A 57,671-nucleotide genomic window follows, 5' to 3' on the forward strand; every position below is an offset into this window, starting at 1 on the left:
CTTGGTACCATAAAGCTGAATAAGCCACATATTTTCTTCTGCAGAGATTTAGATGCAAGTTTTTGATATATCATCAACGATTCATATTCAATAGCTAGACTAATTCAAGACAAAGCAGCCGTCCGTGCTGCTTTATTTTTATTGCTACACATCAGAACTGGGATGCTAATAGATACTATGTAAACGGTTATCACTGGCAAAATAAGGCGTTTTAGGCTAAAATCTAGGCGATTTGAATACTCTGACGTCAAGAACTGATGTTGATAGTGGTTGATAATCGCATTACAGTCACCACTTAGAGCATATACGACCTATCTCATTTATACTTCTCCATATTTTATTGACCATACATTACTGACCATAAGGATGTTTCTCGTGAGCAACGCTGATACCTTACGCCAATTACATCAAGACCACTTAAAAAATTACAACAATCAAGAGCAACAAGCCATTGAGCTTATGGGGCTATTGAATAAGCTTTACAATGCGCAAGATGTACAAGTGACTTTGTTTGGTGAAACGCTAGACTCTACCTCAGTCAGCCAGATATTAGCGTTACATCAAAAAGTAGCCCTACGTGACCACGGTGCCAAATCTATCGACATCTCTGATACTTTAGCAATGGTAAAAGTAATTGCAGAGAGCAAAGAGATTCAAGCGACCCGCATTGATGTTGGACAACTGCTCGCTAACGATACTGAAGTACAAGCAGCACTACAGTCTATCGACAATGCTGGCGCTACAAATGGCGCGACAGATGTTGTGCTGTACGGTTTTGGTCGTATTGGTCGTATTTTGACTCGACTATTATTGTCACAAGCCTCAAGTGCAAAAGGCTTACAACTAAAAGCCATTGTTGTGCGTCCAGCCGCTGCTGGCGATCTTGCTAAGCGTATTTCATTGCTTGAACGTGATTCAATCCATGGTAGATTCTTAGGCGGCATTAGTATTGATGACGACAATAATGGCATGATCGTGAATGGCCGTTTTGTACAAGTTATCTATGCCAAAGATCCGAGCGAGATTGACTATACTGCTTATGGTATTGATGATGCATTAGTCATCGATAACACAGGTATCTGGAAAGACGAAGCTGGTCTTGGTAAGCACTTGCAAGCGACAGGCGTGAAAAAGGTCTTATTAACAGCACCTGCTGGTGGCGATATCAAAAACGTCGTTTATGGTGTGAATAATAATACGGTTGGCGACGATAATATCGTTAGTGCTGCGAGCTGTACAACCAATGCGATTACGCCAACGCTAAACGTACTAAACGATGAGTACGGTATCGAAAATGGTCACGTAGAGACTATTCACTCATTTACCAACGATCAAAACTTGGTTGATAACTACCATAAAGCAGATCGCCGTGGTCGTAGTGCTGTCATGAATATGGTTATTACCAGCACAGGTGCAGCAAAAGCAGTTGGTAAAGCATTGCCAGAATTGAACGGCAAGCTAACTGGTAACGCGATCCGTGTACCAACGCCAAATGTCAGCTTAGCCATTTTGAACTTGAACTTAAAAAATGCACCAGCAAATGCTGAAGCTTTAAATGAGTTCTTACGTAAAATGGCTAACAGCAGCACGTGGCAGTCGCAAATCGCTTATACAGACTCTACAGAAGCAGTATCGACAGATTTTGTGGGTACGACCCATGTCGGTATTGTTGATGCGCAAGCGACTATCCTAACTGACAACCAAGCTATCGTATATGTTTGGTATGACAATGAAGTAGGTTACAGCACTCAGGTGCTACGTCTGGCGACACAAATGGCAGGAATCAGCTACGCTCAAATCCCAGCATAATGTACTGAACATCTTAGAGCAATGACATATTATTAATCATATCGAAGTCGTATTTACTTTAGATCAGCGTTATTTAATAATTATGCGTTTGTAGATACCACTTTGAATAGATTGATATGACTTTAACTGTCATACTTAAACACCCGATAGTCCGATTGATTATCGGGTGTTATTGTCATAATGGGCGTTGAGTAATAGATGCTTGTCTAGTTTTCATTATGACGTAATAGTCTAGCAAAACCCAAAATACAGCCGTTGGTTGTTACCAGTTTATACACTGGATTGTGAATTAAGGAACGTAGAATGCGATTTATTGATGAAGCCGTCGTAACGGTAAAAGCAGGTGACGGTGGTAACGGAATCGCCAGTTTTCGCCGAGAAAAATATGTCCCACGCGGTGGTCCTGATGGTGGTGATGGTGGCAAGGGTGGAGATGTGTATGTCATTGCAGAAGACAACACCAATACCCTAGTTGACTATCGTTATACTCGCCGTCATGACGCCATGAGAGCAGAAAATGGTCATAGTAGAAATTGTTCAGGCAAAGGGTCTGATGATTTGTATCTACCTGTACCAGTTGGCACGACGGTCGTTGATACTGAAACCGATGAAGTATTGGGTGATTTGATTGAAATTGGTCAGACGTTGCTGATTGCCAAAGGTGGTGACGGTGGTCTGGGTAATACGCATTTCAAGAGCTCTACCAACCAAGCGCCGCGTAAAGCCACTTCAGGTTTTGAAGGTGAGCTAAAGGTTCTTAAGTTTGAGCTAAAAGTAGTGGCTGATGTGGGTCTGATTGGTTTGCCTAATGCAGGTAAGTCTACCTTTATCCGTCAGGTTTCTGCTGCCAGACCAAAAGTTGCTGACTATCCTTTTACCACGCTAGTTCCTAACCTCGGTGTGGTTGATATCGGTCGTCATCGTTCGTTTGTGATGGCTGACATTCCTGGTCTAATTGAAGGCGCATCAGAAGGCGCAGGACTTGGCATTCGCTTTTTAAAGCATGTTGCGCGTACCCGTCGTCTATTGCATTTGGTTGATGTAAAGCCAGTCGATGGTAGTGACCCGGTCGAAAATGCCCGTGTTATCTTAAATGAGCTTGAGCGTTTTTCGCCCGAATTGGCTAATCTACCGCAGATTTTAGTATTGAACAAAATTGACCAAGTGGCTGAAGAAGAGCTAAATGAGCTATGTACGCATATCGTAGCAGAATTGGGCTGGACAGGCATCGTATTCCGCACAGCAACCTTAACGGGTGAAGGCGTCGATGCAGTCAAATATCACTTAATGAATGAGATCGAACGTGAGCGTGAGCGCGAGATAGAAGATCCTATCTTTGCTGACGCACAAAAAGAGCGTTTTGAGCGACTAGAAGCAGAAGTACGTCTGAATACTGAAGCACAGCGTGAAGCATACCGTGCAGCCAAAAAGGCGGCACGTGAAGGTTTAGATTTGTCTGATGAAGATGATGACGACGATGGTGTTGAAGTAATGTACGTTCCTTAAGCTAGTATGCTTGAGCTGATATACTTGAATGATTAAATTAATCCCTCTAATCAATTTATGTGAGAAAAAGGAGTTTATATGGCAGGTGACATCACAAATACGACCGAAGAAGCAAGGTTTATTAAACAAGATCGCAACTTTGATATTCAGCGCGTTATTGTCAAGATTGGTTCGTCATTACTGACTAACAATGGTCGGGGGCTGGATCGTACTGCCATATATGAGTGGGCAAAGCAAATTGCACGCCTGCACAAAAAAGGCGTAGAGGTGTTGCTGGTGTCATCAGGAGCCGTTGCCGAAGGTGTGGTACGCATGGATCTTGAAGAGCGTCCTAAAAAACTGGCCGCACTACAAGCCTGTGCTTCTATTGGTCAGATGGGTTTGATCGAAACGTGGTGGTCAGCTCTGATTCAGCATGGTATTCAAAGCTCGCAGCTTCTATTAACGCACGATGATTTGTCCAATCGCAGCCGATATCTCAACACCACGAGTGCGCTGACGCAACTGTTAGAATGGCGTGTGCTACCCGTTATCAATGAAAACGATACCATCACTATTGATGAAATCAAATTCGGTGATAATGATACGTTGGGTGCCATGGCAGCTGCGATGATCAATGCAGACTTGTATATTATCTTAACGGATCAAGATGGGGTATTTACTGATAACCCACGTGATAACCCTAATGCCAAAATGATCCGTCAAGAGCGTGCGATGGCTGATTATTTATTTGATATAGCAGGTGATGGTGGTAAGCTCGGTCGCGGTGGTATGTTGACCAAAATCCGTGCGGGTCGTCTGGCTGCAATGGGTGGTTGCCCAACCGTTATTGTGAGCGGTGCGATTGATGATGTGATCACTCGTGTGGTGTCAGGTGAGGCCGTAGGTACACTACTGACTACCAACGACGAAGACAAGATCATTGCACGTAAACAGTGGCTTGCAGCTCACTTGCGCATGTCGGGCAGTCTGATGGTTGATGCTGGCGCTGCTAAAGCACTGACAGAACACAATAGAAGTCTATTGCCTGTTGGCGTGGTAGATGTGCGCGGCGACTTCGATGAAGGCGACGTCGTAGAAATCACTCATCAAGATACTGGCGAGCGTATTGCAGTGGGGCAGGTGAATTTTTCATCGAATGATGCACGCCGCGTCGCTCGTGAGCGTACTGAACAGTTCGACAAGATTTTTGGTAACAATGAAGAACGTGTGGTTATGGTACATCGTGATAATCTTGCACTCACCGTGTAGCGCATAAGTTGTGTAGCCGCTTTTACTTTATCTAGCGTCTCTAAGTTTTAGGTACGCTGGATATCAGGTGCGTTAGATGAATTTATCAGCTACAAATAGGTGATAAACTTTGTCTTAACCTCAGTTGATGTAGTTCATACGCTATAACTGTTTATTATTTTATTCAATCTATTTTATCCGATACAGTATTCATTAATGATTATAGATATTGTGTTGTTTTGGAGATTTGTACATGAGTGCTTTAGACAACAGTGACTCGGCTCAGCAGCAGTTTGCCCCCTTAAAAAATGACAGACTGCTACGCGCATTGCGCTTTGAACCCATCGATACCACGCCAGTTTGGATGATGCGTCAAGCTGGTCGTTATTTACCAGAGTATAAAGCCACTCGTGCCGAAGCAGGCGACTTTATGAGTCTGTGCAAAGATACAGATCGAGCTACTGAAGTGACGCTTCAGCCATTACGCCGCTTTGATCTAGATGCTGCTATTTTATTTAGTGACATTTTGACCATTCCTGATGCGATGGGCTTGGGTCTTTATTTCGAAACAGGTGAAGGCCCTAAATTCAAACACCCGATTCGTGAACAGGCAGATCTCGATAGATTACCAGTACTCGAGCCTAACGATTCTCTTGACTACGTGATGCGCGCTGTCACCAGCATCCGTAAAGCATTGAATGGTCAAGTACCATTGTTTGGGTTTTCTGGTAGCCCGTGGACGTTGGCTACATACATGATTGAGGGCGGAAGCTCAAAAGATTATCGCTATACCAAAGGCTTTTTGTACAGCAATCCTGATTTTTTACATCAATTATTGAATAAGCTTGCGACTTCGGTTATTGATTACCTAGATGCGCAAATCGTTGCTGGTGCTCAGATCGTACAAATATTTGACAGTTGGGGCGGCGCCCTCGGCCATCGCCAATTTATTGAGTTTTCGCACATCTACAATAAGCGCATCGTCGCTGAACTGAAGCTGCGTCATCCGCAAGTACCAGTAGTATTGTTTACCAAGGGTGGCGGGTTATGGCTTGATACTCAGGCTGATAGTGAGGCTGATGTGCTAGGTCTAGACTGGACGATGCCGCTTGACCGTGCGCGTCAAGTATTAACTGAAAGCCAGCGCCAATTGACTAAAAAACATAAAAAATTGCAAAGCAGTAAAGCCATTCAAGGTAATTTGGATCCAGCAACACTGTATGGATCACCAGCGACGATACGTGCTGAGGTGAATGCGATGCTTGATCGTGCTTATGCAGATGGCGAAAAGACAGGCTATATAGCAAACTTAGGTCATGGCATCACTCAATGGGTCAACCCTGACAATGCCAAAGTCTTTGTCGATGCAGTACACGACTATAAAATCTAAAATTGGGCTTACTCTTGTATGGCTAGATGAGCCATGTAAGAGCCTATCGGTATTGTCTAGTAATTTTGAATAAAAGAGAGTGTTTTATGATTTCAGCAGCTATTGTCGGTGGTACAGGCTATACAGGTATCGAGCTTATTCGCTTATTGTCTGCTCACCCTGAGGTTTCTATTGATTTGCTTACCTCGCGTAGCGAAGCTGGCACTCGTGCTGATGAAATATTTCCAAGTTTGCGCGGCATCTCTGACATTGTGTTCAGTGATTTGGGTGATAACACGCTGAGTGCACTACAAGAGTGTGATGTTGTGTTTTTTGCAACGCCACATGGTGTAGCGATGAAGCAAGCTGAAGCGCTCACGCAAGCTGGCGTAAAAGTTATTGATTTGGCTGCTGACTTTCGTTTGCAGTCATTGACTGAGTTTGAGCACTGGTATAAACAGTCTCACGCCTGTCCTGAGCTGTTGAAGACAGCGGTTTATGGATTGCCTGAAATTAATCGGGATAAGCTTGCTAGTGCATTGTTAGTAGGTAATCCTGGCTGTTATCCGACCACTGCAATCTTGGGACTAAAACCAATCATTGAAGCACAAAATGAACAAACAAAAAGGTTGATTGAGTCTCGTATCGTAATTGATGCCAAATCTGGAGTATCTGGCGCTGGTCGCCAAGCATCGCTTGCACTCAACTATGCTGAGACAACCGATAACTTCAAAGCCTACAGCGTTGAAGGTCATCGCCATTTACCTGAGATAGAGCAGGGTGTTGCACAGTTATTGGGTAGTCAGTTTGACCACCGTATCCGTTTCTTACCGCATCTGGTACCGATGATACGTGGCATGCTGAGTTCAATTCATATGGAGTTGACTGATGAAGGTGTGGCTATTGATTGGCAGCAAACGTTTGAAGACAGCTACGCCTTAGAAAGTTTCGTTGATGTCATGCCAAAAGGTATTTATCCAGACACACGCAGTGTGCGTGCTAGTAATCGTTTGCGCATTGCGATACATCAAGACAATGAGCGCGCCGAATTGACGGTTATTGTCGTACAAGATAATTTGGTAAAAGGTGCAGCAGGACAGGCCGTTCAAAATATGAATGTGATGTTTGGATTTGATGAAACAATGGGACTAAATTTTGCGCCTATTGTTCCTTAATGCTGACTTTGTTGCGTTTAAGTCATTCATATTTATGATACTAGGTATTGATTATAAATTCCGCTATAATGACTTGCCCTTACTTTTAAGAGATACCATCTAGATGCGTACTAAGCTTGAACTACGCTTTTTCTCGAAGTCAGCACGCTTATCGTGTCAAGATCCTGTTCTATGTGATTTGGGATACAAAATGCATTCCAATCAAGATGATAATGGTCTTGAACAGCATGTCGGGAGCAATCAACGCGGCGCATCTACGCTAGTACTGGCATTGTTCGTGGTAGCCGTATTAGTAACAGCTGTGGTTGGATTAGTATTTGGTCATAAGCTTGGCTATCAGCGCGGCTTTCACTCGATGGAAACACAAGCCAAACAAGCAATTATCGATGGTACTGAAGCGACAGCAGCACTTGAGGATTTGCGTCTCAGTAACAAGATAGCGACGAATCAGGCGGCAGCTGCCAAGCAAGAATTGGCCATAAGCTTAGCGAACCTCAACGAGCTGCGTGAAAACCAGCAAGCGTTGACAGTAGAAAACAGACAAGTCACACAGCTCAATGAATTATATGCTGATGTCATTAGTGATAAAGGCGGTATGCCACTGCAAGTATTAGGCGCCAAGATTGAGCCACTACCCGAAAATGCTTTTGAGTATGGTTTTGACATCGGGATGCTTAGCAGCGATGGTCAGGCTAAGCGTCTTAGACCAACGTTGACACTGCTCAACAATGACGACCTTGTAGAAGTGCCTTTAGATCCTGCAAGCTACGCTATTGAAGGTATTGTCCGTATACGTGGTCGCTTTGTGATGCCATCAGGTTTCAAGCCTTTACAAGCAAAGCTTAGTTTGCAAGCAGGTGGGCAAGAGGTGGAACAGCTGTATGATTGGAGACTCGGCGATAGAGTTGATAACATGCTACCATCACTTTTAGATTTGCCAGAAGTCGATGAAAGTCCTATTTCGCAATAGGGACGTGTCCTAATAAACATCTAATAGCGATGATATAGCCAAAAGCAAAGTAGAACGATTATAGTCATAGAAAGTAGAGCGACTATAGTTAGTAATTATATTTTGCATCATGGCTCACCGCCTGCCTTTACAACTTCTTTTATTTTAAACTTACCTTATAATTATACTTTGATTATGATGAAAAAAATGATATCACAAGACATGCCAACAGCTGCTGATTGGCACTTTCCACATATACCTGCGTATCGTGCCCAAGACGGCGATACCGATGATGAAACATCACCGCAAGCAGATGTATTGGTCGCAGAACCAGAAGTCGCTAAACCACCAATGTATGCAGTGGTTATGTACAATGACAACTATACGCCAATGGAATTCGTTGTTTATATTTTACAGTCAGAGTTTCGCCATACCATGGATTCTGCGGTTGAGATTATGTTGACGATTCATAACAGTAGCAAAGGCATTGCTGGCATTTACCCCAAAGATATTGCTGAGACCAAAGCCAAAAAAGTAAATAGCTTAGCGCACCGTGAAGGTTATCCGTTACTGACGCAGATTGAACCTCATCAAGGTGAATAAGCGTTTGCGTCTCGTTTTGTCATCAGTATTTGCCTTACCATGCCGAATTTTTTAACATATATCAACGGCTCACTATAACAGTGAGCTTGATCACTTATCTTCTCAACGTCTGCTTTTCTTTCAATACTTATTTTTCTAATCACTTTGTTTCAAATCTTCATTGTATTAACCATATTAGTGAGCAGCCACGTCGCTATGATAGACTTGATTTTTTCATAATATATCCTTATATATTAAAGTGTATCTATAAATAGCTTTGAATTCGATACTATTATGATAGCTGCACTATGATGATAGCTGCTTTGTTGGCTACAGAGCTATTTAGCATAGTCATTTGGCATAGTACTCAAATAATCCTTTCGATATTAATACCCCTAATAGTCCATTCATCTTTTATCTGCTCAAAATTTTGAGTGTCAGTCGTTGCTGTTTAGCCTTTTAACACTTACTTTTTGTATGCTTTGATACACTTTAGTCTGCGTTAATAGATTGACTCCGTCCAAATATCGTGTTGATATAAAGACAAGCGACTATGAATTATCACAATCACTGCTAACTGGTAGATAGGTTAAGCATTCGTAAAACAGTCTTTACCACAAACAATATATCCACGGCTTGTAATAATACGAATATCACCCTTGAACAATCGATCTGCCGCCCTGATTTACTTACTAACTCATTCATAAAACTATCAATTATAAAGATAGATATAACCGTAGGAAGTTGTTATGTTAAGTCGTCATCTTGAAGTTTCTCTACGTTTAGCAATGACGCTTGCGCGCCAAAAATCGCATGAGTATCTTACTGTTGAACACCTGCTACTAGCGCTACTAGAAAACACCCACGCTGCCAATACGTTGACTGCTTGTAATGCCAATGTGTCGGCGCTGCGGTCTGAACTTGAAGCGTATATCAATAAGCATACGCCCACTATTGATGCAAACACGGAACAATCGCCGCAGCCAACGCAAAGCTTCGATCGTATTTTGCAGCGTGCTATTTTCCATGTGCAATCTATAGGCGGTGGTCGCCTAGTTGAAGGCTCTGATATTTTGGTATCTATGTTCTCAGAGCATGATACTTATGCCGTTTATTTGCTCAAAAAGCAGGGCATCAGTCGCCTTGAGCTGACCCAGTATTTGTCACATGGTCAAGACAAAGAAGAGCCGTCTGAACCACGTGCTTCTATGTCTGGCGAGCGCCGCAGTGCATCTGAAAAAACCAGCAAAGACCCATTGGTTGAGTTCGCGACCAATCTAAACCAACGTGCTGCAGAAGGTAAGACAGATCCTTTAATTGGACGTGCTTCTGAAATTGAGCGTGCAGCTCAGGTCTTATGCCGCCGCCGCAAAAACAACCCATTGTTAGTGGGTGAGCCTGGTGTTGGTAAAACCTCTATCGCCGAAGGTTTAGCATGGTTAATCATCAATGACAAAGCGCCAAAACCACTTAATGGTTGTGTGATCTATAGCCTTGATATTGGCTCACTGATCGCAGGCACCAAATATCGTGGTGATTTTGAAAAGCGTATGAAGTCACTGCTTGATGCCTTGAAGAAAAAACCAAATGCTATTCTTTTTATTGATGAGATTCATATGATCATTGGCGCAGGGTCGTCGATGAGTAGTAATATGGATGTATCAAACTTAATTAAGCCTGCACTTGCTAATGGTGAGCTACGCTGTATTGGTTCAACTACCTTTACTGAGTATCGTCAGGTGTTTGAAAAAGATCATGCACTATCGCGTCGCTTCCAGAAGATCGATGTAAAAGAGCCTAGCGTCAATGATACTATTGATATTTTACGCGGTCTCAAACCTCGTTATGAAGAGTTCCACAATGTCGAATATACCGACGAAGCTCTAGTCATGGCAGTACAATTATCAGCCAAGCACATTCACGAACGTTTCTTGCCTGATAAAGCTATTGACGTAATCGACGAAGCAGGTGCTTATAAGCGTTTGGGCGTGGTACCTGATGTAGAAGACATCGATGCTGAAGAGAGCTTTATTGCCGATTTAGAGCAAGATTTTGATGCGCAAATCGATGCCGAAGAGGTTGATATCGATGCAGACAATGGCAGTGATAATGAAATGTTAGACGAAGCCGAAGCTGCTAAGGCAGATGACCGCGCTAAGTCTACTGATGGTGTAAAAGTATCAAAAGCAGCGAAACCGCCAATGAAAATCGACGTGGCTGATATCGAAGCTATTATTGCTAAGCTTGCACGTATTCCGCCTAAGTCTGTATCAAGTGATGACAAGAGCATTCTTGAACACTTGGATCGCGACCTCAAGCATCTAGTGTTTGGTCAGGATGAGGCGATTGCAACACTTGCTGATGCCATCAAACTGTCTCGTGCAGGATTAAAAGCACCAGATAAGCCAATCGGCTCGTTTATGTTTGCAGGACCAACAGGCGTGGGTAAAACAGAAGTATCACGTCAGCTTGCTAACTTGTTAGGCGTAGAGCTGGTACGTTTTGATATGTCAGAGTATATGGAAGCCCATACTGCCTCGCGCCTGATTGGTGCGCCTCCGGGCTATGTCGGGTATGATCAAGGTGGATTGCTCACTGAAAAAATCAACCAACATCCGCATTGTGTATTGCTTCTTGATGAAATTGAAAAAGCACATCCAGATGTGTTCAACTTGTTACTGCAAGTCATGGATCATGGTACCTTGACGGACAATAACGGCCGTGTTGCTATCTTCAAGCAAGTCATCGTTATCATGACAACGAACGTTGGTGCTGATAGTATCAGTCGCTCTTCTATGGGCTTTACTCAGCAAGATCATAGCCGTGATAATACCGAGTCACTCAAGCGCGTCTTTACGCCAGAATTCCGTAACCGTTTAGATGCGATTATTCAATTCAATCCCCTAGATACTTCAGTTGTCGTATCGGTTGTTGATAAGTTCTTGGTTGAGCTGCAAGTACAGCTTGATGATAAGCAAGTCACTTTAGAGATTGATGATGACGTACGGGATTATCTAGCTGACAAAGGTTATGACCGTCTGATGGGTGCGCGTCCGATGCAGCGCCTGATTCAGGATGAAATCAAAAAGCCATTGGCAAGTATGATCTTATTCGGCGAATTGGTGAATGGTGGGGTAGTTCACTTGACCTTGGAACCCAAAGCAGACGACATACAAGATGGCGATACCGTGAAGCTAGATAAGTCTACGGATAAAGGCTCATCTGACAGTCGAATCGTTCTGACAGTCGTTGAAACTCACGAGCCGCGTTCGGACTCTGAGTCAGTAGCCAGCTAAGCAGCTTACTAAAGCGCTTACTACTAATGCGTTTAGTTCTAAGGTGCTGAGTTCGATTGAATGACAAACGGTTACCGTATGAATGCGGTAGCCGTTTTTTTATTGCTATAATTTATCAACAAAGCTCATATGGTTTTTTGTTACCATTAACCTTTAAAATAAACCAATTATTGAGCCCTATCTCATAATAAATATAAAAAGGATTTACTATGGAACTGTTTGACGAACAAACAACCAAAACGCCAGAGCAAAAACAAGCTATTCTAGATAATGTCCGCTTGCCAGAAGACTGGAAGACGGCATTGGCCGATGAGTTGACGTCTGAAAATATGGATAATTTACGCGCATTTTTGAAAGAAGCTTACCAGTCGAGTGATAGTATCTATCCGCCTGCACCATTGATGTTCAATGCACTTAATCTTACCCCTTTATCACGGGTCAAAGTTGTCATCTTGGGTCAGGATCCTTATCATCGCCCAGGACAGGCTATGGGTTTGTCATTTTCTGTTCCTAAAGCCATCCCCAAGCCGCCATCACTCAATAACCTCCTAAAAGAGATGGCAGATGATATTGGTATTCGTCCGTCAGCGCATGGGGATCTGACCTATTGGGCTGAGCAAGGTGTTTTACTGTTAAATAGTTCACTGACTGTACGAGAAGGCGAGCCGAATAGTCATCAAAATAAAGGCTGGGAGCAGTTCACTGATGCAGTCATCGATGCGGTGAACGAACAGACAGAGCATACTGTGTTTATACTATGGGGTAGTAAAGCACAGAAAAAGGGAAAGTATATTGATACCGACAAGCATCTGATTCTGACTGCAGTACATCCTTCACCCTTGGCTGCCAACCGTGGTGGGTTCTTTGGTACCAAACCTTTTTCCAAAACAAATGATTATTTGGTGCAATACGGTCAGACACCGATTGATTGGCAACTGCCACAATAGATGATGACCATATCGAGTATAAGTTTGAAACCTGATCAATCGTTGAGTCGTCAGCCAGATATCAAAGGTGTGCATACCAGTACATTTTGGTTAGCTGAAGATACTAAATGGATGCAAAAAGCGCTGAAGCTCGCTGAACAGGGAGCTGAGTGTGGGGAAGTACCAGTCGGGGCAGTGTTAGTTCATGAGCAGCAGATAATCGGTCAAGGGTTTAATCAACCAATTGGCGGTCACGATGCGACAGCTCATGCTGAGATAGTCGCGTTGAGAGATGCGTGTCAACGTTTAGAGAATTATAGATTGCCACTACACACGACTCTATATGTGACGTTGGAGCCGTGTACTATGTGTATTGGTGCCTTGATTCACGCTCGTGTAGATAGGCTAATATATGCAGCGAATGAACCACGTGCTGGTATGGTAGGTAGTCAGCTTGATTTATCAATTCAGCCTTTTTACAACCATAATATCCAAGTTCACAGAGGGTTGTGCAGTGAGCATAGTAGTCAGATGCTAAAGACGTTTTTTCGTGAGCGTAGGCGAGCAGCAAAAAAGAATAAAAGTAAGGCTTTGATTGAAAATAACTAATAAACAAGATATCAGTCTTGGTGCTAGTGATAGCGTCTATTTTTTGCTATAATGTCGCCCTATTTGGTAGCGAACCTTTTGTTCTGCTACCAAACATATGATATATCAGTAAATATTACTTTATTGAGATTGTGTGATAGATCCCATAAGTAGCAATTATTATTGTTGAGTAAGCACTATGACCGTCTCCACATCTGACAACGATTTGCTCAACAAAAATGACAGCAAAGGTCATCCAACGCGCTATCCTGTGATCTGTATTGATGGCCCTAGCGGTGCAGGAAAAGGTACGGTCACTTGGCGTTTGGCACAAGTACTGGGTTATCAATTGTTGGATTCCGGGGCGTTATATAGAATCGTAGGACTCAAGGCATTTGAAGCTGGATTAATAACCGCAGATGCTAGCCAACCAATTGACGCAGATGCTGTATTAGCACTTACAAAAAGCTTGGATATAGCGTTTGTACCGAACAATGACTCAGGACGTGTAGACATCATCGTGAATGGGCAAGCAGTTGGTGACCAAGTACGCAATGAGACAGTCGGTGGATATGCGTCGCAAATTGCAGTGTTTCCACAAGTTCGTCAGGCCTTACTCACATTACAACAAGACATGGCCACACGTTCAGGGCTTGTCGCTGATGGTCGAGACATGGGAACGGTTGTATTCCCAGATGCGGACGTCAAAGTGTATTTGACTGCCAGTGCTGAAGCGCGTGCTCAGCGCCGTGTCACTCAGCTGATTGATGCGGGTCAAACGGCAGATTTTGAAGCGATTTTGTCAACGATCAAAGCACGTGATGACCGTGATGAAAACCGTAGTACAGCGCCATCAAAACCTGCAACGGATGCTTTATTGCTTGATAGCTCTACACTTAGTGCTGATACTGTTTATGAGCAAGTAAAGAAGCACTGCCAAGATCAAGGTGTTTTTTTTAGTAGTTAATAAAAGAGTAATAGCTAGTAAAAACAACATATTAAGTACCAAAAAGTTCAGCACAAGCTTTATTTTTGATGTAAAATTATACAGCTAGGATTTGGTGCTTTAACTGGGCGGAAATAGTTAGCTGAAAAACTCAAAAAAAGACAGTTGTTGTTAGTAATCTCGATAATATGCTTACTAACAACAAACGTTTTTTTATATGATTGTATGAGATATAAAACCAGTATCCTCGTTTTATGCAATCATAAATTTGATCCGTACTGTGCTGGACAGGATACGGCTATACAAAGGTAGACATAATGGAATCATTTGCTGAACTATTTGAAGCGAGCATCGAAGAAACAGGCCTAGATATCGAGCGTGGCTCGGTTATCAATGGTACTGTTGTGGCCATCGATAGCGATTGGATCACAGTAGATACTGGTCTGAAATCTGAAGGTATCGTCGCTCGTGAAGAGTTTTTAAGCGAAGAAGGCGAACTTGAAGTTGAAGTTGGCGATAGCGTTGATGTCGTAGTTGAAGCGGTTGATAACGGCATGGGCCAAACCTTGCTGTCACGTGAAAAAGCTAAGCGTGTTGAAACTTGGAACTTCCTTGAAAAAATCGCTGACAATGATGAAATCGTAAAAGGTGTCATTTCAAGCAAAGTTAAAGGCGGTTTCACTGTAGATATCGGTTCAGTACGCGCGTTCTTACCAGGTTCATTGGTAGATGTACGTCCTATCCGTGATACGACGCATCTTGAAGGCAAAGAGCTAGAATTCAAAGTCATCAAACTTGACCAAAAACGCAACAACGTTGTTGTTAGCCGCCGTGCAGTTATGGAAGCTGAAAACTCAGCTGAGCGCGAAGAGCTATTGAACAAGCTTGAAGAAGGCATCGAGATCGAAGGTATCGTTAAGAACCTTACTGATTACGGCGCGTTCGTTGATCTAGGTGGTATCGATGGTCTATTGCACATCACTGACATGGCATGGCGCCGTATCAAGCATCCATCTGAAGTTGTTGAAGTTGGCCAAGACCTAAAAGTTAAAGTATTGAAGTTTGACCGTGAGCGCAACCGCGTTAGCCTAGGTCTAAAACAACTTGGTACCGATCCTTGGGATAACGTTGGCGGTACTTATCCAGTAGGTAGTGTTGTTAAAGCACGCGTAACCAACCTAACTGACTATGGTTGTTTTGCTGAGATTTCTGAAGGTATCGAAGGTCTAGTACACGTATCAGAAATGGATCATACCAACAAAAACATCCACCCATCTAAAGTTGTTCAAGTGGGCGATGAAGTTGAAGTAATGATTCTTGATATCGACGAAGAACGTCGCCGTATCAGCTTAGGTATCAAGCAGACTCTAGCTAACCCATGGGATGAGTTTGATAAGAAACATGAGCGCGGTGATAAAATCACTGGTACGATCAAATCAATCACTGACTTCGGTATCTTTATCGGTCTAGACGGTGGTATTGATGGTCTTGTTCATCTATCTGATATCTCTTGGAACGAGACTGGCGAAGATGCTATCCGTAACTACAATAAAGGCGATACTGTAGAAGCTATGGTATTGTCTGTAGATGCAGAAGCTAACCGTATCAGCCTAGGCGTGAAACAGTTGAGCTCTGATCCATTTAACGAATACCTAGTTGGTAACGACCGCGGTGCTATCGTTAATGGTAAAGTAAAAGAAGTAGACGCTAAAGGCGCTACTATCGAGCTTGCTGACGAAGTTGAAGCTTATTTACGTGCTTCTGAGATTCAACGTGACCGCGTTGAAGATGCAACTAAGCATCTGAGCGTTGGTGATGACGTTGAAGCGAAAATCATCAGTGTAGATCGTAAAACACGCAACATCAACTTGTCTATCAAAGCGAAAGACGAAGCTGAAGAGCGTCAAGCGATTAAAGATCTTGGTAGCACCAATACTACTGCTGCTCCAGGTTCTGATGCACAGCCAAAAACTATTGGTGACTTGATCAAAGAACAAATGCAGTAAGCTGTAAGTTATTGATATAGCAGTAATATAAAAAAGCGACTTCGGTCGCTTTTTTTTTGATTAAATTTTGATAGGGATAATTAATAGCGAAGGTTTTTGGCTAAATGGGCAAACTCTTATTCCTATTTACCGCAATATCCGCTATCATTTGCAACATTGAGTAACGAGATGTGAGCATCAGTGTATGCAGAGCTATAACCTAACTCTAGCCATGAGTGTACTTTTTAATGAATAGCTAATCATTAGCTATTAAATTATTTACTAAGCACACGATACTGTTTCATCATCAGTTTATCCATTAATCAACAAGGCAAGTGTAATAATGCAGCAAGCGATCAACAAATCTGAATTTATTAGTAATTTGAGTGCGAATTGTGACAACATGGCAGATACTACTGTCGATGATGCCGTTCGTGAAATATTAAATTTAATGACTCATACTTTGGCTAGTGATGGTCGAGTCGAGGTTCGCGGGTTTGGTAGTTTTTGTCTACATCATCGCCGTGCTCGTGTGGGACGCAACCCTAAGACGGGTGAAAGTGTACCAGTCCCAGCCAAAGCCATTCCACACTTTAAACCAGGTAAGGCTCTGCGTGAAGCAGTCAACGATAAAGTAGCCCATAGCTAATATTTATCTATTATTGACCAAGCACACCTTATCATTCCAAACAGGGGTAACTGTCTCATGCGCTTTTTACTATTTGTATTGCTGTTCTTGAGCTTTGCTTATTCGCTTGGTTTGGTATTAGCAAATAATACCGAGGTCGGAGTCAATTTACTGTTTTCGCAAGCGCCTACGATGAACTTGGGGCTGCTACTCATCCTGTGCTTAATGCTAGGTATTGTCATTGGCATCTTGCTGTCATTGCTCATATTCCGTGTCTTACAGAATAGATGGGAAATATCACGTCTAAATAAGGCGAACACACATTTAGAAGAGCAGCTGACGCAAGCCAATGCGGTTATTGATCGTCAAGCAAGTGCGCCAACGGTGGATGAAGCCGTTTATGGTGCGAGGACTACGAATGTCCAGGGCGGCGCGGAAACTGACTTGAATGCTGGTGGTACGCTGTCCAAGCGTAAACGTGATTAGCTTACTGAGCGATAGCAGTACTGCTGACCTCAAAAATATAATGCTTTGATAATTCTAACATATGGCAAAACCATGAATAACACGATTAATTCTCCAGTGATTGTTGCCCTAGATAACATGACTCTGCAAGCCTCTTTGGCGTTAGCTGATAAGCTAGATCCAACGTTATGCCGATTGAAAGTAGGCAAAGAGTTGTTTACCCGTTGTGGCCCTGAGGTTATTAAGGCGCTACACCAGCGTAATTTCGAAGTATTCTTAGACTTAAAATTTCATGACATTCCTAATACGACTGCTCAAGCAGTAGTGGCTGCAGCCGAACTTGGTGTGTGGATGGTGAACGTCCATGCAAGTGCAGGTCTAGAAGCTATGTCTCTGGCAAAACAACGTTTGCTAGATAAAGATCTTGATACATTGCTTATTGCCGTTACTATATTGACCTCGATGGACAATGAAGCGCTGATGCAAACAGGTATTACTGATGGCTTAGATGCGCAAGTGAGCCGTTTAGCACAATTGACTAAGCAAGCTGGTTTGGATGGTGTGGTTTGCTCTGCACAGGAAGCAAAGGTACTCAAGCAGCTCTGTGGTCCAGACTTTAAGTTGGTCACACCTGGCATTCGATTAGCGGAAGACAGTGCTGATGATCAAAAGCGCATCTGTACGCCGAGTCAAGCATTGGTAGACGGTTCTGATTATCTAGTTATTGGGCGCTCGATCACTCAAGCGACAGATCCTGCGGCTAAGCTGAACAAAATACTTCAGAGTATTTGATATATAGGGTTTGTAGTAGTTAACAGTCAAAAGGCAGCCGTTCAGGCTGCCTTTTGACTGTTCGATGACGGACAGAAAGCTGCTACACTGTTTAGTCTTATGCTTCATAGCATTTTTCAAGTATTGTCGACCATAGTAAATATTTGGCTTGCTAAGCGCTGGCTTAAAGAGTGAGGCTGCACTTGATGTACGTTTGTATGCTGGTGAGATGATCGATAATGACATTACTGGATGATATTGAATAATATGAAATTACAGATATTGAGTGACTTACATATTGATAGTTATGTGCGCCAGTCGCAGCCTATCGGGCATATTCCTAAGACTGATGCAGATATCGTATTGGTAGCAGGAGATACCGCCAATAGTGATAAGGGTATGCCATGGCTACAAGAGCAAGCAGCACGCTTACAAGTGCCTTTGATTACTATCGCAGGCAATCATGAGTACTTTGATGAAGATGTACTGAGTTTTGACCAAAACCTTGCGACTTGGGATAACTACAACACAGCGTCTGGTGAGGGTGTCCGTGTCTTGCAATGTCAGCACATTGATATTGGGGACGTACGGATCTTGGGCTGTACGTTATGGACTGATTACCAGTATCATGCTAATGAAGACACCATGGCTGCTGCTAGGCATTTTATGCGTGATTATAAGCAAATCTATGCTGGTAAAGAGATGTTCTCGCCTGAAATCTCAATGCAAATTCATGCAAAACACCGTCAGTGGTTGCAACAAGCATTGATCACTGCCAAAGCACTGGGTAGAAAGACCATAGTAATGAGCCATCATAGCGTTAGCGCATTGTCCGTGTCCAAAAAATACGCCAACTTACCGAGTAATGCGGCCTTCGTTAGTGATCTATCTGGATGGATGGATGAGGACTGGGCACCAATGCTATGGGTACATGGACATACTCATGAAGCCTTTGATTATCAGATAGGCAATACGCGGGTAGTCGTCAATCCAAGAGCCTATCCCAATGAAGTTAGTAGTACGGCATTAGCGTTTGCATGGGATAGAGTCATCGATATTGGTTAAATTAGCTTTGATATAACATTAAAATACTACCAAATATTTACAAGATATATTGCAACTGAATTTGTATGTTGTTCATTCCTGACAAAAAATCTGCTACGCTTGCTACCATGAGTAAATACCTGAATAATACCCCATCAAAAATATCTACTGACAAGCTTGCGAGTCACACCCCAAGCGCGCCTGCACCTTCGCACCTACCAGATAGTATGATTCCCTCTGTCAGTTTATTACCTGAAGACAAACGTCTGATATTGTTTACTAGGCATTCTTTGCGTGAGCGCTCTGATGGCAATGGGTTTGCCAGTTATCAGCTACCGCTGACGCCTAAAGGTCGCGTATTGGCTAAGTCTTGGGGGCGTTGGCTTGCAGGTCACCTCCCATACTCACTCGATGTCGATAGTATTTCAAGTCCGATTGGACGCTGTATTGATACCGCGCAGTTGATGCAAGAAGGGGCTGGTCTCAAACGTGATATTGCACATCAATCACTATTGGTTGAGCCTGGTAGCCTTGTCACTGAGCCTGAAATAGCAAATCCAGTATTTAAAGAGATTGGGGTGCTAAATTTTATCAATCGCTTTTTGCAAGGCAATCTTGAGGGTACCAAAAATGCCTATCAAGGTGGTCTTGATATTCTATCGCTTTTTTATCAAAACCAACCACAGCAGGGTCATTTAATGCTTGCTGTGAGTCACGATACATTGTTGTCTGCATTTTTAGCAGTGATGTTTGATTTGGTTGAGATTGACTGGAATGACTGGCCAAAGATGATGGAAGGCGTATTCTTATGGTTTGATGACGAACCTTTCGATCAGGCAAACGCGCATTTTATTTGGCGAGGACAAGTATATACCAGGCCGATCAGCTCTTTACTAGAGGGTTATCGGGCAGCGGGCTTTCATCCAAGTAAGTTGCTGCTGCCGCCAACATTGGATTGGCGCTGATTGCTAAAATGCTTAATTTTTATTAGGCATCAATTTAATCATCAACTTGACCCAAGCACCAATGTCATCTAAGCACCAATGTCACCTAAGCAACTCAAAAGCGAGAAACCATTCTAATCTGGTGTTTTATCCTGCTGTTCGGTCTTTGCCATAGGAGAACTGAGAACGATCACCTACGCTACGACCATGTTTCCAGAGGGTCATGCCATACGATAACTGATTGCTCTCCCACGCCTGTAAAGCGTTGGTTACGTTATGGTTGTGATTGAACAGTGCCTCTACCAGTGAAGTCGCATTTGCCGCAGCTTTTGAGGTGCCTGCTGCTGTATGAGGGCGAGGAATAAAAGCCGCATCGCCTATCAGGGCAACGTTGTCGAAAGCCATTTGCGGCACTGTCAAATCCAAAATAGACTGTACAAAGGGCGCTTTAGTTGCGGCTACTAACTTTTTGAAAGGGTCAGCAAGTACACTATCTGCGTAGTGTCGCATTGCTTCCTCAACCGCAGGTGACATCATTTCTGGTGGAATAGAATACTTTCTCTGCTTGCCGTTCTTGTCAGTAAGTATGTGAGCAAGCTCTGTCTTCTCGTCGTAGTTGACGTACCATACCCAATTGAATCGACGTTTTCCTGGAACCAGTGATTCGTTTTCGGCAGGAATGACGTAGGCCAAAATATGGGAGTTTGGGAAATCATAAAATACGAATCGTTCCGTAAATATCTCGGCGGCTTCTGGCTCTAAGTCAGCCTCGTCGACCAAGCCTCTATAAGCCACGTAACCTGCATATTGAGGCTCGTAAGTAGGCAAAAGCTGCCGACGCACTGTTGAGGTTGGGCCGTCAGCACCAATTAATAAGTCTGCAGTCTCATAAGAGCCATCAACGAAAGTAGCGGTTACCTTAGCGCCTTTCGATTGTACCTGCGCCAATACTTTACCCTGATGATAATGCGCATCTGAAAAGTGCCTTCGCATCGAGCGATACAGAATATTCCAAGAGGTAAGTGTCTGACGCATGGCCATTTTTTCAATTTGGCCATTTTTTTGTAGGTAATAACGCTCAAGGGCATCGACACCTAAATTTTCTGTCGCAATGCCTGCTTTTTTGAGGGCGGTGACGACATCGGCCTGCAATACAATACCGCCGCCTCTGCTGTCCAAATCATGAGTAGAGCGCTCATAAATATCTACTTGCCAGCCAATAGAGCGTAATAGTGTCCCTGAAAACAGCCCAGCTAATGAACCACCAATCACGATTGCCCGCTTATTTATTGATTCCACTAAGCCTCTCCTAGATATTTATATGTACATGAGAGTAGCATAAAAAAACCTTGCCCCGGTATGAGAACCAGTGGCAAGGTTTTAGTCATTACGCTATAAAAGCGTGATGCGGTCTAAACAATACAAATCTTAAGCTTGTAGGCCTTTGATTGTTTTGTTTAGGCGGCTCTTGCGACGAGCAGCTTTATTCTTATGAATAATACCTTTGTCAGCCATACGATCAATAACTGGTACCGCTTTTTTGTAAGCTTCGGTAGCCGCGTTATAATCTTTAGCTTCGATAGCCGCATCAACACGTTTTAAGTAAGTACGAACCATAGAGCGTTGTGACGCAGAGTTCTGACGACGTTTGGTGTTTTGACGGGCGCGTTTACGAGCTTGTGCAGTATTAGCCACGCGTATCTCCTTGATAAAGACAGATAAAAATATGAATGTTGATTGCAATAATGGGTTTAACAATCATCGGTGACGAGCAGCCTCTCGTCAAACATGATGTCGATGTCTGATATTAAAGTATCTAATATGAATAGATCATCGAAAGCGCCAGAACTGTTTGGAATAATTAAACAGCGTTGACGTGTAAAGCCGGTTATCTTAGCAAATTATTGAGCATAGGACAATATATTTGATGATTAATGCTCAAAGAAGTGGTGTAATTTTATAAATTTGGCGCATTTAGATAACGAAACCAATCATAGACACTAGAAGATATAAGTAGCTGATAAAATCTTTTACAATATATTGTGCATAATGGCGTCAGCTGGCTATGAATTTAGGTATGATATCCTAACGATAGACCTTAGCATGGGTCATTCTTCATCAATATAGAATTTTTAATGTCATATAAGTGGATAGAGTATGCAGCGAAAAGCGATTGTGATTGGCGCAACGGGATTGGTAGGGCAGCATTTGGCAAAACAGCTGAGTGAGCTTTATGACACACTGATTGTGATCGCTCGGCGCCCGCCACGCTACATTAATGCCAGCATGCGATTTTATCAGGTTAATGATTTTGAAAACCTCTCTGAGGTGTTCGCAAGCGTCGGTGCTGACCGAACGACAGATGCCTTTAGCTGTCTGGGTACGACCAAAAAACAAGCTGGTAGCGATGAGGCTTTTCGAAAGATAGATCACGATTACAATGTCAACTTTGCCAAACTATGTCGTGATAAAGGTGTGGAAAACTTCTTTCTACTGTCGTCGATGAACGCTGATATCGACAGTCGCTTTTTGTACAATCGTGTCAAGGGCGAGACTGAGCAGTCTATTATGGCATTGGGTTTTACGCAATTGGTGATTTTACGGCCTTCGTTATTGCTAGGCAAGCATCAAGGGCGTCCGCTTGAGAGTATTGGTCAAAAAGCGTTTAAACTGATCTCGCCTTTGGTTTCAGAGTCGCTTTCACTACATCCGATCTCTGCCAAACGTGTCGCTAGTGCTATGGCGATGAGTGCGCATGATATCTATCATCGTAGCAAATACCGCTCCGAACCTCAGACTCAGCAGACAGACATTATCGAAAATAAAAAGATGCTGTCGATGACTCGCGTCAAAAAATAAAGGTGTGGTGTCTTTTCAATGTAGAGTACGTTCTAAAGTTGACATACGAGACTGCTCATCTAGAGTGAGCATTTACCAATGATACGAGCCTAAAATTATAACATTGGCAGAAAATACAGTATCTTTAGTAGGCATAAAAATATCAACGAGCAAACTCATTAATGATAAGGAGTAGAAGAAATGTCAGAATCAATGGAAATGAATAGAGATAATTTTGTGACGTGTGACTTATTGGATGCTAATCCTGAGTCGCAAGTATGCCTACCTAATATAGAAGGTAAGTCTTTTCATAGCTTTGGCGCAAAAGATAAGTTCTGCGGCGAAATCGTGACAGTCAAATGCTTTGAGGACAATAGCCGCGTTAAGTCACTATTGAATAGTAATGGCAAAGATGAAGCGGGCAACGGTAAAGTGCTGGTCGTCGACGGCGGCGGGTCTATGCGCTGTGCACTACTGGGCGATATGATTGCGCAATCAGCCATCGACAATGGCTGGGCTGGCGTGATCGTATATGGGTGTGTACGTGATGTTGATGACATGGCAGCGATGGATATTGGTGTCATGGCGCTTGGTTGTATCCCGCGCAAGTCGACCCGACGTGATGAGGGACAGACAGATATCAAAATCAGCTTTGGTGATTTGACGCTCAACTCAGGCATGTTTGTTTATGCAGATAACAATGGCATTATTGCAAGTTATGAGCCTTTAATAGCGTAAATTATTATTGGTCTAAACTTCATATAATCACTAACAAATATATATCCCAAACGACTATAAAGAAAAAACCCAGTTCAATGATAGAACTGGGTTTTTCGATTGAAAATAAGCAGATCGTTAGTATTTTTCAAGCTCTGAAAGCATCTGCTCACGTGCTTTATAAATTCTGCGTAAGCCAAGCCACAAGCTAATACACATTACGATCAATACCGAAGTAAAAGGCAAGCCGGTGCTTACTGAGCCTGCTTGGATGGTTTTTAGAGCTTGTGCACCGCCGCCATAAAGCAGCGCAATAGCAATAAGACCCTGAGCAACTGCCCAAAATATACGCTGATATATTGACGCTTCAAGTTTACCACCCGCTGTAATCGTGTCGACGACCAAAGAGCCTGAGTCTGATGAGGTCACAAAAAACACCATCACTAAGATAATAGCAATTAAAGAAGTAATGGTTCCTAGAGGAAGGTTTGCCAGCATCTGAAACAAGGTTAAGGACGCATCACTAACCCCACCTGCCAGCTCACCGACTTTATTGTCATATTGACTCAATCCTGACTGTCCAAAGACCGTCATCCAGACGATGGTTACCATGGTAGGGGCTAACATCACTGAAGTAATAAACTCACGTACGGTACGGCCCTTTGAGATACGAGCAATAAACATACCTACAAATGGTGACCAGCTGATCCACCACGCCCAATAAAACACGGTCCAGCCGTGAAAGAACTCACCATCACTGCGGCCTATAGGATTAGATAAAGGGATGATATAAGTTGCATAATCAATAGTGGTGGCGCCTATTTTACTTAGGAGTCCGAGTGAGTCTCCAACGAAGAATACAAACAATAGTAACGCCAAAGCGACTAGCATATTAACGTTGCTCAACAGCTTGACCCCGCCATCGAGACCACGTGCTACTGATATTGTGGCAAGCGCAGTGACGACCACTATGATGGCAATCTCAAGTGAATTACCTGCGAAGTCCCAACCAAACAAATAATTGAGTCCGCTGGCTGCTTGTTGAGCACCCAAGCCTAGTGACGTCGCCAAACCAAATATCGTCGCTAGTACGGCCAATATATCAATAATATGGCCAGGTAACCCCCACGTTTTTTCTTTAAAAATAGGATAAAACACGGAGCGCATGGTCAATGGAAAGCGGAAATTATAAGCAAATAGGGCCAATGATAAACCAACGACGGCATAGATACCCCAAGGGTGCAAACCCCAATGATACATCGTTGCACCCATAGCAGCACGATACGCTTCAGGACTGCCTGCGGTTACGCCAAGTGGTGTACCTGCCCAGCCGCTTGCATAAGCCAATGGTTCAGCCACACTCCAAAACATAAGACCGATGCCCATACCCGCTGCGAACAGCATTGAGAGCCATGAGCCCCGGTTGAAATCAGGTTTGGCATTGATACCGCCAATTCGGATACTGCCATAGGGCGACACAATTAATATTAGACTAAATATCACCATGATATTGGCGGTACTGATAAACAGCCAATCAAAACTATTGACCACCCAATCCTGAGTACCATTGAGCCAAGCGTTAGCTATATTAGGTAGTAATAATGCAAATAAAACAAAGCCAATAACGGCAAACGCGGTAAAGAAGAATACAGGTCTGTGTAAATCTAACCCTAATATCTCAGTGTTATTTTCACCAGTGGTATGCTCAGTGGTATAGAGTCTGCGACGGAACTTGTCGAGAAGGTGCTTTGGAATCTGTTTTTGCTCGTTCATAGGTGACGAATCTCCTGATGAGTTAGCTGAGCTGGACACCGTCAAAGTATCGACTACTCATTAATAGTAAATAGTTTTTGGCAGCTACAAGCTTTAAATTTTAGGTGATATAAAAGGGCTTCTAAGGATCTATAAATCGTAAAAGCTACTGAGTAATTGACACTCAGTCAGAAGCCTTTATAGGAGATAATTGTTTAAGCTAATATGCGAAAGCGTATATAAAAACAATAAAATGCTAATAATAGAAAGAGAGCTCAAAACAATAAACGTTAAGATCGGTAATTATAAAAAGCGTGCCATACTAACAAACTGTTTGGTTTTGTCAAATCGTATTGGTAATTGCTCAAATATTCGTATAATAGCTTTCTAATTCCCTAACTTTGATCCTATCTTTTATGCCTATTACTGCTTTGACTGATGCGTTCGACCCTATTAACCAGCAGTTGTTTCCTATCCAAAATGCCGAGCGGCGTTGGCTAGCGCCTGTCCATGGTGCGGTCAGTAGCTTGTGGTTGGCAAGTTTGGTTCAGACGCCACTATGGAATGTTGCCGAGCGATTAAAGGTCGTGGTGGCACGCGACCAAAACCAACTCAATCAGATAGAAACCGAGCTGGCATTTTGCGGGGTCGATGCCTATGTGTTCCCCGACTGGGAAACACTGACATATGATGAGCTGTCCCCGCATCAAGATATCGTCAGCGAACGTATTAACTTGTTGACAGATATGCCAAGCTCAGGCGTGCTACTTATCTCAGTACAGGCGCTAATGCATCGCGTGGCGCCGCCGAGTTGGTTAATCGGTCAGCATTTTGATTTGAGTGTTGGCGATCGGTTCGATATCAGCACTCAACGCGGGCTATTGGCAAAAGCGGGCTACCGTGCTGTTGACAATGTCTTTGAGCCTGGTGAGTTTGCTGTACGTGGCAGCATTATTGATATTTTTGCTATGGGTCAGCCTTTCCCGTTGCGTTTGGACCTATTTGACGATGAAATCGAAACCATTCGCTTTTTTCATCCGCAAACGCAGCGTACTTTGACCGCTGACGATCTCAAGGCAATGCTAACGGGTAATGATACCAGTATGGGCAAAGAGTCACTGTCGCTACTACATAAGATGCCGGATATTTCTAAGCCTATCGAGCAGTTTCAAATACTTCCCGCAAAAGAGTTCCCACTGGATGAGGGTCGCGAGACCTTCCGCATGAATTTTGCGGCCATGTTCCCTAATGCCAGTAGCCGCAAGTCTGAGCTGCATAAAGATGTGATGGCAGGTATTGCGAGTAGCGGACTGGAATATTATCAGCCGCTATTTTTTGATTTAAAAGACTGGCAAGAAGAGAGTAGTTTATTCTCTTACCTACCCAATGACGCGTTGTTTATCACAGATGAGCTGATCAACGAAAAGCAGGCAGATTATTGGTCACAGATCCAGCGCCGTTATGAGGAGCGTCGGCACGATATTGATAAGCCTATCGTTGACCCTGCGCTGTTATATCTATTATCTAACGCGCTCAATGAGCAGTTAAACCAGTACCCGCGAGTGATACTAAGCGCACGCGATGAGCTAGCGACACAGGATATTGAAAGTAAACTCCCATCTGAGAGGCAGCTGCCGCTCGATATCATTGATAATGAGACTAAACAGCAAGGCCTAGTCACATTAAGTGCGCAAAAACCGCCAGAGCTGGCAGTCAACCACCAAAAATCTGAACCTTTGACTGAGCTACTAGCGTTCTTAACCACACAACAAGAAACAGCAACACCAGTACTAATCGTCGCAGAAACCGCTGGCCGTCGTGAGATTCTCATTGAACTGTTTAAAGGCAAGATTGATATCAAGGCATACGATAGTTTTGACGCATTCTTAGCAGCAGATAAAACGAGTGCTATGAATAATGCTCGTCTACCGCATGTCGGTCTGACTGTGGCTCCGATTGAGCGCGGTGTCTACGTGCCTGAACGCTTAGTATTAATCAGTGAGACGCAGCTGTTCGGTCGTCAAGTCTTACAAACGCGTCGCCGTCGTCAAAGCGGTGTATCAGAAGAGTTCTTAGTCAAAAGCGTCACTGAGATAACAGACGGTAGCCCAGTGGTTCATATTGAGCATGGTATCGGTCGCTATAACGGTCTGATTACGCTAGATGTGGGCGATGGTGAGCAAGAATTTATTCATTTAAAATATGATGATGATGCCAGTATCTATGTACCGGTCGCTAATCTGCAAATGATCAGTCGCTACAGTGGCGGTGATCCAGCGTTAGCACCGCTCCATAAGATTGGTAGTGGTAAGTGGGATAGGGCCAAGCAAAAGGCGTTAGAACAGATTCATGATGTTGCCGCAGAGCTGCTCAACATGCAAGCGAGGCGTGAGGCTAAAGTTGGCATCCACTTTAAAATAGACCCGTCGCAATATGAGCTATTTGCCAGTCAATTTGCGTTTGAAGAGACTGCTGACCAAGCCAATGCCATCCATGCCGTTATGGAAGACATGAGACAAAACCAGCCAATGGATCGTCTCATTTGCGGAGATGTTGGCTTTGGCAAAACAGAAGTGGCCATGCGCGCCGCTTTCATTGCCGTCAGTGCAGGTTATCAAGTGGCGGTATTGGTACCTACCACACTGCTCGCAGGACAGCACGAAGACAACTTCCGCGATCGTTTCGCTGATTGGCCAGTGCGTATTGAGAGCTTGTCACGTTTCGGTGGTAAAAAACATCAAGACATGGTGCTGGCGGATTTGGCTGATGGTAAAGTCGATATCGTGATTGGTACTCATAAACTATTACAGCCCGATGTGAAGTTTGCCAACCTTGGGCTGATGATCGTTGATGAAGAGCACCGATTTGGCGTGCGCCACAAAGAGCGTATTAAGGCTATTCAGACAGATGTAGACAGTATGTCTATGACAGCGACGCCTATTCCTAGAACGCTTAATATGGCGCTCTCAGGCATGCGTGATATGTCTATTATCGCAACCCCACCTGCACGCCGACTTGCCATCAAAACTTTTGTCATGCAAAAGACAGAAGCATTGATGAAAGAGGCTATCCTACGTGAGCTGCTACGCGGCGGGCAGGTATATCTATTACATAACGATGTGGCTAGTATTGAGCGTATGGCAGAGACCATTCGTGACCTAGTACCAGAAGCGCGAGTAGGTGTCGCTCACGGGCAAATGCAAGAGCGCCAACTTGAGCAAATCATGCAGCAGTTCTATCACAAAAAGTTTAATGTACTGGTATGCTCGACTATCATCGAAACCGGTATCGATGTGCCCAATGCCAATACCATTATCATTGAGCGTGCTGATAAATTTGGTCTGGCGCAATTACACCAGCTGCGAGGCCGCGTAGGACGTAGTCATCATCAGGCGTATTGCTACTTATTAGTGCCTTCTCTTAAAGGTCTTAAAGGAGATGCCAAGCGTCGCCTCCACGCGATTGAACGCGCCAATACACTTGGTGCAGGCTTTATGCTGGCGAGTGAAGATCTAGAGATTCGCGGAGCAGGTGAGATATTGGGTAAACAGCAAAGTGGTAATATGCAAGCGATTGGTTTTAGCCTGTATATGGATATGCTGGAGCGAGCGACTAAGGCAATAAAGGCCGGTAAAGAGCCTGACTTGAACACGCCATTATCGCTAACCAGCGAGATTAACTTGCATAGCTCGGCGCTTATTCCAGAAGAGTATCTACACGACGTACATCAGCGCTTATTGTTTTATAAACGCATTAGTAACACCGATGACAAAGAATCGTTGACGGATATTCGTACAGAGATGATTGACCGCTTTGGCGCGTTACCGGACCAAACCAAGCAGCTATTCGCCATTCATGGACTACGTTTGCAAGCAGAACCACTGAAGATCAACAAGATTGATGCGAATAGTAGTAGTATGACGCTGGAGTTTGCGCCAGATACGCCAGTCGATGCCTTAGCTATTATTAAGCTAATTCAATCGAATGGTCAGCATTACCGTATGAATGGCGCATCTGGTATTCGCTATCAACATAGCGATAAGTTGGCAACATCGCAGCAGCGCGTGACGGTCATACAAGAACTGTTGCGCTATTTCAGCGAGCATATGGTGACAGAGCCTGCTTAGTACTTAGCTGGATATCAAGTAGGCTAGGTAATCATACTAAGGCAATAAATTATGATGCTATTTTATCAACCCGATAACTGATAAAATAGCCAAACTGTATTTTACCTTTTATATTTTGTACCTACTTTTATTTGCATTAAACAACAAGAGAACCGTCATTATGTTCCAACTTCATCATAAACTTGCTGCTGATAGTTTTTTAGTAGGGGATTTTCCATTATCCACTTGTCGTTTAATTAATGACTGTCAATTTCCATGGCTGATATTAGTGCCGCGCGTATCAGGTATCAAAGAGCTTTACGAGCTGTCTGAAGCAGATCAGACTCAGTTTTTGCGTGAGTCGAGCTGGTTATCGAGCCAGTTAGCTAAAACGTTTCAAGCTGACAAGATGAATGTCGCTGCCCTTGGTAACCAAGTACCCCAACTTCATTTTCACCATATTGTCCGTTATCAAAACGACATGCAATGGCCACATCCAGTATGGGGTGTACCAGCAGTCCCTTATACCAAAGAAGTGTTGGCACAAATGCAGCAGACATTGATGATGGCACTACGCGGTCATCATCAAATGCCGTTCGATTGGCAAATGTAGTAAGTGATCGACACTATTGTTAGTTGATACTATTTATTAATAGTGCCGCTAACAAAAGAAATCGGTAATAAAAAATATTCGATGTGTCAGTGTAACTACGACAGTTATGAAATAATAAATAATGCAGAAATGAAAAGAAGCCAGATACCTGATTGTATCTGGCTTCTTTTTTAATGCTATTAGGTGTTTGCAGCCATGAAGCGCTACGAACCAGCAGTGCAATTAGATGATAAATGGTGTTTTTTTAGTTACCGATGACCTAGGTTTCGTACTATTTAAAAAGTATAATATATTATTAGATATATCTTATGATTATTTATCATAAAGACAAAGTGCCTATACATGTTATCCTTATATGTCTTGTCTCTTCGATAGTCCGTCTTATTTAAGTGAACACTCAATATGCCTTTTAAAGAGACATTGAAACCAAAAACTTTATTAGAGGGTAAAGGCATCTGCCGATTTGACTACCCAGAAGTTTTTGTTTTAATACTCACGGTCATGTTACTCGCTGTATACTACGACTTTCGTCCCACCTCAATGGCATTGCTAGTTATCATCGCATTGCCTAGTCTCATGATTCTCATCTATAACTATCGACGCCAAACCAACTTTTGGACGTCCAACATTGTCATTGTTTTGCTGGCAGTTGTTATTGGCGTGACACAGTTTTGCATCATTATATCGCTCAGCTTGGCGTCTTTGATTGCCGTTAGAATCATTCTGAATAAGCCTCAGAATCGCCTAAGATTGTTTACCGTAGCCTTAGTGACTGCTGTCATTTTCTATTATGTCAGCGCCATTCTAAGACCCAGTGGAATAGAATGTAATGATAGCTGGTTACCACCTACAGTACTATTGGCAAGTATGGCTGTAATTCTATGCCAGTTTCGGCGTATGTATGGAGAGTATGTTGCCTACAAATCATGTGCTCAGCAGGCAGGTGAGCGTTTGAGTACGATGGTATCAGTTATCAATAAGCTGACTCGTTTTGTACCACCGCAAATCTGGGAGCCCATTGTCAGAACAGATAGTCCAGTCAGTGTATCCAACAAGCGTGCTAAATTAACCATTATGTTCTCAGACATCGTAGGCTTTACGGAGCTTTCTGATAGTTTAAGTGCGGATAATTTGGCTGATATTTTGAATACCTATATGCATTGTATGACGTTGATTGCCGAAAAGCATGGGGCTGTACTGGACAAGTTTATTGGCGATGGTATGGTCTGTTTTTTTGGAGAGCCTGATAGCCGTGGTTCACGTCAAGATGCATTAGACTGTGTGGCAATGGCGATAGATATGCGCCGAGAGATGCGCACCTTACGTCAGAAGTGGCGGCTTATGGGGTTTGAGGGTTTGTATATACGCATCGGTATTACCACGGGCTATTGCCACGTTGGTAATTTCGGGAGCAACAATCGCCTCAGCTATACGCTCATCGGTAAAGAAGCTAACCTAGCATCAAGGCTTGAAGCACATGCTGGCAAAGATGAGATACTGGTCAGCGAAAGCACCTATGATTATATTTGCCATAACTATGAGTGTCAGCATGCTGGTGCGTTTCGACTAAAGGGTTTTGATAATAAAATTGACGCATGGCAGGTGTTTGACCCTGATGCTAATAAAGGTCACTTGTCTAAATGGGTGGATCATACCTTGCCGGGTTTTAACTTGCATTTGAACTTTAAAGATATGAAAGACAATGATTATCAGGACATCAGAACACGCTTGAATTTTGCGCTTGAGCGTATCGAGCAAGAAGAAGAAAAGCTGGCCACTAGCATAGCTGAAGAAAGTAAACGCCATAGTACTCAGAAAAAGTCATGATATGAGCAGTAATATCGTGGCATGTTATTGATGAAAAAAGCCAGCTATTTAATCATAGCTGGCTTTTTTGAGAGTGAAATACAACTTATTATTTATTAATGATTTTCTTTTGCATGGTTCAGCGTATATTTGGGTACTTCGATGGTTAAATCCTCATCATCAAGCATGACCTGACATGACAGACGCGAGTCAGGTTCTAAACCCCATGCGCGATCCAATAGATCCGCTTCCACATCATCCATCTCATCTAGACTATTAAAACCTTTGCGTACGACAACGTGACACGTCGTGCACGCTTTTGACATCTCACAAGCATGCTCAATTTTGATGCCTTTTCCTAATAACGCTTTGCATAGGTTTTCGCCAGACTCTAGCTCAACTTCTGCACCTTCTGGGCAAATTTCGTGATGGGGTAGTACAGTAACTTTTGGCATAAATTATGTGTCCAATGCTAATCAATCTAAAAATAAGAAATTAGCTTAGTATAATGACTAAGCTATCATTTTAAGCGTATCGCTTACCAGTCTTTAGCACTAGTACCTGCCATGCTGGCTTTGACGCTTTGATTCATAATGCGAGCAGCAAAAGCATCGCTATGTGGCTTGAGCTGAGCCTGCTGCGCTTCTATAAGTGTTAAATCGCTAGTGCCAAGTGCGGTCTTCAGTGCTTGTATTTGCTCTGCTAAAGACTGCTGCTCATCAGAATAGAGTAGCGCTGCAAACTCGTTCAGTGCAGACTCTAAAGCCAACACTTCACGTTCAGCTTCTACCTTGGTTTCAATTAAAGAACGCGTATTTTTATCTTCTTCTGCATGCTTAAACCCAGCAACCAGCAATTGTTCTTTTTGCTCATCAGACAAACCATAAGACGGCACAATTTCGATCTTACTTTCTGTTTTGGTCGTCGTTTCCTGAGCACTGACAGTAAGCTGACCATTGGCATCGATACTAAAGGTGACTTCGATACGAGCAAACCCAGCTTTCATAGGCGGAATACCATATAGCTCAAAACGTCCAAGCGAGCGGCAATTTTCGACGGTTTCGCGTTCGCCTTGTACCACATGGATAACCATGCCAGTTTGACCATCTTGATAAGTAGTAAACACTTGGCGTTTTTTGACAGGAATAGGCGTGTTACGCGGAATCAGTACTTCAACAAGGCCACCCATGGTCTCAAGACCTAATGACAATGGCGTCACATCTAACAACAATAGGTTGCTATCACTGTCGCCATTGACCAACTGGTGAGCAGTTTGAGCCGCGCCTAAAGCAACGACTTCATCTGGATTGAGACGAGAAAGCGGCTGCTTAGCAAAAAATTCAGTAACGACTGCTTGTATGGCGGGCATACGGGTTGAACCGCCAACTAAAATCACTTCGTCTAAATCTGTAGCATTTAGCTTAGCATCGCGCAGTACTTGTTCACATACGCTCAAAGTACGACGACTAACAGGCTCGACAATAGCTAACACGTCTTCACGGCTTAGTGTGCCTTTGTAAGACTGTCCGTTGACAGTAACGTCAATATCAACCTGTTCTGCTTCAGTTAGTGCTTGCTTATAAGCTTTGGCTTGTTGTGCGAGTATCGATTTGTCATGAAGGCTTACCTGTTTTGGATCAATACTCAACTGCTTGATGATCCAGTTGGTAATAAGACGGTCAATATCGTCCCCGCCTAGCGCACTGTTACCGCCTGTTGCCAATACTTCAAAGACGCCATCATTCAACTTTAAGATAGACACATCAAAAGTACCACCGCCCAAATCATAGATTAGGTAATAGTTTTCTTTGTTATCATTTTGATGTTGCTGATCAAGGCCGTAAGCGACCGCGGCAGCAGTTGGTTCATTCAACAAACGTAGTACATTGATGCCAGCCGCTTGGGCAGCATCTTTAGTAGCTTGACGCTGCGCTTCATCGAAGTAGGCAGGAACCGTAATGACAGCGCCTTCTATGCTATCTGCAGGTAGGGCACTTGCTGCACGTTGCTCAAGCGCCGCCAATATACGAGCTGATACTTCCACAGGTGACACTTCACCTTGAGCCGTGACAAATGCTGGCATAGCATCTGTATTACCAGACAACTCATAAGGATGAGAAAATTTGATATCAGCTTGGCTACGACCCATAAAACGCTTAGCCGAGACGATCGTATTTTTTGGATCGTCTGCTAAATGAGATAAGGCATCATAGCCCACTAATGGGTTACCTGTCGCTGGATAATAGACTACAGAAGGCAACAACGTATCTGACGCTTTGCCTGCTTCTAAGACTTGCGCCTTGCCTGAACGTACTACGGCGACCAGTGAGCGCGTGGTGCCAAGATCAATCCCTAGACCAAAACGATGCTGGTGAGGTTGGGCGCTTTGATTGGGTTCGGCAATTTGCATTAAAGACATAAGAATAACTCAGGGATAAAATGAATAAGTAAAATGGAACAAGTATAGTGTAGATATAACAGCTACGTTCTCACATTAAGGACAGAAAATCTTGGCAGTCATGCATACTTAGGGTTAGAGATTATACGGCATAGTTGATATTAATTTAACCATCTATACAGAATCTAACGCCAAAACTAAAATCTAATTGTCAAAAAATACACAACCTACGGACATCTAAACATAGAGATCGTCATCATCTGAATGCGCTGTATTGGCGACATCATCGAGACCAGTCATCACATCAGCATTTAGCTTAACTAAGAATTTCAGTTTTTGCGTCGCATCAATGGCTGTACCCCAGTCTTGCTCTGTATAAGCAGCATTAAAGCGTTCAGACTGATTGTTCAAGCGTGCTGTAATTTGAGGATGTAACTGCTGCAAGGTTGCAAGGTCTTTACCTGTAATAGCGTCATCTAGATCCATTCGCATTTCCATCGCATCTTCTAAAAAATCCAAATCTGCAATTGAGTGCTCTACATTTTGAGCTTGATCTGCCATATCCAATAGATAACCAGCACGGCTATCAGGTGCGCTGAGCGTTTGGTATGCTTGGTTGATGATAGCGGAGGCTTGCTCTGATTGCTGCTGAGCTTGCTTAGTATCTGCTAAATTCTTTGCGACATTATCAGGATGATAGCGCTTTTGTAATAGACGTAGATGTTGATCCAGACTGTCTTGGTTGACTTCAAATTGTACAGGTTGCTCGAATAGGGCAAAGAAGTTCCCAAATTGCGTGTCTAGAATAGAGTCTGTCATATCATACGCCTTACTTTTTATTTGTTTTTTAAAGTCTTTATTTGGCTAGTAGCTCATCGAATTATCAGACAGTAAAAGATTCACCGCAGCCACATTCGCCTTTCTGATTAGGATTGGTGAATTTGAAGCCTTCATTTAAACCTTCTTTTTCGTAGTCCATTAACAAACCGTCTAAATACACTAGGCTTTTAGGATCGATAAAAATGCTCACACCGCGGCTTTCATAGCGCGTGTCATTCTCATCAGGAGTATCTACAAACTCCAAGACATAAGCCAAACCCGAGCAACCCGCTGTACGGATGCCAACGCGAATGCCTTCACCTTTACCGCGATTGTCCAAAAAGTCTCGAACATGCTGAGCGGCGCGTTCTGTCATTTCAATCATGCCAACTCCCATTGACTATTAATAATCATAAGTATTAATAAAAATTTGTATAAATTGGCAACTAAAATTAGAAGTTTGCCAAAATAATAGACTAGCGACTACCAGAAAACAAAAGGTGACAATTACATAATGTCATTGTCACCTCTTTAGCGTCAGTAGCTATTTAGATATTGCCACTTTAGCATTGCTAGTAAATCATAACGCAGACGCTAATAGGTTGAGCTTAGATAGCAGCTTCTTCTGCCGTTACTGCTGTACCGTGCTTACCTTTATAGTCGCTGATAGCTGCTTTAATAGCGTCTTCTGCAAGTACAGAGCAATGGACCTTTACTGGTGGTAACGCTAACTCTTGAGCAATATCATTGTTTTTGATTTCGCCAGCTTGATCCAAGCTCTTGCCTTTTAGCCACTCAGTAACAAGCGAGCTTGAAGCAATGGCTGAACCGCAGCCATAAGTTTTGAAGCGTGCGTCTTCGATAATGCCATTATCATCAACTTGGATTTGTAGGCGCATTACATCGCCACAAGCTGGGGCACCGACCATGCCGGTACCAACGTTTTTGGCATTTTTATCAAGATTACCAACGTTGCGTGGGTTTTCGTAATGATCAATAACTTGGTCACTATAGGCCATGGGGTTTTCTCCTGGTTAGATGATGAATAGTCGTTTGTTAACTTTGAATGTCCGACTACTCATCGATAATTGGGGTCAAACGCTTAACTTAATTGTCTAATCAATCGTTTAATAAACTATATATGGTTACTTAATACTAAAAAGCTATACTAAAAATTAATGCTCGGCCCACTCAACTGAGTTCAGGTCAACACCTTCTTGGTACATATCCCAAAGTGGTGATAGGGCACGCAGTTTGTCAACAGCTTCATGCATTTGCTTAATAACGGTATCGATGTCTTCGTCAGTCGTATAACGACCAAAGCTGAAGCGGATTGAGCTGTGTGCCAATTCATCTGGACGACCGATAGCGCGCAACACGTATGATGGCTCAAGCGTTGCTGATGTACAGGCTGATCCTGACGATACAGCTAAATCTTTTAGCGACATCATTAGCGACTCACCTTCAACAAAGTTAAAGCTGATATTAACGATATTAGGTACGCTATTTTCAAGATCGCCGTTTAGATAAATCTCTTCGATATCTTGAAGACCATCCCACAGCTTTTGACGTAATTTTGCTGCATGAGCATGATCTGTCTCAAAGCTTTCGTTAGCTAGAGCAAATGCGGCACCAAGACCAACGATCTGATGCGTCGGCAGTGTACCTGAACGCATACCACGCTCATGACCACCACCATGTTGCTCTGCTTTTAGACGAATACGTGGCTTACGACGAACAAATAATGCGCCGATACCTTTAGGGCCATACGCTTTATGACCTGAGAAGCTCATCAAATCAATTTTCATTTCTTCAAGGTCGATTTTTACTTTACCAACAGACTGTGCGCCATCGACGTGGAATACTACGCCAGCTTCACGAGTGATTTCACCGATTGCAGTCACATCAGTAATGGTACCAAGCTCGTTGTTCACCATCATAAGTGATACTAAGATAGTATCGTCACGTAGCGCTTCTTTTACTTGCCCTGCTAAGATAAGGCCAGTGCTTGGTTGCGGCTCAAGATAAGTAATCTCAAAACCTTCTTGCTCAAGCTCACGGCACGTGTCTAGCACTGCTTTATGCTCAATTTTGCTAGTGATGATGTGTTTACCACGAGACTGATAGAAGTGAGCTGCACCTTTAATAGCTAGGTTGTCAGACTCAGTCGCGCCAGAAGTAAAGACGATTTCGCGTGGATCAGCGTTGATAACTTCAGCAACTTGTCCGCGAGCAGTCTCAACAGCTTCTTCTGCTTGCCAGCCATAGCCATGTGAGCGAGAGGCTGGATTACCAAAAATGCCATCTACTGTCAGATATTCGCTCATCTTAGCAGCTACTGGTCTAGCAACTGGTGTGGTGGCGGCATAATCTAAGTATATAAGGTTGTTATGTTGGCTCATGCTGGGTTTGCCTCGCTGTTCGATAAAGTAATAGTATTGATGTCTTTTATGGAAATATCTTTTGTAGAGGTGTGCTGACGCTCTGATACTGACTGCACGTTTTCCATATCTAATAATTGCGCTAATGTTATATTTTTCAAGTACTGCTCAATATGATTTGATAGTGCACACCATAGGTCATGGGTCAGGCACATTGTACCACCTTGACAGTCACCGCGTCCTTCACACTGCATGGCATTTACCGACTCATCGACCGCAGATATGATACTCATCACATCTATCTCATCTAATGGTTTAGCTAGGTGGTAGCCACCTGCAGCACCGCGGATACTGGTCACAAGACCACGCTTGCGAAGTTTGGAAAACAACTGTTCGAGGTAGGAGATAGAAATCGATTGTCGTTTAGCGATATCAGATAAAGAAACGGCACTGTCTTGTTGACTGGTTTGTAGTGCTAAATCTAATAAAGCAGTGACAGCATATCTGCCTCGAGTAGTTAAACGCATGTGTCATCTCCAAACTTGTATGTCATTTTTATTTAACAACGATCTTAGAAGGGTATATAGAAAGGTAATACTATAGCGATATAGAATTTTGCAATCTCGCCCAACTAAGTTGTGTTCTATCGTTATTAGACAACAGATGGTTAGCCCGATGTATGCAACGATTAGGTCAATTATACTTAATCCTGAGTAATTTAGTCAAGATTAAAGTGTGGTCGAACGGTTAATAGAGCTTATCGCTATGATTGATAAAAACAATGACGTGTGACATGCACTTATAAACCAGTAGTAGAGTTGGTTATATATACAGATTATAAAAAGCTTGTTAAATAATGGGTAGTGATAAGGTAGCTAGCGATAAAGGTATGGAGTAGAGAGGAGAGTGCTATATATAAGCATTTAGTACTACTTCGAGTATTAAACGCTTATGTATAGCTAGTATTAAGTATATAAGTGTTGAAACTGGTTTTGATTAGCGTTAGTTCATAAGTAGAGCAATGACTGAGCCGATCATAATGACAAGCGCTACGACGGTCACAACCACTAAGGTTTTTTGCTTACTTTGTAGCTCTTTTACCGTGGTCTCAAGCTCGCGGTTTTTGATGGTCAATGTATTAATTTGAGTTTGTTGTTCTTTGATGCGCTGCTTGTAGTTATCTTTTTTCTCTGCCATTTCAGCATCGGTCGATTTGGTTTTGCCTTTACCGCCTTTTATTTTTCTGATCAAACCCTGAATCAGGCTGCCAAGACCAAGCTGTATAATGAACTGCTTGACCAGTTGCACTTGTAGAGATTCACCGCGCATTTGTAATTTTTCGGTTGTTTCCCTGTCATGAGTCGTGATGGCATTGATGACCTGAATACTATAGGCATTGATGACAACATCAGGCTCGCTACGTCCAACAGGTAGCTGAGCATCCAATAACACACCTTTGGTGCTAAAAGTAGCAAACACTTCTACATGAGGTAGGTATAAACGTAGTGCCACAACGGTACCCTGCTTAGCAAGTGGATAAGCGGCTTTACGCAGTTCAGGATCTAAACGCAACAATAGTGTTAGCGCTGACTCTATGAACACCAGAATAATATTAAGAAGAGAGTGAGACAACGTAGAACGCTTCATGCAAGTAATCCATTTTTTTATTTAGCAAATTGAACATCAGTAAACTTAAGTTTATCTGCATACAGAATTTGCAGTGATATTTCGTTTATAGTAACGCCTTTATAATAAAAAGTAACGCTAGTTTCTGTCAGTGGCAAAATTATTACAGTACAATTTAGCAGTCAATAAAGACACTACTATTTATGACTGGCAGTGCACAGACACCGTCTGACAATCGTTTCAAAGCATAAATAGATATGCAGGGTAGTTAGATAGGATAAAGTAACCTGCCTGAATACAGGTTGCAGATGTTTTGCGTAACATTGGGTGTCAAATACGTAGTATATCGCACAAAAATATGTAAAATCGCTTGCGCTCCTTATGCTGCCTTGATATAAAGACGATAACAAAGTGAAACCTGTTAATACGCCAGTCAGGTAGTTTTTATTGCGTAAGTACCATGAGAGCGTTACAATGCTTGGCGTGAGCGTTTATTACCCCCTTAAACTTGAAGGAAATTTTATGAATAAGTCAGAATTAATTGATAGCATCGCGGACAAAAGTGGTCTAAATAAGACTCAAGCTGGTGATGCTTTGAATGCTGTAATGGAAAGTGTTGGCGAAGCTTTAGAAGCTGGCGATAGCATCTCTCTAGTTGGTTTCGGTACTTTTAGCGTAAAAGATCGCAAAGCGCGCACGGGCCGTAACCCAAAAACTGGTGAAGAGCTAAGCATCCCAGCAAGCAAAGTACCAAGCTTTAAAGCTGGCAAAAACCTAAAAGAGCGCTTGAACTAAGACGCCCTATAGCAAATGGGTGCTTTGGCTGATGTCATAAGCTAAGCACCAAGAAAGCACCTAATATTTAGGTGCTTTTTTTGTCGCTATAGTTTGCATCATATAACGTGAATAATACGATGTGAATATTTTGAGTATAGATGAAAAATCACGTATCATAGGGCGCGCGATAGATGCGTTGTTCAAGTAAGGTTTGCTATTCAGCCTTGTTTTATTTTATAACATGCAGACGTTCTTCTTTTTTGCCATTGCCGGCTTAGATAGCATTGATATTGGCAGGTTGCATTTATTGGCTCCTAGCGGTATTACAATGGTTTTTCATCAATATAGGTTAATAAAGCAGAGATAACTATGGATAAATTGCGCGATTTCTTAAAAAGCTGGCCGGGTCGCATTTTATTGATTTTATGCCTATCGCCACTTGCCTTATTGGGTGTCGAAAGCTATTTTGGCGGTGGAGTTGATCCCAATCAAGTCGCTCAGGTAGGTGAGGCAAGCGTAGGGTTGTCCGAGTATCAGACTGCCGTCAATAACCGCCGTAGCGAAATACTCGAGCAAGTTGATGATGCCAGTTTATTAAATGAAGACGTACTGCATGAACAAGTGCTAAAAGGTCTGATTGACCGTACCCTGTTAGAGCAGCAGGCGGGCAAGCTTGGCATGACAGTCTCTGATGATACGATCAATCGTCTACTGCGCGAAGAAGATATATTTAAAGACGCGGATGGCAATTTTTCTAATGACCAGTTTTCAAACTTCTTGCGTCAACGTGGTATGACCAAAAACCAGTTGTTTGCAGAGTTTCGTAATCAGCTAAGTTTGGATCAATTGAATGCCAGTATCGTAGGGACAGCGGTATATCCCATGCAGGCGGTTAGTCAGTTAATTGACTTACAACTAGAGTCACGCAATGTCTGGATACACCGTTTTAACTGGCAAGACTACGCAGATCAGGTCAAGCTCAGCAAAGCCGACATCCAAACGTACTATGATGCCAACAAAGACACATTAAAAAGTGCGGCGATGGTCAATTTGGCTTACATCCAGCTTAGCCCGCAGACCATCAAAGTCGATGAGATAACCTCAGAAGAATTACAGCAGCAGTATGAAGCGTATAAGCAAAGTATTGCTGCTACTGACGAGCGCCGAGTGAGCCAAATTCTATTGACGGGTGATGACGCTAAGACACGAGCAGACAAAATCAAAGCGCGCTTAGCGAAAGGCGAGTCTTTTGCTGCTGTGGCCAAAACAGAATCAGATGACCCTTCAGGAGAAACAGGCGGTGATATCGGTCGATTCAACCCTTCTGTATTTGGTAGTGATGCTGATACGGTTCAGAATGCGTTAGAAGGATTGAGCGTCGGTGATGTGACCGCACCTATCAAAACCAGCTTTGGCTATCAGATATTTACAGTTACCGAAGACAATGGTGAAAAAATACCGAGTCTTGAGAGTATGCGTGAAGAGCTAACAGCAAAAGCGAAAGAATATAAGCGTCAAGAGATTTATGCGGACAAAGTAACGTCGATTAATGATTTGGCAGCAGATGGTTTTAGTATCGAAGATATAGCACAGCAAGAGAATGTGACGCTAAAAAATATCAAAGATTACCGCAAACAAAACAACAGCTCAGTCCTGTCGCAACCAGCAGTGGTCAAACAGGCTTTTGATGAGTTTACGATTCAAGATCAAGCAGTAACAGCTGGTATAGAAGTCGGTAATGGTACGGTATGGGTACAACCAACCAACTATCGTCCTACCAAGACGCTTGCTCTGAGTGCTGCTACACCAAGAATCACTCAGATATTACGTCAGCAAAGAGCCACAGCATTGGCACTAAAAGAAGCCAAGGCGGTAGCTGCTGGTATCAAAACATCAGGCGATATCTCTAAGCAGTCAGTAAGCTTACGAGCATTGGGTGAGATAAACCGTCAGACGACACTGCTAACAGACAAAGAGCGCGGCTTGGCTTTTAGCAAGCAAGCTACTGATGGTAACGTGGTAGCCCTTGCTAGTGAGACTGAGCTTGGTGCAACGCTGTTGGTGGGTGATCGCATCCAAACTGAGCAACAGTCACAACTGTCTGATATGCAACGAGCGCAGACCGCTAGCATCATTCGTGACAATTTGGGTCAAGATCAGTTGCAAGACTACTTAGATTATCTGCGTCTGATGTATCAGGTTGAGATCAATGAATCTAATATGGCTAATGCGCAAGGACGCTAAGCGTTTATCCTGTTACTAAAAAAAAGCATTGACCGAAAAAAAGCCACTGTAACGTTACAGTGGCTTTTTTGTGGATAGCACTTATATTGTGAAGGTTGATTATAAGTAGCAGCTGAATATCACGACTGCTATTTGTGTCAATCTATAAAACGACATGACAGCCTAATGACGGAAATGACGCATACCTGTAAATACCATCGCAATACCATGCTCATTGGCAGCAGCAATGGTCTCGTCGTCACGCATAGAGCCGCCTGGCTGAATGATAGCAGAGATACCCACTTCGGCAGCGTTATCGATACCGTCACGGAAAGGGAAGAAGGCATCTGAGGCCATGACCGCACCTTCAGTAGCTAATCCAGCATGTTCTGCTTTGATAGCAGCGATACGTGCTGAGTTGACGCGGCTCATTTGACCTGCACCAACCCCGATGGTACGTTGACCTTTGGCATAAACAATAGCATTAGATTTGACATATTTTGCCACGTTCCAGCTGAACAACAGATCTGCCACTTGTGCTTCAGTTGGCTGGACATCAGTTACAATTTTTAGATCGTTTGCGGTAATCAAACCAAGGTCTTGCTCTTGTACCAGTAGACCACCATTGACGCGCTTATAGTCTAGCTGACTATCACGTTGATCTGGTGCTGGTAGCTCGCCGCATACCAATACGCGTACGTTCTTCTTAGTCACTGTCGCTTCAAGCACACCGTCTTCAATGCTAGGCGCAATGATGACTTCTACAAATTGATTGTCAATGATGGCCTTTGCAGCAGCAAGGGTCAATGGACGGTTGAATGCAATGATACCGCCAAAAGAAGACTCAGGGTCAGTGCTAAAAGCAGTGCGATAGGCCGCTACTTGATCATTATCAACTGCAACACCGCAAGGATTGGCATGTTTGACGATTACGCAAGCAGGGGTACTAAAGGCTTTTACGCATTCAAGGGCAGCATCAGTATCGGCAATATTGTTATATGATAGCGCCTTACCTTGCAACTGCTTAGCTGTAGCGATAGAGGCCTGCTGGCTTTTTAGGGGTTGGTTTTCAGTATAAAATGCCGCGTTTTGATGCGGGTTTTCACCATAGCGTAGGTCTTGTGCTTTTTCTAGCTGTACATTGAATGTACGTGAGAAGTTTTCTGGCTCTTGTGTCTCATTGACACGGCTACCTAAGAAATTGGCAATCATACCGTCATACTGTGCGGTATGCTCAAAGGCTTTGACTGCCAAATCGTAGCGCAGCGCAGTGGTTAGCTCAGTGGTACCATCTAAAGCATCAATTACGCGATCATAGTCGGCAGGGTCAGTTACGATACCAACATGAGCGTGATTCTTTGCCGCTGAACGTACCATAGTAGGGCCGCCAATATCGATATTTTCGATAGCATCGTTCATAGCCACGTCAGCGCGAGCAATCGTCTCAGCAAATGGATATAAGTTTACGACCACCAAATCAATACGTTCGATGGCGTGGTCACTCATAATCGCATCGTCTGTTCCACGACGACCCAAAATACCACCATGGATTTTAGGGTGCAGTGTCTTTACACGACCATCCATCATTTCAGGAAAGCCGGTGTAGTCTGAAACTTCCGTCACAGCAACATTGTTTTCTGTAAGTAGGCGATAAGTACCGCCAGTAGAGAGTAAGCCAAAACCTGCTTTGATAAGGTCTTGAGCAAACTCAACGATATTGGATTTATCAGAGACCGAGAGTAGGGCAAGTGGGGTTGTACTCATAAAAAATCTTCCATAAAAAAAGCCTGACGTAAACGTCTGGCAAGGTGGTGATGACAATGAGCATAAACTCTATCGTGATAGATAAAGCTATAAATATTCAATTGCCATGCATGATAATTAGCGACGATGAGTAAGCTCATATAGCAGTGCTACATTAAGTCGTAGGTTTTGAGTTTTTTGCGTAAAGTACCCCGATTCAGACCCAATATTTGCGCACACTTGGTTTGATTGCCACGAGTCTTTTCGAGAACCACAGATAAAAGAGGCTCCTCAACCTGTTTTAAGATCAGTTCGTATAGGTCGGTCGGCATCTCGTCACCTAGCATTGCAAAGTATTGACGTACCACACGCTCAACATGTACATGCAGAGGTTGTTGTACGCTACTCGCAGCACTATCTAAAGAGCGCGAAAAATCATGAGTAGAGGAGTGATAGTCTTCTTTATTATAGTCGGCAGGATGCTCAGAGCTTTTAGCAAAATGGTGGGCATTATGCTGTGCATGAGGTGCCATAAGATAATATCCTTGAAATGAAAAAAGTGTCAAACCATAAGATGTCAGAATAATAGTATATCAAATTAATATCGTATAACGCTGACAGATTGATGGCTATCTTGATTACAACGATACGCATCGAGAGTAAGTATGGTGCATATCACCTATGAAAAATATTTATGCTGATACCAATAAAAATCAATAAAGTGGTGTCATGGTAACTTCACGGATTTGTCTGTCGTCAACGGGTATAGTAAACAGCAGACGTTTTTTATCGTTAGCGGGTAGCTGGCTTTGTTTACCCAATAAGTAATCGGTGGGCGCTGCAATAAACTCTCCGATAAGGCTATCGGCGCCATAAACACTAACTTTTATATTTGGATAGAGCTGCGCTTGTGTGCTTTGGTTGTTAAGTGTCGCACTTATATCGCTAAATGTGCCCGCTGTTTGTATTTGGCTGGCTCTATGATTTGGAGTAGTGATAGTAAAAGCAGTCAAGTCTGCACTTGGCAAGCTGCACGCTGCAACAGAGCATACGGCTTGTAGCCTTTTGGCATTGGCAGGATTCTTGACTAAAGTCTCTAAATTAAACATAACATATTGTGCAGCAAGCAGGAGCGCCAATACCAAGCACCCGAGTATCCAAAGGATAGAGGCGATCGAAAGTGCTACTGATGTGGGCGCAAAATGTGCCTGTGCTATTTTTGCACGTTCTGCGGCAGAGATTTCTTCATCTCTAATAGGAACACCCATATCTATTAGTAGCTGTGATAAATCTGTGTCGTTTATTGGCTTTTCGTCGCGTTTACTTTGCTCGTCAAGAAGTGCCTCAAGCCATGAGTTGTCAGTTGTATCATCTACACTGGCGTGAATGTCATTGGCGGCTGCAGAACTGAGGACTTCTTGTGCTATCGAGGAAGACTCTGGTACCACATGTGTCGTAGCAGGTTTTGCCATTGGATCGTTATTTTTATGTTTAATATCAGAGGGCGAGTGTTGCCCAGTAGCTGATGTTTCTGTAGTAGAAGGTGTGTTGCTGACTTGGGTCAGCCAAGCATCCATACTATCTAAAGATGCATATTCTGTAGGATTATCGTCTGGCTCATCAATATCCATATCATCGTAGATAAGATCATCATGAATGAGAGTGTCAGATGAACGTTTTTGATTGAGTGACGGTTTAGTATTAGGACGTTTTGCTTTAGTATTTTGAATTGCTGAGGTATCAGAAGTTACGACGAGGTTCTTGTTGACCAAAAAACTTTGATGACACTGATCACAGCTGACGGTAGCATTGACTTTATTTAGCTGAGTTTGTTGAATATTAAAGTAAGCTTGGCAATGAGGGCACTGAGTTTTTATAGGGGTGGTCATAGGGCCGAATCCAAAAAAGTATGGTTATCAATACCGCATCGCCACTCACCAACAGCTACCTACAGTGCTCTTAAGATTATATCAATCATGAGCAAAGACAGAGTGGCGTCAAACACCTAACGTTTGACTGCCCTCTATCGTAACAGATGTAATTAAATGTTGCTAGCTAGTAAATGTACCAGATAAACGCTGCCAATGTTGGTCTTCTTGAGCGGTAAAAGCATGTTTAGGATCGAGAGCAAAATAGGGCTGATAAGCGGCCATAACTTGCTCAGTTTGTGACTCAATCAAGCCTGCTAAAACAATACGGCCCTTTGGTGCAATCAAGGTTGAGAAGTAAGGCGCCAAGCCAATTAAAGGTTTTGCTAGGATATTTGCGACGATGATTTCTACAGGTAAGATATTGTTTTGCGAACAGTGTTCAGTAAACGCTTCTGGCAAAAACGCTTGCAGACGGTCACCCACATGATTGCGTACCGCGTTTTGGTTGGTCGCGAGCACCGCTTGCGGGTCGATATCAACTGCATATACTTGGCGTGCACCCAATAATAAAGCAGCGATACCTAAAATACCTGAGCCACAACCGTAATCGATGACCACTTTATCTGTCAAATCTTGCTCTGTCAGCCAATCAAGGCAGAGACGAGTTGTAGCATGGTAACCGGTACCAAAAGCTAAGCCTGGATCCATGATGATATTTGTCGCCTGAGGGTTAGGCGGCGTTAGCCAGTCTGGCACAATCCATAAGTCATTGGCACATTCAATAGGATGATAGTTGCTCATCCATTCGCGCTCCCAGTCTTTGTCATCAACGGCCGTTAGCCAAATGCGGGTCGCTTGTACTTGTGCTGCGATTTCGTGACTGAGCTGCTCAACAGCCTGACGGCTACCAGAATCAGTGGTCGCGTCAAATAAACCAGTCAATATCACCTCATCCCACAGTGGGGATTCGCCTGGTAGTGGTTCAAACAAAGGCTGATCACCTGCATCATCTAGGGCAATTGATAGAGCGCCGGCCTCTAATAAAAGCGCTTCGGCCAAATCGACGTTTGATTTTTCACATTGTAAGTGCAGTTGTTGCCATGCCATAAAGATAACCTTAAGCTAAAATAATAAATGTGTATTTTGAATGAAAGACAGATATTTGGTGTCGAAAGTGGGACGCCAAATATCTGTCAAATAATAATTCGAAATTTTATAGGTTTCTGAGTAGATCCCTATCAGTTAGATATCTGCCTATTAACTATGTATCGTCTATCAACTATGTACCTGTCTATTAGCGCAAAGCTCGCCTTGCTTCATTGATAACGCGTGAATTACCTTGGGCTTGACCTGATTGTAAGATAATTTGCCACAGTGCCCGTCTGCGATTGGCATCTTGTGACACACTAAGACCGCGCCGCGCCATTGCTTCTGCCTTGCGTGGTTGGTTCTTTTTCAAGGCGACTTGGGCCAAATAGAAGTACACGGCGGATGATTTAGGTGCCAAACGCTGTGCGCGAGTGAAGCTATTTTCGGCGTTGGTCAGTTGACCGGCTTTTAGCTGATTGATACCGACCTGCATCAAGTTACGAAATGCAGGCAATGTACTGTTGTTGCTGGTCGACTGTTGCGCCCGTTGTTGCGAGTTTTTTCGTGCCTGCTCCAGTAAATCGTTGTGGGAGGGTGCTGATGGCTCAGAGATGATATAGTCATTACGCGAGGGTACGGCAATGCCTAGGTCAGGCTCTGTCGTTACTGGAGTAGAGGGCTCAAATATAGGCGCCTCTTGCGTCAATGGGTTTGGCGACTCGAGCTGCTCAGGTGGGATATAAGGCTCAACTGGATACTCATTTTCATCATCTACGTCAACAATGGGCGCCTGGGTGATGATTGTTGTGCTTGCAACTGGCGGCTGTGATGATGGGATTGTCTGTATCGGTACTGTGTTTGTCGCAGTTGTCGACGTACTGGGTACGGTCTGACAAGCGCTGAGACTCAGCATGCCGGCTAAGGCACCACCTACAAGCAAAGTGTTGGCTGACATCAGCTTTTGGCGCCACTGAGTCACTTCTTCTTTAACAGTGGCAAATTGCTGTAAAGATGGGATCATGTCGAGACCTTTTTTAAATATTAAAAGCTAAATATCAAAAATAACGTTAGAACCATTCAACAGCACGGTCGTACCAAGTATCAGCGCGTTCTTCGTTACCATTGTCTTGCTCATTGCTGTTTTCTGAATCCGTGTTCTCAACTGCTTCACCATTTGGAATCTCTAAACCTTCACGGCGACGCTGCTGATTGATGGCACCTTGCTGGCTCTGGAATTGCGTTTGCTCACGGGCACGATCTTGTTGGTACAAACTCAGCGCACAGCTACTGGCTTCTTCTGGTAGATACGCGGACATGACTGGTAAATAGCGCGCATTGGCACAGCGCTCATTAGACAGCTTGCCTGAGTTGTTCTCTAACCACAACCATTCTATACCTTCTGGTTCTGGTAACGCTACAGGGGTGAGTTTTAGACGATTCATGTAGTCAACCCAGACAGGAAGCGCACCAGTACCACCGCTCAGGCCAATAGGTTTGTTGTCATCACGGCCAACCCAAACCACACTGACATAGTTGCCGCTATAGCCTGCAAACCAAGCATCACGGTAATCATTCGTCGTTCCCGTTTTACCAGCAAGGTTTAGATTGCTACCAAGCGACTGGGCACGTCTGGCGGTACCGTTTGAAACCACCTGCTGTAGCGCATAGTTCGTCAAAAAGTTGGTCTCAGGTGGAATGCTACGCTGAGTGTTCAATCCAGTACGCTGCAAAATACGCCCACGATCGTCAATAACCGTACGAATACTATGAATAGGGGTGCGGAAACCACCAGTGGCAAAGACCTGATAAATACCCAGCATATCCATTGGGCTAAGATTGACAGAACCTAACAATGCTGATGGGTACGGTGGTATCTTTTCTTCAACTCCCATACGGCGTAATTGTTTGGCAAAGGTATCAACCCCAAATTCCATACCCAGACGTACCGCAGATTGGTTATAAGATTGCGATAATCCTGTGGTAAAAGGTACATAGCCATGATCGCGGTTGTCATAGTTTTTGGGATTCCAGTCGGTACCATCGCTTAGGTTGACTGTGATAGGGGAGTCATCCACTGAGCTTGCCAAGTTATAACGACCACTCTCAAGCGCTGTCATATAAATAATAGGCTTCAATAAAGAACCAACTTGGCGTTTGGCATCAACAGCACGGTTGAATCCTGTGAACTCACTGCCACTACCGACGACAGAAACCAGTTCACCAGTCTCCGGGTTGGCACTGACGAGCGCCCCTTGCAAGTCTTTAGTTTTGCTACCGCTACGGCGCAGTTCACCAAGTTTCTTATCAACTGCTTTATCTGCTGCTAATTGCGCGATAGGGTCTAAGGTGCTGATAATAATGAGACCTTCGTTTTTGAGATCGTCTGAATAGTAAACAGTGTTGAGCTCGCGTTTAACGATATCCAAAAAGTCAGGGAACTGGCTTTTGCCTTCGGCAGGTTTGTCCACGATACCAAGAGGCTGCTCTAAGGCTTTATCGTAATCCTCTTGGCTTAGCGTGCCCACTGTGAGCATGTTATTAAGTACCACATCACGGCGTGCTTTTGAATCGTTTGGGTTGCGGCGAGGGTTATAAATACTTGGTCCCTTTGCCATACCAACTAGCATGGCTTGCTGATCTAAGCGCAGTTCATTGAGCGGTTTGTCAAAATAAAACTGTGCGGCCAATCCAAAACCGTTAATAGAGCGGTTGCCATTTTGACCCAAATAAATCTCATTCAAATAGGTTTGTAGGATCTCATCTTTGCTGTAATGCAGTTCAAGCAATACTGCCATTAACGCTTCGTTGGCTTTGCGCTTTATGGTGCGATCTGAGTTGAGATAAAAGTTTTTGATAAGCTGCTGGGTAATGGTTGAGCCGCCCTGTCTTGCGCCACCAGAAAAATTATTGTAAACAGCACGAGCAATACCACGTATCGACACGCCTTTGTGCTCATAAAATGCGCGATCTTCGGTGGCAATCAAAGCGTCAATCAATGGCTGAGGCACGTCATCTAATGACACCACCATTCGATCTTCGTTACTATCAGGATAGATGCCACCGATATTCACTGGCTCTAGACGTATGATGCCGCTTTTGGCAGGTACGGTACTTTGAATAGAGTCCACTTTATTATTAGCAATCGTCATTTTGATGACTTGCTCAGCATCTTTGTCGCTGGAGCTATAAGTAAAGCCGCGTGTATGGATAAAATAAGTATTGCCTGATCTATGGTAAGTACCAGTACGGTCGTAAGCTTTATTGCTCTGATAATTAAGCAATTCTAGCCACGTCTTCATCGTATCTCTATCGACGTTGGCGCCTTGATACAGCTCAAGTGGTTGCGAGTATACTTTGGCTGGAATATCCCAACGCTTACCTTCAAACTTATGGGTAATGGTGCGATCAAGTTTGATCAGGTACAGGGCCAAGAGCACCATGCCTGCGATGATAACAATTAATAGAAGGCTACTAAACACCAAGCCGCGCTGCTGTGAAGGTAATGTACTCATAGCAGGCTTAGATGATGGAGCTGACTTAGTATTTAATAACTTAAAATTGGATTTTTGCACGGACGTCGCACCATTTTTGGATAAAAAACTGCCTCATAATGACGTAAATTGATGAATTTTTCAATCTATCATCGTCAACGGGCGCATTCATTGGCATCAGAGCAGTGCTGATGTTACTGCCTAGGGTGATTGCTTGTAGTATAATCTTAACTGAAACACCGTTAAGAGCAGTGAGGTGTGAGCAACTTGTATAGCGTTGATAAACGTATATAGGATAACAATTTATTATTGCTGCAACGATGTAATTTGTATGAAACTGCTGCTGGATTTATTTTTACCATCAGCCTTCTGCTGTTTATTTTATGCTAACAGTAGCAATGCCAATATCAATTAATAGCAGTCTCGATTAATAGTAGTCGCAATCAATAGTAATCTTAACGAGTAGTAACTCCAATTAGTAACAGTTTCAACCAGTAGTAATGTCAGTATCGTCAAAAATGACTGTTCTTATTTAATTAATAGTCAATAACAGCAAGCTTGCTTTTAGTGAGTACGTTTTGAGTAAGCCTGTTAAAGGAAGTAAGCGCCGACTATGTCTAGTACCTCATCATCTGTAGTATCTACCACAACTCATTCCTACGAAGATAATTCTATTACTGAAGGATTAGTGCTTCCATTGGCTAATCACTGCTTCCATTGCGGCGATCCCGTACCGCAGCCACCGTTTCATGCCGAGATATTAGGTAAGTCGCGTGAGATGTGTTGTATGGGCTGTCAGCTAGCAGCGCAGAGTATCGTAGAGGCAGGTCTTGAACAATACTATCTTGACCGTTCAGAGATTAACCGTACAGCAAGTCTGCCGACCCAGTTGACGCGCCTTGAAGTCTACGATCATGACGAGATAAAGTCGCAGTTTGTGTACGCGCAAGATGGGCTGTCAGTTGCCGAGTTGTCTGTTAATAACTTGCGCTGTGCTGCTTGTACGTGGCTCATTGAGTCGCGTCTCGATGAGCTACAAGGCATCAGTAAGTGTCAGGTAAATCTGACTAATCAGCGTATGCGAGTCGTTTGGAACGAGGACATGTTACCAATCAGTCGCATTCTGGCGGTCATTAATGAAATCGGCTACGAAGCCAAGCCTTACCGGCAAGATACTCATGAAGCAATGCTAGCACGTCATAATAACCAAATGCTCTTGCGTCTCGGTATTGCAGCATTGGGTTCGATGCAGGCAATGATGTACGCTGTTGCGCTTTACTTTGGTGAGTATAGTGACATGCTGATATTCCAGCGCGACTTTTTGCGCTGGGTATCATTATTTGTGAGTACGCCTGTTTTCTTTTATGCTGGCATTCCGTTCTTTACCTCAGCTTGGTCGGCGATTCGGGCACGCCAAGTAAATATGGATGTACCCGTCAGTCTGGCGTTGATTATTACTTTCTTTGCCAGTCTCTACGCCACTATAACTGGGCAAGGGGAGACATACTATGACTCGGTCAGCATGTTTATTTTCTTTTTGTTAGCAGGGCGTTATATCGAGCACAATGCACGTCTAAAAGCTGCCACTATGGCTAATGATTTGGTCGTGGTCGAGCCTGTATTGGTCCGAAAAGTGGCTGAAGACAAAGCAGCGGCAGCGCGTATCTTGCAGCAGCTTAGGGGCAATAGCGCTCAGCAAGATGACAGTATCGAAAATGAGTCTCATGAGGTGGCAGTCTCTGCAACTGACGTGATGCCTAACTTTATGCAGAAGATAGATGCGGATGTCCATCAGCTCACATCAGATATTGCGCAAGAGTGGCAGCACTCTCGTAATCAAAAAAATGCAATCTCACCGTTAGAAGGTGATGTATCGTTAAAGCAAATGGTGACGGCTCACAGCTTGCAAGTGGGTGATGTTATTTTGGTAGAAGCGGGTTCTGAGATTATCAGTGACGGTATCTTGCTGAGCTCGACGGCAACCGTGTCACAGAGCTTACTGACGGGCGAGGGTGACTTAATCATCAAGACCCAAGGCGATTATATCGTCGGCGGCGCCCAAAACGATAGCCAACCGTTTGAGATGCTAGTTACATCGCTACCACAAGACAGTCAGATAGGTCTCATCGATAGGCTAATGAACAGGGCGATGAGTGAAAAGCCCAAACTGGCACAGCAAGCGGATAAGCTGGCACGTTGGTTTGTCGCCCGTATTTTAGTGTTATCAGTCTTAGTATTTGTTGGCTGGTATATCGTCGATCCAAGTCAGGCTATTTGGGCAACGGTCGCTGTATTGGTCGCTACTTGTCCCTGTGCGCTATCATTGGCGACGCCAATAGCGTTGACTGTTTCCACCAATCGCTTAGCCAGCTATGGTTTTTTGACGACTCGTGGGCATACGCTACAGACGCTGGCTGAAATCACTCATATTGCTTTTGATAAAACAGGAACGCTGACCTACGGTAAGCCAAACCTATTACATATTGAGCTGGCGAAGCCCGTAGATCAAACAGAAACGGATGATAGGTCGTCAATAGCACAAAAAGAGACACTATTAGCAATTGCGGCTGCCTTAGAAGTCGGTAGTCGTCACCCGATTGCGCACGCTCTGCTGACTGCTGCCTATCAATTACATCTGCCACCGACAATGGCGGTACAGCATCATCCGGCAGGCGGTGTAGAGGCGGTGATTGATGGCGCAAGATATCGCATCGGTCATGAAGGTTTCGCTTTAGACAGTGATATAAATAGTATTGAAAAAAACAATGATTTGACCATCGATTTACTAACTCATCGCGCAAGCTCAGCTGTTGTTTTGTCTTGCCAAAACGCAAATATGAATGACTGGCAGGCGCTGGCATGCTTTTATTTTAATGATAAAGTGCGAGATAGTGCTCAGACGATGCTTAATACTATAAAAGGGCTAGGTATTGAGTCTGTGATGCTAACAGGAGACCCAAGCCCGCAAGCGCTGACGATGGCTGATAGCTTAGGAATGCAGGCTGCCTATAATGGTCTATCACCGACGGATAAGGTCAATCATATTCAGCAGCTGCAAGCCAAAGGTGCAGTCGTATTGATGGTTGGCGATGGCATCAATGATGCGCCAGTATTGGCAGCAGCAGACGTGTCCACCTCAATTGCTGGTGCGGCAGATCTGGCACAAGTATCTAGTGATAGTATTATCTTAAACGGTCAAATAGAGGCCATCACTGCTGCTAAACGTATTTCTGATAAAACAGAGCGCATCATTAAGCAAAATTTTCGCTGGGCGCTCGCTTACAACAGTATTGTCCTGATACCAGCGGCTTTAGGTTATGTACCACCATGGCTTGCTGCTATTGGTATGTCGCTTAGCTCATTGTTTGTTGTGTTAAATGCGCTGCGTCTGAAACGTGCCTAGTCACTTCAGAACGCACTGACGTTAAGCCAGCCTGCAACATTCAGCTATATAAAAACCACCTTCAACTATAAATAGTTAAGGCGGTTTTTATATAGAGTTGCTATCAGACAGTGTAGCGAGTTAGTCTTGTAAGTAGCTCAATAGACGCATGAATTCGATATACATCCAGACTAGAGTCGCCAGAATGCCAATGCTGAATAACCATTCGTAGTCTTCTGAGATACCCATTGCAACACCGCGATCGATATTATCAAAATCTAATAATAGCGTAAAAGAAGCGATAACAATCACAAACAAACTAAAGCCAATAGCGATAGCGCCGCCTTCAAACAAGAACGGTAGCGTTGAACCAAATGCTAGAGAAAGCACCCATTGCGCGACGTATACAAGCATAATGGCAATGACAGCTGAGGTCACAATAGAGCGGAACTTTTCAGTGACCTTAACCAAACCTGAGCGATAGAGACCTAGCATGACTGCTGCTGTGACGAACGTTGCACACATTGCAGTTACTGGTACGGTTGGGTACATTCTCATAAAGAACAGAGAGATACCGCCCAAAAAGATACCTTCTAGCAATGCATAAGGCACTGCCAACGTCTTGGCTTTTTGTGGCTTAAAAGTGATAAAAAGGGCAAGAACAAACGCAGCAATCATGCTACCGAAGGCTGCCATGGTAATAAAACCTTGCGATAAACCTGCCATAAGCGCATAAAAGAAAAAGCCCACACCAGTAATAGCTGATAATCCAAGTAATAGGCTGGTCTTTTGAATAACACCCTTGACCGTCATTGGATTACCGCCGATCGCAAGTTCTGCGCGACTGACAATAGGATTAGCCATACATAAATCCTTAATAATAAAATATGAAAATAGAGATGTTAGCTACTTTAGCAAAACCGCCATTATTGTCAACTGTGTTTGCGTGACAGCCATGGTGACTGTCTTCCTAGCTGTCTAATAGTGTCAGTAGCTCACGTATCAAACTGCTGCACGCTTGTGCGTATATTGGGCAGGCAAGTAAGGCTAAGTAAGTCATTTGATAGCTTTTATATGGGGTCAGTTACGACAGTTAACAACGATAATTGAGAAACATGCTAGTCTAAGCGCGCATTTATCGCTATCATTGCCCTGTACTTCACCGTTATACCGAGTCGTTTTATGGAAAACTCAGCGCAGTCAGCAAGATTGCCACACTTACATGAATCAGAGCTATTCCACGCTATCAAGAACCCTGCTTTTAGGCGCATTGGGCTGATGGGCCGCGCTGGTAAACGCAGCGTCACTCAAAGTCTGGTGCAGATCGCCCAAACCATCAATGATATGAATTTGACATTGATCATGGATGTGCAAACTGCCAATTTGCCCACACTGGATCTTATAGACATAGAAAAAGTCAAAATCGTAAAGCGCGGCTTAATTGGTGAGATTTGCGACTTGGTTATTGTGGTCGGTGGTGACGGCTCGATACTACATGCTGCTGAAGCATTAGCACGTTACCGTGTGCCTGTACTGGGAGTTAACCGTGGCCGTTTAGGGTTTTTGGCAGATGTAAAGCCTGATGAAGCGGCGTTTAAACTGCGTCAGGTGTTGATGGGAGACTATCAGCTGGATCATCGGTTTTTGCTTACGATGGAAATACGAGAAGGGCGCAAAATAGTCCATGAGGATATGGCGCTCAATGATATCGTGTTGCATGCTGGCAAGTCGGTACATATGATTGATTTTCAGATGAAAATTGACGGACACGATGTATATAGACAGCATAGTGACGGGCTAATAGCAGCAACACCGACAGGCTCAACTGCCTATGCGCTATCTGGTGGTGGTCCTATCATACATCCGAGTATGGATGCCATTTGTCTCGTGCCTATGCATCCTCATACCTTATCTAGTCGTCCGATTGTGGTCAGCGGTAATAGTGAAGTCTGTATTCGTATCCATGAAGACAACCGTACGCAGCCAATGGTTAGTGCAGATGGCAAGCCCAGTGTACCGCTCGAACAAGAGCAACGCTTACATATTCGTAAGCACCCTGACAAACTGACTTTGTTGCACCCACCTGGGTTTGATTTTTATGAAGCGTGCCGGACAAAGTTACACTGGAATGTCCACGCTGAAGAATTCAGTCTTGATGTCGATGATGATATCATGGACGATGAATAAGTCAGTTTTTTACAGAGAAATATGATCCAAAAATCGCAGTGGAGTAGGCAAAATGGATAAACAAACAATACTAGCAAGTCTAACGCCTGAGGTAGTCGATAAATTCCGTATGGCGATTGAGCTGGGCAAATGGCCTGATGGTCGCAAAATTACTGCTGAGCAGCGCGACACCTGTATGCAAGCGGTAATGGTATGGGAGCATGAGCACCTACCGCCTGCTGAACGTACTGGCTATATCCACAAACCAGTAAAAGACGACGGTTCAGTGGTCGGTGCTGAATGTGATGTCGAGCATGAACATCATTATCCTAATATGCCGAACCCTAAAGGTGCCGTGCAGCCTGTCAAATTTCGTGATAAATAATTTTCGTGATAAATAGACCTACAAATAGGTAGGTCTGTAATAGCCGTAAATACAGACATAACAAATATAGGCATTATAAATACAGCTATTACAAAAAAGCCACGCTCATTAGCGTGGCTTTTTTACTTTATAGTGTTCTAATCACAACACATGCTTAAATTGCAGTCGTGTCGACACTAGGACGAACCGTTAGTGGGTTTTTCTGCATCAAAAATCCCTGCCAGCCCCAATGCAAAAAATTACGAATGTTGGCGTGATCAGTACCATTAGGCGTTGCTTGCACTTTGGCATAGTGTTCGCCAAATAGTTTTAGCGTGTCCAGCTGGTTCAAACCGTGGTGCTTAGCAAAACCAAAAATTTTTGCACTACCTTCGTTTTCACCAGCTGCATTATGTACCATCCCATTCACAAATGGGGCAGGCGCATAGCGATAAAAATCATCAATAAAGCTGATGACATCATTGAATCCAATGGCTTTTTTGTTCAAACCATTAAGTAGTGCCGATATATCTGATTGGCGGATACTCATAAATAAATGACCTCAGAGCAGATTAAAAAAACAATATAATACTTATTGATACTCGATAGCAGCTGAGCACTAAGTATTATAAATTAGCGATTGAAATAGTCTTCGTCATCGAATGAAGGCGAAAAGTTGCCTTGCTCAAGATGCTGCATTTGCGACTGTACAGAACGCTCATGCTGAATACGTTGATAAATCTCTTCGCGATGTACGGCAATATCTTTTGGTGCGTTTACACCGATACGTACTTGATTGCCTTTGACGCCCAAAACCGTCACACTGACTTCATCGCCAATCATTAGCGTTTCGCCCACGCGGCGTGTCAAAATTAACATGCGTCACACTCCTTATGTCGCATCAACAAATTATTACTCATCAGATTACTTCTCAATTGCAGAACATTACCGTAGCACTAAGCAAGCAATGTATCAATAATTACAATGCTCGACATCGTGCTAATAACGGTAACGATAGGTAGATTCATTTAGCCCAAATGAAAGCCCCATTATAGGTGGCATAACAGATACTGTCACGGTTTTTTCACAAAACTATTAGGTAAGTGCTCATTTCAGCTAGGGCAAAAAATAAAAATAGGACCTAAAGAGATCCTATTTTATTTGAGTATTATATCAATATATCAGTAGCACTGGACAAATTACCGGCAATGCTCAGGCGGTATTTTAACAGTTTTTGGAGATTATAGCCCAGCGATTTTGCTTTCGCCGTCTTCACGGTCAAGACCAAATGCAGTA

At 43.5% G+C, this 57,671-nt stretch carries 48 protein-coding genes and 1 pseudogene (2 of these 49 running past the window's edge); 28 read left to right on the plus strand and 21 right to left on the minus strand.

Annotated features, from left to right (window positions below; all coding sequences use genetic code 11):
- The 18 genes from AC5JPY_RS11915 to AC5JPY_RS12000 form a co-directional block, all read left to right on the plus strand.
- On the plus strand, positions 1–13 hold the 3' portion of the coding sequence (locus AC5JPY_RS11915) for a lipocalin family protein (RefSeq protein ID WP_493852567.1). 1,154 nt of this gene lie to the left of the window's left edge; 13 of the gene's 1,167 nt are visible here — the last part of the coding sequence; its start codon lies off the left edge, out of view; its stop codon occupies positions 11–13.
- 353 nt (positions 14–366) lie between these two features.
- Positions 367–1,809 carry a glyceraldehyde-3-phosphate dehydrogenase gene (locus tag AC5JPY_RS11920; RefSeq protein WP_493852568.1) on the plus strand — a complete coding sequence of 481 codons (1,443 nt, stop codon included), beginning with the start codon at positions 367–369 and terminating at the stop codon, positions 1,807–1,809.
- 303 nt (positions 1,810–2,112) lie between these two features.
- Positions 2,113–3,315: an Obg family GTPase CgtA gene (gene cgtA / locus AC5JPY_RS11925; RefSeq protein ID WP_493852569.1), complete on the plus strand. Its 1,203-nt coding sequence runs from the start codon at positions 2,113–2,115 to the stop codon at positions 3,313–3,315.
- A gap of 78 nt (positions 3,316–3,393) precedes the next feature.
- Positions 3,394–4,566, plus strand: coding sequence for a glutamate 5-kinase (gene proB / locus AC5JPY_RS11930; protein WP_493852570.1), 1,173 nt, complete (start codon positions 3,394–3,396; stop codon positions 4,564–4,566).
- A 232-nt stretch (positions 4,567–4,798) separates the two neighbouring features.
- Positions 4,799–5,935 carry a uroporphyrinogen decarboxylase gene (gene hemE, locus AC5JPY_RS11935; RefSeq protein WP_493852571.1) on the plus strand — a complete coding sequence of 379 codons (1,137 nt, stop codon included), beginning with the start codon at positions 4,799–4,801 and terminating at the stop codon, positions 5,933–5,935.
- 86 nt (positions 5,936–6,021) lie between these two features.
- Positions 6,022–7,089 carry an N-acetyl-gamma-glutamyl-phosphate reductase gene (gene argC, locus AC5JPY_RS11940; protein WP_443524531.1) on the plus strand — a complete coding sequence of 356 codons (1,068 nt, stop codon included), beginning with the start codon at positions 6,022–6,024 and terminating at the stop codon, positions 7,087–7,089.
- A 190-nt stretch (positions 7,090–7,279) separates the two neighbouring features.
- The gene (locus tag AC5JPY_RS11945; protein WP_493852572.1) at positions 7,280–8,059 is read left to right on the plus strand and encodes a hypothetical protein; all 780 of its coding nucleotides are present in this window, start codon (positions 7,280–7,282) and stop codon (positions 8,057–8,059) included.
- Between the two features lie 186 nt (positions 8,060–8,245).
- A complete protein-coding gene (locus tag AC5JPY_RS11950) occupies positions 8,246–8,641 on the plus strand; it encodes an ATP-dependent Clp protease adaptor ClpS (protein WP_319050078.1) in 396 nt (131 codons plus the stop codon).
- A gap of 728 nt (positions 8,642–9,369) precedes the next feature.
- Complete coding sequence (clpA, locus tag AC5JPY_RS11955; protein WP_493852573.1) at positions 9,370–11,916, plus strand: ATP-dependent Clp protease ATP-binding subunit ClpA; 2,547 nt, start codon at positions 9,370–9,372, stop codon at positions 11,914–11,916.
- A 209-nt stretch (positions 11,917–12,125) separates the two neighbouring features.
- Complete coding sequence (locus AC5JPY_RS11960) at positions 12,126–12,863, plus strand: uracil-DNA glycosylase (RefSeq protein ID WP_493852574.1); 738 nt, start codon at positions 12,126–12,128, stop codon at positions 12,861–12,863.
- Between the two features lie 24 nt (positions 12,864–12,887).
- Positions 12,888–13,451 carry a tRNA adenosine(34) deaminase TadA gene (tadA, locus tag AC5JPY_RS11965; protein WP_493852575.1) on the plus strand — a complete coding sequence of 188 codons (564 nt, stop codon included), beginning with the start codon at positions 12,888–12,890 and terminating at the stop codon, positions 13,449–13,451.
- A gap of 178 nt (positions 13,452–13,629) precedes the next feature.
- Complete coding sequence (cmk, locus tag AC5JPY_RS11970) at positions 13,630–14,397, plus strand: (d)CMP kinase (RefSeq protein WP_493852576.1); 768 nt, start codon at positions 13,630–13,632, stop codon at positions 14,395–14,397.
- A 296-nt stretch (positions 14,398–14,693) separates the two neighbouring features.
- Positions 14,694–16,382: a 30S ribosomal protein S1 gene (gene rpsA / locus AC5JPY_RS11975; protein WP_493852577.1), complete on the plus strand. Its 1,689-nt coding sequence runs from the start codon at positions 14,694–14,696 to the stop codon at positions 16,380–16,382.
- Positions 16,383–16,704: 322 nt separating this feature from the next.
- Entirely contained in the window at positions 16,705–17,010 is a 306-nt protein-coding gene (locus AC5JPY_RS11980; RefSeq protein WP_319050085.1) for an integration host factor subunit beta, read from the plus strand.
- Between the two features lie 57 nt (positions 17,011–17,067).
- On the plus strand, positions 17,068–17,475 hold the full coding sequence (locus tag AC5JPY_RS11985) for a lipopolysaccharide assembly protein LapA domain-containing protein (protein WP_493852578.1): 408 nt from the start codon (positions 17,068–17,070) through the stop codon (positions 17,473–17,475).
- Between the two features lie 72 nt (positions 17,476–17,547).
- Positions 17,548–18,246 carry an orotidine-5'-phosphate decarboxylase gene (gene pyrF / locus AC5JPY_RS11990; RefSeq protein ID WP_493852579.1) on the plus strand — a complete coding sequence of 233 codons (699 nt, stop codon included), beginning with the start codon at positions 17,548–17,550 and terminating at the stop codon, positions 18,244–18,246.
- 246 nt (positions 18,247–18,492) lie between these two features.
- Positions 18,493–19,290 carry a metallophosphoesterase gene (locus tag AC5JPY_RS11995; RefSeq protein ID WP_493852580.1) on the plus strand — a complete coding sequence of 266 codons (798 nt, stop codon included), beginning with the start codon at positions 18,493–18,495 and terminating at the stop codon, positions 19,288–19,290.
- A 107-nt stretch (positions 19,291–19,397) separates the two neighbouring features.
- Positions 19,398–20,234 (plus strand): histidine phosphatase family protein, encoded by an 837-nt coding sequence (locus AC5JPY_RS12000; RefSeq protein ID WP_493852738.1) that lies wholly within the window; start codon positions 19,398–19,400, stop codon positions 20,232–20,234.
- Between the two features lie 126 nt (positions 20,235–20,360).
- Here the strand turns inward: AC5JPY_RS12000 and AC5JPY_RS12005 are convergent, their stop codons facing one another.
- Positions 20,361–21,512, minus strand: coding sequence for an FAD binding domain-containing protein (locus AC5JPY_RS12005; RefSeq protein ID WP_493852581.1), 1,152 nt, complete (start codon positions 21,510–21,512; stop codon positions 20,361–20,363).
- A gap of 129 nt (positions 21,513–21,641) precedes the next feature.
- On the minus strand, positions 21,642–21,908 hold the full coding sequence (rpsT, locus tag AC5JPY_RS12010) for a 30S ribosomal protein S20 (protein ID WP_493852582.1): 267 nt from the start codon (positions 21,906–21,908) through the stop codon (positions 21,642–21,644).
- A 462-nt stretch (positions 21,909–22,370) separates the two neighbouring features.
- Between rpsT and AC5JPY_RS12015 the strand changes: the two genes are divergently transcribed.
- Both AC5JPY_RS12015 and rraA read left to right on the plus strand, forming a co-directional pair.
- Entirely contained in the window at positions 22,371–23,072 is a 702-nt protein-coding gene (locus AC5JPY_RS12015; RefSeq protein ID WP_493843500.1) for an NAD-dependent epimerase/dehydratase family protein, read from the plus strand.
- A 198-nt stretch (positions 23,073–23,270) separates the two neighbouring features.
- The gene (gene rraA, locus AC5JPY_RS12020; protein ID WP_493852739.1) at positions 23,271–23,789 is read left to right on the plus strand and encodes a ribonuclease E activity regulator RraA; all 519 of its coding nucleotides are present in this window, start codon (positions 23,271–23,273) and stop codon (positions 23,787–23,789) included.
- A 117-nt stretch (positions 23,790–23,906) separates the two neighbouring features.
- Here rraA and AC5JPY_RS12025 read toward each other — a convergent pair whose 3' ends face one another.
- Positions 23,907–25,541, minus strand: a complete 1,635-nt coding sequence (locus AC5JPY_RS12025) for a BCCT family transporter (RefSeq protein WP_493852583.1) — start codon at positions 25,539–25,541, stop codon at positions 23,907–23,909.
- A gap of 395 nt (positions 25,542–25,936) precedes the next feature.
- Here AC5JPY_RS12025 and mfd point away from each other — a divergent pair, with 395 nt between their 5' ends.
- From mfd to AC5JPY_RS12040, 3 genes are all read left to right on the plus strand, one after another.
- Positions 25,937–29,647, plus strand: coding sequence for a transcription-repair coupling factor (gene mfd / locus AC5JPY_RS12030; protein ID WP_493852584.1), 3,711 nt, complete (start codon positions 25,937–25,939; stop codon positions 29,645–29,647).
- Positions 29,648–29,807: 160 nt separating this feature from the next.
- Positions 29,808–30,239: an HIT domain-containing protein gene (locus AC5JPY_RS12035; RefSeq protein WP_493852585.1), complete on the plus strand. Its 432-nt coding sequence runs from the start codon at positions 29,808–29,810 to the stop codon at positions 30,237–30,239.
- 402 nt (positions 30,240–30,641) lie between these two features.
- Positions 30,642–32,066: an adenylate/guanylate cyclase domain-containing protein gene (locus AC5JPY_RS12040; protein ID WP_493852586.1), complete on the plus strand. Its 1,425-nt coding sequence runs from the start codon at positions 30,642–30,644 to the stop codon at positions 32,064–32,066.
- Positions 32,067–32,161: 95 nt separating this feature from the next.
- Here the strand turns inward: AC5JPY_RS12040 and fdx are convergent, their stop codons facing one another.
- The 8 genes from fdx to AC5JPY_RS12080 form a co-directional block, all read right to left on the minus strand.
- Positions 32,162–32,500, minus strand: coding sequence for an ISC system 2Fe-2S type ferredoxin (gene fdx, locus AC5JPY_RS12045; protein ID WP_319050095.1), 339 nt, complete (start codon positions 32,498–32,500; stop codon positions 32,162–32,164).
- Between the two features lie 83 nt (positions 32,501–32,583).
- The gene (gene hscA, locus AC5JPY_RS12050; RefSeq protein ID WP_493852587.1) at positions 32,584–34,464 is read right to left on the minus strand and encodes a Fe-S protein assembly chaperone HscA; all 1,881 of its coding nucleotides are present in this window, start codon (positions 34,462–34,464) and stop codon (positions 32,584–32,586) included.
- A gap of 216 nt (positions 34,465–34,680) precedes the next feature.
- The gene (gene hscB / locus AC5JPY_RS12055; RefSeq protein WP_493852588.1) at positions 34,681–35,262 is read right to left on the minus strand and encodes a Fe-S protein assembly co-chaperone HscB; all 582 of its coding nucleotides are present in this window, start codon (positions 35,260–35,262) and stop codon (positions 34,681–34,683) included.
- Positions 35,263–35,326: 64 nt separating this feature from the next.
- Positions 35,327–35,647, minus strand: coding sequence for an iron-sulfur cluster assembly protein IscA (iscA, locus tag AC5JPY_RS12060; protein WP_021814983.1), 321 nt, complete (start codon positions 35,645–35,647; stop codon positions 35,327–35,329).
- A gap of 223 nt (positions 35,648–35,870) precedes the next feature.
- Positions 35,871–36,281, minus strand: a complete 411-nt coding sequence (iscU, locus tag AC5JPY_RS12065; RefSeq protein ID WP_319050099.1) for a Fe-S cluster assembly scaffold IscU — start codon at positions 36,279–36,281, stop codon at positions 35,871–35,873.
- A gap of 156 nt (positions 36,282–36,437) precedes the next feature.
- Positions 36,438–37,664 (minus strand): IscS subfamily cysteine desulfurase, encoded by a 1,227-nt coding sequence (locus tag AC5JPY_RS12070; protein ID WP_493852589.1) that lies wholly within the window; start codon positions 37,662–37,664, stop codon positions 36,438–36,440.
- A complete protein-coding gene (locus tag AC5JPY_RS12075) occupies positions 37,661–38,170 on the minus strand; it encodes an Rrf2 family transcriptional regulator (protein WP_443524498.1) in 510 nt (169 codons plus the stop codon). The genes AC5JPY_RS12070 and AC5JPY_RS12075 overlap by 4 nt, the downstream gene beginning before the upstream one ends.
- A 475-nt stretch (positions 38,171–38,645) precedes the next feature.
- Positions 38,646–39,290: a hypothetical protein gene (locus AC5JPY_RS12080; RefSeq protein WP_493852590.1), complete on the minus strand. Its 645-nt coding sequence runs from the start codon at positions 39,288–39,290 to the stop codon at positions 38,646–38,648.
- 453 nt (positions 39,291–39,743) lie between these two features.
- Between AC5JPY_RS12080 and AC5JPY_RS12085 the strand changes: the two genes are divergently transcribed.
- A complete protein-coding gene (locus AC5JPY_RS12085; RefSeq protein ID WP_161808411.1) occupies positions 39,744–40,064 on the plus strand; it encodes an HU family DNA-binding protein in 321 nt (106 codons plus the stop codon).
- A 351-nt stretch (positions 40,065–40,415) separates the two neighbouring features.
- Positions 40,416–42,290 carry a SurA N-terminal domain-containing protein gene (locus AC5JPY_RS12090; protein WP_493852591.1) on the plus strand — a complete coding sequence of 625 codons (1,875 nt, stop codon included), beginning with the start codon at positions 40,416–40,418 and terminating at the stop codon, positions 42,288–42,290.
- Between the two features lie 162 nt (positions 42,291–42,452).
- Here AC5JPY_RS12090 and purH read toward each other — a convergent pair whose 3' ends face one another.
- From purH to mrcB, 6 genes are all read right to left on the minus strand, one after another.
- Complete coding sequence (purH, locus tag AC5JPY_RS12095) at positions 42,453–44,033, minus strand: bifunctional phosphoribosylaminoimidazolecarboxamide formyltransferase/IMP cyclohydrolase (RefSeq protein WP_493852592.1); 1,581 nt, start codon at positions 44,031–44,033, stop codon at positions 42,453–42,455.
- A 149-nt stretch (positions 44,034–44,182) separates the two neighbouring features.
- Positions 44,183–44,545 carry a DNA-binding transcriptional regulator Fis gene (gene fis / locus AC5JPY_RS12100; protein WP_443524491.1) on the minus strand — a complete coding sequence of 121 codons (363 nt, stop codon included), beginning with the start codon at positions 44,543–44,545 and terminating at the stop codon, positions 44,183–44,185.
- A gap of 180 nt (positions 44,546–44,725) precedes the next feature.
- Positions 44,726–45,901 (minus strand): MJ0042-type zinc finger domain-containing protein, encoded by a 1,176-nt coding sequence (locus tag AC5JPY_RS12105; RefSeq protein WP_493852593.1) that lies wholly within the window; start codon positions 45,899–45,901, stop codon positions 44,726–44,728.
- A 162-nt stretch (positions 45,902–46,063) separates the two neighbouring features.
- Entirely contained in the window at positions 46,064–46,990 is a 927-nt protein-coding gene (prmA, locus tag AC5JPY_RS12110; protein ID WP_493852594.1) for a 50S ribosomal protein L11 methyltransferase, read from the minus strand.
- Positions 46,991–47,177: 187 nt separating this feature from the next.
- The gene (locus AC5JPY_RS12115) at positions 47,178–47,993 is read right to left on the minus strand and encodes a tetratricopeptide repeat protein (protein WP_493852595.1); all 816 of its coding nucleotides are present in this window, start codon (positions 47,991–47,993) and stop codon (positions 47,178–47,180) included.
- A gap of 46 nt (positions 47,994–48,039) precedes the next feature.
- A complete protein-coding gene (gene mrcB / locus AC5JPY_RS12120; RefSeq protein WP_493852596.1) occupies positions 48,040–50,484 on the minus strand; it encodes a penicillin-binding protein 1B in 2,445 nt (814 codons plus the stop codon).
- A gap of 592 nt (positions 50,485–51,076) precedes the next feature.
- Between mrcB and AC5JPY_RS12125 the strand changes: the two genes are divergently transcribed.
- Entirely contained in the window at positions 51,077–53,866 is a 2,790-nt protein-coding gene (locus tag AC5JPY_RS12125) for a heavy metal translocating P-type ATPase (protein WP_493852597.1), read from the plus strand.
- A 120-nt stretch (positions 53,867–53,986) separates the two neighbouring features.
- Here AC5JPY_RS12125 and AC5JPY_RS12130 read toward each other — a convergent pair whose 3' ends face one another.
- The gene (locus tag AC5JPY_RS12130) at positions 53,987–54,709 is read right to left on the minus strand and encodes a Bax inhibitor-1/YccA family protein (RefSeq protein ID WP_058024171.1); all 723 of its coding nucleotides are present in this window, start codon (positions 54,707–54,709) and stop codon (positions 53,987–53,989) included.
- A gap of 318 nt (positions 54,710–55,027) precedes the next feature.
- Between AC5JPY_RS12130 and AC5JPY_RS12135 the strand changes: the two genes are divergently transcribed.
- Both AC5JPY_RS12135 and AC5JPY_RS12140 read left to right on the plus strand, forming a co-directional pair.
- Positions 55,028–56,032, plus strand: a complete 1,005-nt coding sequence (locus AC5JPY_RS12135; RefSeq protein WP_443524483.1) for an NAD(+) kinase — start codon at positions 55,028–55,030, stop codon at positions 56,030–56,032.
- Positions 56,033–56,084: 52 nt separating this feature from the next.
- Positions 56,085–56,396 carry a YeaC family protein gene (locus AC5JPY_RS12140; RefSeq protein WP_493843484.1) on the plus strand — a complete coding sequence of 104 codons (312 nt, stop codon included), beginning with the start codon at positions 56,085–56,087 and terminating at the stop codon, positions 56,394–56,396.
- A gap of 154 nt (positions 56,397–56,550) precedes the next feature.
- Here the strand turns inward: AC5JPY_RS12140 and AC5JPY_RS12145 are convergent, their stop codons facing one another.
- From AC5JPY_RS12145 to AC5JPY_RS12155, 3 genes and pseudogenes are all read right to left on the minus strand, one after another.
- Complete coding sequence (locus AC5JPY_RS12145) at positions 56,551–56,925, minus strand: HopJ type III effector protein (protein WP_319050113.1); 375 nt, start codon at positions 56,923–56,925, stop codon at positions 56,551–56,553.
- A 161-nt stretch (positions 56,926–57,086) separates the two neighbouring features.
- Positions 57,087–57,254 (minus strand): annotated as a pseudogene (gene csrA, locus AC5JPY_RS12150) (carbon storage regulator CsrA); the annotation flags it as partial.
- A 362-nt stretch (positions 57,255–57,616) separates the two neighbouring features.
- On the minus strand, positions 57,617–57,671 hold the end of the coding sequence (locus AC5JPY_RS12155) for an aspartate kinase (protein WP_493852598.1). 1,232 nt of this gene lie beyond the right edge of the window; only the last 55 of its 1,287 coding nucleotides appear in the window; its start codon lies beyond the right edge, outside the window — the gene reads right to left on this strand; the stop codon is at positions 57,617–57,619.

It is taken from the genome of Psychrobacter sp. H27, from assembly GCF_059072655.1.

Bases quoted from the DNA above. Each gene is read 5' to 3' on its own strand.
- iscU (WP_319050099.1), bottom strand. From the start codon at position 36,281: ATGGCCTATAGTGACCAAGTTATTGATCATTACGAAAACCCACGCAAC.
- proB (WP_493852570.1), top strand. From the start codon at position 3,394: ATGGCAGGTGACATCACAAATACGACCGAAGAAGCAAGGTTTATTAAA.
- prmA (WP_493852594.1), bottom strand. From the start codon at position 46,990: ATGGCATGGCAACAACTGCACTTACAATGTGAAAAATCAAACGTCGAT.
- purH (WP_493852592.1), bottom strand. From the start codon at position 44,033: ATGAGTACAACCCCACTTGCCCTACTCTCGGTCTCTGATAAATCCAAT.
- argC (WP_443524531.1), top strand. From the start codon at position 6,022: ATGATTTCAGCAGCTATTGTCGGTGGTACAGGCTATACAGGTATCGAG.
- AC5JPY_RS12070 (WP_493852589.1), bottom strand. From the start codon at position 37,664: ATGAGCCAACATAACAACCTTATATACTTAGATTATGCCGCCACCACA.
- cmk (WP_493852576.1), top strand. From the start codon at position 13,630: ATGACCGTCTCCACATCTGACAACGATTTGCTCAACAAAAATGACAGC.
- AC5JPY_RS11995 (WP_493852580.1), top strand. From the start codon at position 18,493: ATGAAATTACAGATATTGAGTGACTTACATATTGATAGTTATGTGCGC.
- AC5JPY_RS12035 (WP_493852585.1), top strand. From the start codon at position 29,808: ATGTTCCAACTTCATCATAAACTTGCTGCTGATAGTTTTTTAGTAGGG.
- hscB (WP_493852588.1), bottom strand. From the start codon at position 35,262: ATGACAGACTCTATTCTAGACACGCAATTTGGGAACTTCTTTGCCCTA.
- AC5JPY_RS11985 (WP_493852578.1), top strand. From the start codon at position 17,068: ATGCGCTTTTTACTATTTGTATTGCTGTTCTTGAGCTTTGCTTATTCG.
- AC5JPY_RS12080 (WP_493852590.1), bottom strand. From the start codon at position 39,290: ATGAAGCGTTCTACGTTGTCTCACTCTCTTCTTAATATTATTCTGGTG.
- mrcB (WP_493852596.1), bottom strand. From the start codon at position 50,484: ATGAGTACATTACCTTCACAGCAGCGCGGCTTGGTGTTTAGTAGCCTT.
- AC5JPY_RS12145 (WP_319050113.1), bottom strand. From the start codon at position 56,925: ATGAGTATCCGCCAATCAGATATATCGGCACTACTTAATGGTTTGAAC.
- AC5JPY_RS12090 (WP_493852591.1), top strand. From the start codon at position 40,416: ATGGATAAATTGCGCGATTTCTTAAAAAGCTGGCCGGGTCGCATTTTA.
- rraA (WP_493852739.1), top strand. From the start codon at position 23,271: ATGAATAGAGATAATTTTGTGACGTGTGACTTATTGGATGCTAATCCT.
- fdx (WP_319050095.1), bottom strand. From the start codon at position 32,500: ATGCCAAAAGTTACTGTACTACCCCATCACGAAATTTGCCCAGAAGGT.
- AC5JPY_RS12115 (WP_493852595.1), bottom strand. From the start codon at position 47,993: ATGATCCCATCTTTACAGCAATTTGCCACTGTTAAAGAAGAAGTGACT.
- AC5JPY_RS12040 (WP_493852586.1), top strand. From the start codon at position 30,642: ATGCCTTTTAAAGAGACATTGAAACCAAAAACTTTATTAGAGGGTAAA.
- pyrF (WP_493852579.1), top strand. From the start codon at position 17,548: ATGAATAACACGATTAATTCTCCAGTGATTGTTGCCCTAGATAACATG.
- cgtA (WP_493852569.1), top strand. From the start codon at position 2,113: ATGCGATTTATTGATGAAGCCGTCGTAACGGTAAAAGCAGGTGACGGT.
- clpA (WP_493852573.1), top strand. From the start codon at position 9,370: ATGTTAAGTCGTCATCTTGAAGTTTCTCTACGTTTAGCAATGACGCTT.
- AC5JPY_RS12075 (WP_443524498.1), bottom strand. From the start codon at position 38,170: ATGCGTTTAACTACTCGAGGCAGATATGCTGTCACTGCTTTATTAGAT.
- AC5JPY_RS12125 (WP_493852597.1), top strand. From the start codon at position 51,077: ATGTCTAGTACCTCATCATCTGTAGTATCTACCACAACTCATTCCTAC.
- AC5JPY_RS11950 (WP_319050078.1), top strand. From the start codon at position 8,246: ATGATATCACAAGACATGCCAACAGCTGCTGATTGGCACTTTCCACAT.
- AC5JPY_RS11960 (WP_493852574.1), top strand. From the start codon at position 12,126: ATGGAACTGTTTGACGAACAAACAACCAAAACGCCAGAGCAAAAACAA.
- hemE (WP_493852571.1), top strand. From the start codon at position 4,799: ATGAGTGCTTTAGACAACAGTGACTCGGCTCAGCAGCAGTTTGCCCCC.
- AC5JPY_RS12025 (WP_493852583.1), bottom strand. From the start codon at position 25,541: ATGAACGAGCAAAAACAGATTCCAAAGCACCTTCTCGACAAGTTCCGT.
- iscA (WP_021814983.1), bottom strand. From the start codon at position 35,647: ATGATTGAAATGACAGAACGCGCCGCTCAGCATGTTCGAGACTTTTTG.
- AC5JPY_RS12105 (WP_493852593.1), bottom strand. From the start codon at position 45,901: ATGACCACCCCTATAAAAACTCAGTGCCCTCATTGCCAAGCTTACTTT.
- AC5JPY_RS11920 (WP_493852568.1), top strand. From the start codon at position 367: ATGTTTCTCGTGAGCAACGCTGATACCTTACGCCAATTACATCAAGAC.
- AC5JPY_RS11980 (WP_319050085.1), top strand. From the start codon at position 16,705: ATGCAGCAAGCGATCAACAAATCTGAATTTATTAGTAATTTGAGTGCG.
- mfd (WP_493852584.1), top strand. From the start codon at position 25,937: ATGCCTATTACTGCTTTGACTGATGCGTTCGACCCTATTAACCAGCAG.
- fis (WP_443524491.1), bottom strand. From the start codon at position 44,545: ATGGCACCTCATGCACAGCATAATGCCCACCATTTTGCTAAAAGCTCT.
- AC5JPY_RS12085 (WP_161808411.1), top strand. From the start codon at position 39,744: ATGCTTGGCGTGAGCGTTTATTACCCCCTTAAACTTGAAGGAAATTTT.
- AC5JPY_RS12135 (WP_443524483.1), top strand. From the start codon at position 55,028: ATGGAAAACTCAGCGCAGTCAGCAAGATTGCCACACTTACATGAATCA.
- AC5JPY_RS12130 (WP_058024171.1), bottom strand. From the start codon at position 54,709: ATGGCTAATCCTATTGTCAGTCGCGCAGAACTTGCGATCGGCGGTAAT.
- AC5JPY_RS11945 (WP_493852572.1), top strand. From the start codon at position 7,280: ATGCATTCCAATCAAGATGATAATGGTCTTGAACAGCATGTCGGGAGC.
- AC5JPY_RS12015 (WP_493843500.1), top strand. From the start codon at position 22,371: ATGCAGCGAAAAGCGATTGTGATTGGCGCAACGGGATTGGTAGGGCAG.
- AC5JPY_RS12140 (WP_493843484.1), top strand. From the start codon at position 56,085: ATGGATAAACAAACAATACTAGCAAGTCTAACGCCTGAGGTAGTCGAT.
- rpsA (WP_493852577.1), top strand. From the start codon at position 14,694: ATGGAATCATTTGCTGAACTATTTGAAGCGAGCATCGAAGAAACAGGC.
- AC5JPY_RS12000 (WP_493852738.1), top strand. From the start codon at position 19,398: ATGAGTAAATACCTGAATAATACCCCATCAAAAATATCTACTGACAAG.
- hscA (WP_493852587.1), bottom strand. From the start codon at position 34,464: ATGTCTTTAATGCAAATTGCCGAACCCAATCAAAGCGCCCAACCTCAC.